Origin of the sequence: Neobacillus niacini, assembly GCF_000759675.1 — a bacterium.
GTDB lineage: Bacteria > Bacillota > Bacilli > Bacillales > Cytobacillaceae > Neobacillus > Neobacillus niacini_A.
The window spans coordinates 34,311-91,981 of the sequence record NZ_BAWM01000018.1; the positions used below are offsets into that span (position 1 = coordinate 34,311).

Consider the following 57,671-nt stretch of genomic DNA (forward strand, 5'->3'; position numbering starts at 1 on the left):
TCCTCATTGGTTACCACTTTCTCTATTCCAACCAGATTTCGGTCACCTATAGCCCTTATTGGTTACCACTTTCTCTATTCCAACCAGATTTCGGTCACCTATAGACTACATTGGTTACCACTTTCTCTATTCCAACCAGATTTCGGTCACCTATAGCACTCATTGGTTACCACTTTCTCTATTCCAAACAAAATTAGGTCACCAATAGCCCATATTGGTGACCGATTCCATTCATAATATATCAACAAAGAAATTTTTCAAAACCTATTTTTTAAGACTATCTAAATGACTGAAGAAATTTGGATAAGACACTGAAATGGCTTCTGGATCTTCGAGCTCAACCTGGTCCTTACATAGCAGTGACGCGATTGCGAGCATCATCCCGATTCTATGGTCACCATGACTGGAAACAATTCCACCTGTAAGTGGAGTTCCACCTTGAATAATCATTCCATCGTCTGTAGCTTCAATTGAAGCGCCTAGTTTTGTTAATTCTTGTACAACCGTATCTATTCGGTTTGTTTCTTTGACTTTTAACTCAGCAGCGTCTTTAATAATTGTTGTCCCTTCAGCTTGTGTTGCTAACAAAGCAATGATTGGGATTTCATCAATTAGTCTTGGAATAACATCACCCGCAATGACAGTTCCTTTAAGACTTGATGTTTTAATCGTAATATCACCAGCTGGTTCAAAGGCATCTTCATCATTGTTATGAATCTTTAAATTTGCACCCATTTGATTCATAATTTCAATGATACCCGTTCTAGTCGGATTTAGACCCACATTCTTTAAGAGAATTTCACTATCGGGAACAATCGCACCAGCTACAAGGAAAAACGCTGCTGAAGAAATATCTCCAGGAACTAGAATATCAGAAGCAATTAGCTTTTGACCTCCTTTTACCGTAATCGTACGGTTATCCTTCCCGACTTCACCACCGAATTTGCGAATCATTCTCTCAGTATGATCGCGCGACTCAGCTTTTTCGATTATGGTCGTTTCTCCCTCAGCCTGAAGACCAGCAAGGATCAGCGCTGATTTTACCTGGGCACTTGCAACAGGCATATTATAGTGAATCGGATTTAACTGTCCACCACGAATACTAAGTGGAGTAAACTCTCCATTCTTTCTGCCGTCGATTTTTGCACCCATCGTTCTTAACGGCTCCGTCACCCTTGTCATCGGTCTTTTTCCAATCGAATGGTCACCTATAAGTGATGAGAAAAATGGTCTTCCCGCTAAAATTCCTAATAATAGTCGAATAGTCGTTCCCGAGTTACCAACGTCCAGTAGATCATTAGGTTCTTTTAAACCATCAAATCCATTCCCATAAATCGTTAGACCCTTTTCATTTTCTTCAATTACGACACCTAGCTTTCGGAAGCAGGAAATAGTACTTAAACAATCATCGCCTGGCAGGAAATTCGTTACCCTTGTTACACCTTGGGCAATTGAACCAAACATAACAGAACGATGTGAAATTGATTTATCCCCAGGTATTTCAATAACACCCTTTAAACCATTCGTAGTTGGCTGTAATGCTATTAATTCCATTTCATCACCTATATTCAGATCAAATTATATTCCAATCGAGGTAGCGTAGCTTGAGCAGGTATGAATACACTTTTCCGCCCGCTCGCGGTCCTCTTCTGTTTGAAAACTAATAACTAAAACTCCGTAAATCTCGTCTTCTCGAGTTTCTAAAATGCGAATGTTTGTAATACTAATATTTTCTTTCGCTAAATATCCAGTAATCTCAGAAATGACACCCGGATAATCTGGAACATCAACATATAGATCGTAAAATGCAGGAATTGCGCCTTTTTCTCTTAACGGCAGACCATCGCGAAATTGCTTAGCCTGTTGAAAATAGTGAAAAATTTCTCCACTATTTTCCTGCTCAAGTAACAACTTCACCCAATCCATTTCTTCCTTCCATTTATCGATCAAGTCTATCAAAACCTCGCGATTATGCAGTAATATATCTTTCCACATTTCAGGGCTGCTAGAAGCAATCCTAGTAATATCCCTAAACCCGCCTGCTGCTAAACGTGGAATAAGGCTTTCTTCTTCCGCTAACCTTTCCGTTTGGCGGACAATTGATGCCGCAATGATATGAGGGAAATGACTAACAATTCCCGTTAAATAATCATGGGTATCAGGTGTAACACTTAAGAATTTTGCATTTGTACCTTTGAGCCAGGCTTTTAACATTTCAACTTTTGAGCTTTCAATATGATCCTCTGGAGTTAGCAGGTAAAAGGCATTCTCAAAAAGTATTTCTTTAGCAGCTGACACACCACTTTTATGGGAGCCAGCCATCGGATGACCTCCGATAAAGGTGTATCCTTTTTTATTTAAGCTTGCAGCATTGGCAACAATTTTGCTTTTTGTACTTCCGGTGTCAGTAATGATTACTTCTGGTTTTAACGATTGCTCTGATAATAAATGAATAATCGCTTCTGTTTCGATTACTGGTGCGGAAATAATAATTAAATCTGCGGTTTTAGCACCTTCTGCTATATGATCAGCCACTTCATCAATAACACCTAGCATTTTTCCAAGTCTAGCTTGTTCTTGATGTATATCATAGCCAATTATGATAGCGTCTTTATGTTCTTTCTTAATACATAAAGCTAAAGAACCGCCAATTAACCCAAGCCCAATAACAAAAACTCGGCCTTTCATTGGTAGTCCTCCTAGTTTCCACTGAGCTGAGCTGTTTTTTGTTCAGTCAGAAATTCACCTAATGCTTTTAGCACACCTTCATTTTGCTCAGCAGAGCCAACTGTAATTCTTAATGAAGAAGGAAATCCTAAAGCTTTCCCAGATCTAACGATATAGCCTTTTTCTAATAGAAATTGAAACCCTTTATCAGCATCGGCATTGATATCTATTAAAACAAAATTAGTTTGAGAAGGATAATAGTTTAATTCTTGTTGTTTGCAGAAATCGTAAAATTGATTCAAACCTTGTCTGTTTTTCTCTTTGCACTGTTGGACAAACTCTTGGTCCTCAAGTGCAGCTTTAGCTGCCACCTGTCCAAATGAATTAACATTAAAAGGTTCTCTTGCAGGTTCCAACGCTTGAATAATCGACCTGTTTGCAACACCATATCCTACTCTTAGTGAGGCAAGACCATATATTTTTGAAAAGGTTCGTAACACAATTAAATTCGGATAAGTTCTAGTTAATTCAATTGAATCATAGTAATCATCTGCAAATACGTATTCAAAATACGCTTCATCCAACACTACTAAAACATGTGCAGGAACTTTATCTAAAAATGTAATTAATTTATTTTTCGAGACGTATGTACCTGTCGGATTATTAGGACTGCAAACCCAGACAACATTGGTATTATCATCAATGGCTGCATACATTTTCTCTAAATCATGTTCACCATCAAGTAAAGGAATTTCCCTTATCACTGCTCCTTCAATCACAGCATTATGTTTATATTGAGAAAAGGATGGGGTCGCCATTACTGTATTGACACCTGGATGCAGTAAAGACCTTGAAATGATTTGAATTATATTATCTGACCCATTCCCAAAAATTAGCTCATCTTGGTTTACCTTCAAAAAAGAAGCTACTGAATCCCTTAGGCTGGTCATATATCCATCTGGGTAAATAGCAAAGCCTGGTTGATTACTTTGTAATGCAGAAAGAACTTTATTAGAACAACCAAATGGATTTTCATTTGATGCAAGCTTTACAATCTGTTCTAAATTATATTGTTTCTTAACTGACTCAATTGATTTTCCTGGCTGATATGGAGTCAGTGTTAATAACTGCTTTTTCCATCTCATTTATCTCCACTCCATCCTTAAAATGATATATTTATCGCTGTCTATTTAGCCAAGGTATTGCCTAAATCAGGTCGTAATACCGTTGCCCCTCCTAAATAAACATGAACTATTTCTTCCTGTGGTACTGCTGTATTAACATGAAGCATAATTCGAACGCACATTTGTAAAGAGTTCGGAACTGGCAGTTCCCGCATACACATTACAGGTACATAGGTCCAACCCGCAAATTTACGCAGTGCTCTTGCTGGGAAAACAGCATTTAGGTCTTCCGTTGTTGAAATAAAAACAGAAGCTACCTGCTCAGGATGAATCGTGTTTTCCTCAATCATCTGTTTCAAAAGCTCTTCTGTTGCTGATGTGATCGCTTCTTCGGTATTGCAATCTACGGTGATTGCTCCCCTCACCCCTCTAATCATGAAAAGCCCCCCTTGTTTTTAAAAATTCTTGAGCTGACCTAATAAAAATTCATCCGAAAGCTCCTGAAGTGTCGGTTTCCCAATTTGCTCTAATAAGACAAATCTAACTGATCCACCAGCTGATTTCTTATCCTGCTTCATTTTTGACAGCAGACGCTCAGCTGATAGATGACCTGGTATCTCAGTTTGATACCCAAGACCTTGAACCCAAGCAGTAAATTCATCCGATTTAAAGGATAATCCTAATACCTCATTACTTAGCTTTAAAGCAAAAACCATTCCAATCATTACTGCTTCACCATGAGTAAAATTACCATAACCCATTTCCGATTCAATTGCATGGCCTAGTGTATGTCCAAAGTTTAAGTAAGCACGAATTCCCGTCTCCTTTTCATCCTTTGACACAAATTCATTTTTTATTTTTATCCCTTTTGTAAGTGATTCAAATAATTGGTCAGAAGTTAAGGAATCAAGATGACGAATATCTGTTTTTAACCATTGATAAAAGTTAGCATCGTAAATAAGTGCATGTTTAATAACCTCTGCAAAACCAGAACGAATTTCTTGCTCAGGTAGTGTATTGAGTAGTTCAAGGTCATAAAAGACCGCCTCAGGCTGATGGAAAGCCCCAATCATATTTTTTCCTAGAGGATGATTAATTGCCACTTTACCTCCAACTGCACTATCATGTGCGAGGATGGTTGTTGGAACTTGGATAAATGGTATTCCTCTCATAAATGATGCTGCAACAAAACCGGATAAGTCCCCTACTGCGCCACCGCCCAATGCGAGGATGACAGATTTTCGATCAAGGCGGTTTTCTAACGCAATGGATAAGGCGTCATAGAATACCTCGAACGTTTTTGCTTTTTCACCACTTGGAGCTGTAAAAATGACTGGATCCCATGTCGATAAAAGCGGTACTAATTTATCAAGATGAATTTTTCCAACTGTTTCATCTGTAATAATTAATATTCTAGTCAGATTTGTAAAATGATTGGATAAAAAAGTGCTGATTTCACTTATTACCCCTTCACCAACAAACACATCATAGCTTTTGGAGCTCGTTTGAATTTGAATGGTATCCATTAAAATTCCCTCGCGTATTCACGTTGACGTTTAATTTCAGCAGCAAATGTATCGAACCGGTCACTATAAAATTGTTCAATAAGAGAATTAGCAAGTTCCCATGCGACAACACTTTCTGCAACGACTGCGGCCGCAGGAACAGCACAGCTGTCTGAACGCTCAACACTAGCCGAAAATGGCTCCTTTGAATCGATATCAACACTCATGAGCGGCTTATATAGCGTTGGAATTGGCTTCATAACTCCGCGTACGACAATTGGCATCCCCGTAGTCATACCGCCTTCAAAACCGCCTAGACGATTGGTCTTTCGAGTATAGCCATTTTCTTGATCCCAAACAATCTCATCATGTACTTCACTTCCAGGCTTTCTTGCAGCTTCAAAGCCCAAGCCAAACTCTACTCCTTTAAATGCATTGATACTCACAATAGCTGCTGCCAGCTTTGCATCTAATTTTCGATCATACTGAACATAGCTGCCTACCCCAGCAGGCATTCCAGACGCAATCACTTCGACAACTCCACCGATAGAATCACCATTCTTCTTAGCATTGTCAATTGCATTCATCATTTCCTGTTCTACATCAGGGTCAGCACAGCGTACAGGTGAAAGCTCTGTTCTTTCTTTTAACTCATCCATTGATAAATTTACGTTGGAGTTCGCCTTAATACCACCAATTTCAACAACATGAGAAACGAGTGTAACGCCAACTAATGACAATAGTTTCTTAGCAACTGCACCGGCTGCTACTCTAACAGTAGTTTCTCGTGCAGATGAACGCTCAAGAACATTTCTCATGTCTCGATGCCCGTATTTTATTGCCCCATTTAAATCTGCATGTCCAGGTCTTGGACGAGTTATTTTACGTTTTACTTCATCCTCTTGTCCCTCTAATAATGGGTCGGCTCCCATAACTTTCGTCCAATGCTTCCAATCATTGTTCTTTACTACTAGAGCAATCGGAGCTCCAAGTGTTTGTCCATGTCGAACTCCAGATGTGATATCAACAGTATCTTTTTCTATTTGCATTCTTCTACCGCGACCGTATCCCTGTTGCCGCCTTGCAAGCTCAGTATTTATATCTTCAGCTAATAATGGCATTCCTGCTGGGAGTCCTTCTAAAATTGTCGTTAATTGTGGACCGTGTGATTCTCCAGCTGTTAAATATCTCATTCCCATTACACTTTCCCCCTTCAACTCATTAAAGGATTTTTATCAATATACCATAATCAGACTAATAAACCTAGTACAATTATCTGAAAATAGCATAAATAGATTGATGATTATTTATTTAATGATAATAACAGTTCACCCATTTGTACACTATTTGTTTCTGAAATATTTTTATTATCGGATGAATACGCATACAAAAAAGGCACCTGTATATGATATACAGGTGCCTTTTTAAATCTAAATTAGTAAATCCATTCGTTAACTAGTTTAGAGTACTCTACAACTCCACCATCTTTAAAAAACAATCCAATTTCACGATCTGCACTTGCTGGTGAATCTGAACCGTGAATAACATTTTTCCCAACAGTTAAGCCAAATTCGCCACGGATCGTACCTGGGGCTGCATCTTTAGGATTTGTTGAGCCCATCATTTGACGCGCAGTAGCAATAACATTTTCACCTTGCCAAACCATAGCAAAAACAGGACCAGATGTAATGAAATCCACTAATTCACCAAAGAATGGACGTTCTTTGTGCTCACCATAGTGCTCCTCGGCAAGTTCAGTCGGAATGCTCATTAATTTAGCGCCTACTAATTGGAAGCCTTTTTTTTCAAATCGAGCAATGATTTCTCCGATTAAATTACGCTGTACACCATCAGGCTTCACCATTAAAAATGTTTTTTCCATGAATTCCACTCCTAAATATAGTATGTATAATAATTGCCATAGTGGGACAATCCATGAAGATGTTATCATTTTTTCGAATATTTCGCAAGTCGAAAGCGCCTTCAATTTATCAGAAATAAAAAAAAAAAAGAGTGAAAACATTTGTTTTACTCTCTTTCCTTAATATTTTCGCCGCCCAATAAATTTTGCTATATCACGCAGTGTCTTTTTGGCTTTATTGGCAGGAAGCTCTTCTAGCACAGCCAGCGCCTTATCTAAGTACATATCGCTTAATGCAATGGACTTGTCAATTGCACCGGACTCTTTAATAAGGGTGATAATATTTTGAATTTGAGCTGGATCGAAATCATGGTGAACCTTTTCAATTTCTGTCCGAATTTTTTTATTTTCCATTGCATAGAGAGCCGGAGCTGTAATATTTCCCTGAAGTAAATCACTGCCTGCAGGCTTACCAAGCTCCTCTTCAGAGGAGGTAAAATCCAAGATATCATCTGTAATTTGAAATGCCATACCTACATAATAACCAAATAAGTACAGTTTCTTATGAATGGACTCTTCTACATCTGCAGCAATAGCACCCAACTGACAACTTGCAGAGATTAGTAATGCAGTCTTCCTTTTAATTCTTCGTAAATAATCCCTGAGATTTTGATCAAAACGATACTTATCTCTTATTTGTTGGATTTCACCAACCGTTACTTCAACAATGGTATTCGCTAATATCTTATGAGCTAAGGGCTTTTTAATTTCACTCATCAATTCAAGAGAAAGAGCAAAGATAAAGTCGCCCGTATACATTGCAGTCTTGTTGTCCCATTTGGCTTTTACTGTAGGTTGACCTCTTCGTAAATCCGCATCGTCGATTACATCATCATGAACAAGTGAAGCCATATGAATAAGTTCAAGAGCAACGGCAATGTTTTTCATTACATTAATATCGTACCGGCCAAACTTTCCAGCCAATAAAACAAAAACAGGCCGAATTCTTTTCCCTCCCGCCTGCAAGGTATGCAAAGAAGCCCGTTTCAAAAGAAGAGAATCCGCCTGAATTGTCTCTTCTAATTTTTTTTCGATCGTATTAATATCTGAATTCAAAAATGAATACATCATCTTTAATTTCATTTGTATTCACCAGCTTTTCGTCCTGTTTGCATGTCTATTAAAAACTTACTTTTTATAACCAAAATGAACCGCTGCAGCTCCACCACTATATGGTTTATAATATACATCTTTAAAGCCGGCAGTCTCAAACATTCGCGCTAATTCTTTCATACCTGGGAAATTACGGGCTGATTCATGGAGCCAAGAATATTCATTATAGCTCTTAGCAAATAACTTACCAAATAACGGCATGATAAATTTGAAATAAAAATAATATAGCTGTTTATAACCAATTAAGGTAGGCTGGGAGGTTTCAAGGCAAACAGCAATACCTCCTGGCTTTAAAACGCGATTCATTTCTTTTAGTACTTGAAGGTAATCAGGTACATTTCGTAAACCAAATCCGATGGTTACATAATCAAAGCTATTATCAGGGAAAGGTAGTTCCATGGCATTTCCATGAATTAAGTTAACTTGTTTTAGACCAAGACTTTTTACCTTGTCAATCCCAACATTTAGCATATTTTGACTAAAGTCCAATCCAGTAACTTCACCGGAAGGACCAACCGCTTCAGCTAGAGCAATCGTCCAGTCCCCTGTTCCACAACATACATCTAGCGCTTTCGAACCTGGCTTGACATTCATCCTTTTCATGGTATCCTTACGCCATTTGATGTGCTGCTGAAAACTAATAACCGAGTTCATTTTATCGTAGTTATCGGATATTTTCTCAAAGACCTTATGAACTCGTTGTTCCTTAGATTGCTGCATATGCTTACCCTTCTTCCACTAAAGTTTTCGCAATTGGTTGATGTTCATTAATGATCGAAGTAATTCTAGCTTCAAGCATATCATTTAAATATGGTAGCTGACTTATTCCTTTTAATAGGAATTGTTTTGAAGACTCAAGGTAACGATCACAAATCACAAGCAAATCTCTCTGCTGTTTATCTGATAGATTTTTTATTGAAAGATTTTTATTTGGAATGGTAATTTCTTTGATAGATTCGAAAACGAAGCTGCTTCCAGCTTCTATAAAAAGCCTCTTTTCCATAAGCAAACGCTTGAAAAAGAATAAATTGGCAATAAAGTCATTCCATAAGTCAACTTTAAAACATTCAGAGAATTTCACAAGTAAAGAGCTTTCAATTTTCTTTATACTTGTCATTAGATTTTCAATGCCCTCAAGTTCCTTTTGATAAACGGAAACTTTATGTTCATTAACCTCTTTTATTCCTTTGGAGAGTTCTTTTATCATGTTGATGTCTTCAGAATCTGCCAAAAGTTTATAATACAAGCCGCTATAATAATCCCCAGCTAGGACCGTTAATTGTCTATTTATCTCATCAACAGCAGCGTTAGATATATGCTCATGGGTATCAAGGGCAATTTGGATAAGCATTGTTGTCATCGCGTAATTTTTTATCTCATTGTAAGACAATTCGAGTCGATCCATAATGGACACGAGAATAAGCAGTTTATCTTCATCAATTACAGGCGTCTCAATATATTTTAGCAAGTAAGGATGACATACTTTTTGCTCAACTTGCTCCTTAATGTCTATAAACTTTTGTCGAATGTCTGGCAATTTAATCACCCTTGCTTCCCCGAATTAATATATTTATTACGATCCTTTTGTGTAAACAAGGCAGTGACAATTATATCATAAAAGCGTATGTATGGGCAGAAATTCACAAAATAAATACATTTCCACCGTTAGGAAATAAGAATGACTAAAAAGTAATTACAGCTAATAAAAAAACATATCTTTCATTATTTTTTCATTTCGCTTTCAATTTCACCAAAATGTGTCATTATTTTTGCATTTCCCCTAATCTTTATGGCTGAAGTATGTTCTGTGAACTGAGCGATTAATACTTCCCCTTTATCAAGCTTTTCAGAATGATGAAATTTTGTATCCGTCCCTCGCGTCAATCCGATAACATTAACGCCATCATCAGTTGCTTTTATCACAACAAAGTCACTACTTTGTGGTTTTCGTTTTTCCATAGTATCACCCCACTAATATCTAATTAACGATAGTATTTCAGAACGAGCAATGGTATCACTTGCAAGATTGCCTCGTACTGCAGTTGTTACTGTCTTTGACCCTGGTTTTTTTACCCCACGCATTGTCATACACATATGTTCTGCCTCGACAACAACCATTACTCCATGTGGATCTAATTTTTCCATCATACTATCAGCAATGGTAGAGGTAATTCTCTCCTGTAGCTGGGGTCTTTTGGCAACAGCCTCCACCGCCCTAGCTAATTTGCTTAATCCCGTTACCCGTCCATTTTTAGGAATATATGCTACATGTGCTTTTCCAAAGAAAGGTACAAGATGATGTTCACACATGGAATAGAAAGGGATATCTTTTACCAGAACTAATTCTTCATGGTCTTCACTGAAAATGGTTTCGAAATGTTTTTTCGGATCTTCATTCAGACCACTAAACACTTCTTCATACATTTTCGCTACTCGTTTCGGTGTATCAAGAAGACCTTCTCTGCTGGGATCTTCACCAATCGCTGTTAATATTAAACGTACCGCCTCTTCAATTTGGGTACGATTCACTTCTGACATGCATATTCCCCCTACTATATATCTAACAAGTATATATGACAAATACATATTAGCACAATAAATGTGATGTTCAAAATTACATGAGCATAGAAAAAAGGTCATGGGATTTACCATGACCTTTTTGCCGAAGCAATAAATTTATGTAATTATTTTACTGCATCTTTAAGTGCTTTACCTGGTTTGAAAGCAGGAACTTTGCTTGCACCAATTTCGATTTCCTCACCAGTTTGAGGATTACGACCTTTACGTGCTGCACGTTCACGTACTTCAAAGTTACCAAAACCGATTAATTGGACTTTATCACCATTTTTTAAAGCATCTAAAATTGAATCAAAAACAGCATCAACTGCTTTTGTAGCGTCTTTTTTAGAAAGCTCGCTTGCTTCTGCAACTGCGTTAATTAGTTCTGTCTTGTTCATGCTATTCACCTCCTCCCAATAATTTAAGTTAAGAATCGTAAATAAGATTACTTATCTACATTTCTAAACAATTTTTCATATTTCTATACGTCATAGCGCGGTTTTATTGGCAAAGTAAACAAAAATTACAGCTTTTGATATTTTAATCTACTTTTTTAATAAAAAACCCTATTATATAAAGGTTTTAAGCACCATAACGTGAGTCTGTTAAAAGATTATCACAATCATTTACGCTAATCAAGAATATTTCATTAAATAATGGTAATCTTTTCTTCATTTCTACAAATTTCTACTAAATTCCACTATTTTGGACGTTGGATTTTGTAAAATAAGAAAAAAGACTCCAAATTGGAGTCTCCGCAGATTAAAGAATTATTGCAATCAAACCGCCTGAACCTTCGTTAATAATTCTCTCTAATGTTTCTTTTAGTTTATATCTCGCATTCTCTGGCATCAAGGATAGCTTCGCTTGGATACCTTCCCTAACGATTGAACTTAACGAGCGTCCAAAAATATCAGAATTCCAGATGGATAGTGGATCATCCTCAAAGTCCTGCATTAAGTAGCGGACCAACTCTTCACTTTGCTTTTCAGTCCCGATAATTGGAGCGAATTCAGATTCAACATCGACCTTAATCATATGAATCGATGGAGCTACTGCTCGCAGTCTTACTCCGAACCTTGCACCTTGACGGATAATCTCTGGCTCTTCCAGGCTCATATCTGATAGTGACGGTGAGGCAATACCGTAACCTGTCTGCTTCACCATTCTTAACGCGTCTGAAATATGATCATATTCCGCTTTTGCATGAGCAAAATCCTGCATTAGCTCAAGGAGATGATCCTTTCCTCTGATTTCAACTCCGACGATTTCTTTTAATATATCATCATAAAGTTCATCTGGAGCAAATAAGTCGATTTCTGCAACACCTTGACCCATTTCAATTCCGGCTAATCCAGCTCTCTCAATGTAGTCAAAGTCGCTAAATTGCTGCACGACCCTATCAACATCTCTTAATCTCTTGATATCTTTAACCGTTTCTTTAACTGCTTCTTGGTAACTTTCACGCAGCCAGTGATTCTCTCGCAATACCATTACCCAGCTAGGGAGATTAACATTAACCTCAAGAACTGGAAACTCATATAGTGCCTCTCTGAGAACATTAAGTACATCACTGTCACGCATGCTTTCAACACTCATCGCTAGTACAGGAATGTCATACTTTTCTGCTAAGCTAGATCGAAGTGTTTCTGTGCTCGGGTGATATGGCTGAGCGCTATTGACGACCATAATAAACGGTTTGCCAACTTCCTTCAGCTCGTTAATCACTCGTTCCTCAGCTTCAATGTAATTACTTCTTGGGATTTCACCAATTGTGCCGTCAGTAGTCACCACTACACCAATCGTAGAATGCTCCTGAATGACTTTTCTTGTTCCAATTTCAGCTGCTTCATGGAATGGAATCGGCTCTTCATACCATGGAGTAGTAATCATCCTAGGACCATTTTCGTCCTCATACCCTTTAGCACCTGGAACGGTGTAACCGACACAATCAACCAGTCTAATATTAACATTAAGTCCTTCGTCAACATGGACAGTAGCAGCTTGATTAGGAACGAACTTGGGCTCAGTTGTCATGATTGTTTTTCCTGCAGCACTTTGAGGAAGCTCATCCACTGTTCTAGATCTCTCTGCTTCATTGTCTATATTCGGTAAAACCACAAGCTCCATAAATTTTTTAATAAATGTGGATTTTCCTGTTCTAACAGCACCTACTACTCCTAAATAAATATCACCGCCGGTTCTTTCGGCAATATCTTTGAAAATATCAACCTTTTCCAAGTGATCCCCTCCCGATCATAGAGTAAAGTGGGATAATATTATCCATCAAGATATTTTTGGACAATATATATTTATGACGTTGTCCTATATTGTTATGACAGTTTTTTAAAAAATTTTTTACCCCCTTAATAAATATTCCTTGAATATGCTAGTATCTTTTGTGTCTGAACAGTTGATCGAATGAGGGTTTTAAGGTAAAGTAACAGAGATCTTTTTTGACCAAAAAAAAACCCTTCTCCTACAATATATTTCACAGGAGAAGGGTTATGACTATTTGATATTCTTATTGCTTTAAAAAAACTGGTTCATTAGTCTCAGGATCCACTGTATACGGTATAGAATAGGCAGGGACAAACATTGAATCTTCCACAAGAATATTACGAATATCCTCACCTGGTTTTATCTTCTTGTCCGTTTTTTTAAGTTCCTGAAATAAATCTTGCCGGTAATCGACATAGACTTCAGCGTCTGTCGTTACCACAAACGGAAGATTTTGATTAGTAAATGGACTAACGGCGAATGGCTCCTGCTTATACCCCAATTCATTAAAATCAATGGTATACACATTATCAGCAAGTTTTTCTTTATATGGCGGGTAGCCATTGGATTTAATTCTAATATTAATATCACGAATCGTATCAGCCATTCTTAAGTCTAATAGTTTTACGGTTGGGTTGGTTTCAACATCTACAAGAACATATTGGAAGATCCCGCCACTTTCAAACGCATTCCCTGGCGGCTCAGCAATATATTTAGGAGCAATTTTCTTGAATTCAATTGGATACTTTTGGTAGATAGGAGTCACTGCATCTCTTGTTTTTATCGGTAAGATTCCGCCATTATCCTCCTTAAAGGAATTCACTGCTTGTTGAACCGCTTCGATTTGGTCTGTATATGGGATTTGATTTTCCGCTAACTTTTCAGATGGATACATACATCCTGATAAAAACAAAGTTAGAACTAGTAATGCTCCAACGACTTTCCAATTCATACAATCACCTATTTTTTCTGTATTATGTAAAAAGGACAATAAACAACGTGATTCCCGAAATGATTAAAAAAATGTAAGCAATAACCGCAGTTAAAAACTTTAGCACGCCTGTTAACTTATAACGACTCAGATAAATTGTAATAATAGCAAGGAACATAAGTCCCATTCCTGCAATGGATATCCACATTTTCAGCATACCTGGTGACAAAATGACACCCCCCTTATTCCGAAAGCTATTATAACATAAGGAAGGTGTTTTCATAAAAATTTTTGTTTTTTTACAACAGAGCTGTGAAAAAGGAATTCTTGTTTATATAACTTTTTGATTTGTGCGGAAGGCACGAGATCCTCGAAAATGCTATCGCATTTCCTTCGTGCGGTGATTATTCAAAGAAGCTTTCCTTAGTGGAGCACAAATCAACACCACCACAACAAAAAAACTGAAGTAAAGAGGGGCGAATTCCTTACTTCAGTCTTAGTGACTAAACAACCCATTTATTAGGTTCATACTTCACGTGTGCTTCGCTTGCATTGTATGCAATCATGAGGGGATGCGCACTCAATGAATGCCTATTTTTCAATGAAAAATGCACAATTTTTAATCTTCGAGGTTTCTTTCATCGAGAATATTCACTAAGTCTTCCATTTCATGAGTTTTACCGCGTGCCATTAATACATCAACAGCGTCTTTTGCATTTTTCCCATTAAATAATACATCATAGAGGGCAAATGTGATCGGCATGCTGACATTATACTTCTTAGCTAGCTGATAGGCTGCTTTCGTTGTCCTTACTCCCTCTACAACCATTCCCATATTATCGAGAACCTCATCAAGATTTTTTCCTTTACCAAGTAGATTTCCAGCTCTCCAGTTCCTTGAATGGACGCTTGTACAAGTTACAATTAAGTCCCCAATTCCCGTTAATCCAGAAAAGGTTAAAGGGTTTGCCCCCATTTTTGTACCAAGTCGAGCTATTTCTGCTAATCCTCTGGTTATTAATGCAGCTTTTGCATTATCACCATACCCCAGCCCGTCTGTTATTCCGGCAGCCAAAGCAATGATATTCTTTAATGCTCCGCCGATTTCAACTCCAATAACATCTTGATTCGTATACACCCGAAAATTATGGTTAATAAACAAATCTTGTATTTCTTCTGCAGCTCCCATATCCTCAGACGAAACAGTTACGGTTGTTGGGTGTCTCATGCTAACTTCCTCGGCATGGCTTGGACCTGAGAGGACTACAACTGCTTTTAAAAGTTCACTTGGCATTTCCTCTTTTATCAGTTCGGAAATTCTCAAAAGGGAATCTGGCTCAATTCCTTTACTAACATGCGCAATGGTCAAAGGTGTGTTTTGAACAATACATATTTTCCTAATTACTTCCCGAATTGCTTTCGTCGGTACCGCTAATATAACCGTTTTGATTCCTGCTAAAGTATCACTTAATGAAGCATAACCGACAATTAACTCAGGTAGATTTATTTCTGGTAAATATTTTTTATTTGTATGAAATTGATTAATTTCTTGAACTTGGGATTCATTATGGCTCCACAATCGGACTTCATGTTCATTGTCTGCAAGGACCATCGCAAGGGCAGTCCCCCAGCTCCCAGCACCAATAACGGCTACAGCTTCTTTATTTTCCTGCATTTAGATCACTCCCACCATAAAATTATTTTCTTTCTCTTGCGTAAATTTTTATCGGGGTTCCCTCGAATCCAAAAGCGTCCCTGATTCGGTTTTCTAAGAAGCGCTCATAAGAGAAATGCAGTAATTCTGGTTCGTTTACAAAGACAACAAAGGTTGGCGGTTTTACAGCTACCTGTGTAGTGTAATAAATCTTTAATCGACGACCTTTATCCGTTGGTGTTGGATTCATGGCTACCGCATCCATTATTATATCATTTAAAACGCTTGTTTCGACGCGCATTGCATGGTTTTCGCTTGCAGTATTGATCATTGGCAGTAGAGTATGAATACGTTTTTTAGTCTTTGCAGATAAGAAAACAATCGGAGCATAGCTTAGGAAGAGAAAATGTTCTCTAATCTTTTGTTCAAGTTCCTTCATTGTTTTTTCATCTTTTTCAACCGCATCCCATTTGTTGACCACAATAACAATTGCCCTGCCAGCTTCATGTGCATAACCGGCAATTTTCTTATCCTGTTCTATGATTCCTTCTTCTGCATTAATGACAACTAAAACAACATCTGACCGTTCTATTGCCCTTAGGGCACGGAGTACACTATATTTTTCTGTACTCTCATACACTTTTCCTTTTTTCCGCATTCCAGCAGTATCAATAATGACATACTTATCGCCATTATACGTATAAGGAGAATCGACAGCATCTCTTGTTGTTCCAGCAATATCACTGACAATGACACGGTCTTCTCCCAAAATTGCATTCACTAATGATGACTTCCCAACATTTGGTCGGCCTATTAAAGAAAATTTAATGACATCCGCGTCATAATCTTGTCCCTTATTCTTTGGAAAATGTTTTGCTGCCTCATCCAGCAAGTCACCCAATCCGAGACCATGAGAACCTGATACTGGTATAGGTTCGCCAAATCCTAGGGCATAAAAATCATAAATTTGTTCACGCATTTCAGGATTATCAATTTTGTTAACAGCTAATACAATAGGTTTTTTTGATTTATATAATATCTTTGCTACCTCTTCGTCTGCAGCAGTTACTCCTTCTCTGCCATTTGTTAAAAAAATGATAACATCGGCTTCGTCTATAGCTATTTCAGCCTGCTGACGAATTTGCTCGAGAAATGGTTCATCCCCGATATCAATACCACCCGTATCAATTACATTAAAATCATGTGTTAACCATTCCCCTGAGCTGTAAATTCGATCTCGCGTTACTCCTGGGATATCCTCAACGATGGAAATTCTCTCTCCAACAATTCTGTTAAAAATAGTCGATTTCCCGACATTTGGTCGCCCTACAATGGCTATAACAGGTTTTACCATTATAATCGCCATCCTTTCATCCATATATTTATCAATATTTTGTTATTTTTATCGTTAAAGCAGAGAAACTCAATTTATATAATTAAGCAATTGCGTACTAATGATAAAGAAACCCTTCTTTCCAGGAGAAGGGTCTAACCATATTATTTTAGCAATGTGAATCCTTTCCTGCAATGGTAAAGTTTAAAAGCGTAAGGCGCCCGCCTATCGGCGACAAGCGGAAGACGAGCCGGCAGGAAGGTTGCTCTTCAACCTTCTTGACGGATTGGCTGTAGACCATAGAGCCGATGGCGCCTGAAGCTGGATAGCTCCCAAGACAAGAATAATTTAAGATGATTTTTGCTTCCCTTTTTCCAAAAAGTGAAAATGATTTTGAAAGATGGTACCCGCATTTTCAAGAATACTCCAGCTGACAAGCAGCAAGACTACTAATGAAGACACATCTAGATAAGCGATTGACCCAATTGGATAGGAAAACTCAAATTTACTTAGGTAATAAGCATAGAGCATCTCTCCTTGCATGGTGCCGCTAACAATAATCAACAATCTGTCTTTTAATGAATTTTGTAAAAATATTGCTAAGCAGCTAAAGCAAATCGCCATCATCCATTCCTTTTGAAAAATTACCCAAATGGGATCATAAATGACAAATAAGTTAAAGGTAACGTATGAAATCGTTACAATAAATGAACAAATAAAGGCATATAGCAATGATCCCAGCTTTTTCTTACTAAAAATAATATAAGATAATAGCAGCATAAATAATCCACTAGCATAAAACTCGAAGCCCATAAACATAAAATTCACATTTGAAAAGATAATGAACATTAAAATGCCCGCAGCTAATTTTGTACGATAAAGATTTTGCTTGTTCATAAAAAAAGTTATGTACACCCAAAATACCCAAATTATCCAATAAAACATTGAACCTTCCATTATCACACACCTCCTACTATTTCCATTATCGGTATTCTTTATGTAGTTTCATACTTCCCTGAATAATCTTTACTCAACAAAATCATGTTAATAGTAGGAGGTGTGGAGAAATGGGAAAGGATCGACAAGAAAAAAAGTTAAAAGCAAGTAGAAAAGTTGAATCAGATCGCGACCAGGCGTTACACTATCCTGGAGCAACGAAACTTCAAAGCCCTGAAGAAGCAAGAGGATTAAACGATAATAAGTATAGTTAAAAAATAAGCTCCCGCTGGCTGCGGGAGCTTTATTTTATAGTACGTATGCTGTATGTTTTTGTATCGATTCCCCTTTGGGTTAGCCAATGATGCATATGTCCAGATATCATTAATGGAGCTCTTTGTAAATCTTGGATAGATTTAGCACCTAAAGCAGTCATAATTATTTTTAACTCATTATGAAGTGAGGTGATCTCTTCATATAGTGAATCAATTCCCTTTTCAAAAAGGATTTTTAGAAAGTAACCAGCAAACCCGATAGCACTAGCTCCTAATGCTATTCCTTTAGCCATTTCATAACTAGAGGTAACCCCGCCAGACCCTATGATAGAGATTGGTCCCAAAGCGTGTGAGGCTTCAGAAATCGAGATTGCTGTAGGTATTCCCCATTGATTAAAGAACGCTTGTGATTTATCACTGCGCTTGTTTTCAATTTCAGCAAAATTTGTTCCCCCAAAACCACCGATGTCCACAGCAGTAACGCCTACAGATGAAAGAGACTCTACGGTTTCTTTACCCATACCAAATCCAACTTCTTTCACTATAACGGGAACGGTTACCGCTTTTACAATTGCTTCTATTCTCTTTAGAGCACCAGAAAATTCCCGGTCTCCTTCGGGCATTGTGAGCTCCTGGATTACATTTAAATGTACCTGTAAGGCATTTGCCTCAATCATATCAATAGCCATTTTTGCTTGATCAGGAGATGCTTCACTCCCTAAATTGGCAATCAGCACTCCAGATGGGTATTCTCTTCTTACTACTTCATATGTAAAACTCTCAGATTTATCTTTCAGTGCAGACATTTGTGACCCGACTGCCATGGCAAGCCCTGCTTCCTTTGCCACCATAGCTAGCTGCTTGTTAAGATTGTAGGTTTTCTCACCACCGCCACCTGTCATAGCATTGATAAAAATTGGCGAACTTAAAGAAAGTTCGCCAATTTTTTGGTGAAAGGTGACATCTGAAACATTAATGTTTGGTAAACTTTGATGAATAAATTGAACATCATCAAATGCTGTTGATCGCTTTTGCCCAGTTTCTAGGGCATAACGAATATGATCCCATTTCCGCTCAGATCTAGACACTTAATATCACCATTATTTTCCCAGATTCTTTAATTTATCGCCAATCATTTCGCCAAGCTGAAATCCTTTAGATTCTTCAGGAAGTTCATAATCAAAGTTTTCTTCAACTTCTTTTTCAAGGAGATCTTTAATACTTAATGAAAGTCTTTGCTCTTGCTCGTTAGCGTCTAGCACTTTCACTTGAACCTCTTGGCCTTCTTTCAATACCTCATGTGGTGTACCAATATGCTTGTGAGCAATTTGTGAGATATGAACCAGACCTTCAACACCAGGAAAAACCTCTACAAACGCACCATAAGAAACTAATCTTTTGACTGTCCCAGTTAACGTGCTGCCCTTAGGTGCTTTTTCAGCTATACCAGACCATGGTCCTGGCTGTGTTTCTTTAATAGATAAAGAAATTCTTTCATTATCTCGATCCACATTAAGTACCTTAACTTTTACTATTTGACCCTCTTGTACTACATCTGATGGTTTTTCAATATGTTGATATGATAATTGAGAAATATGGACTAGACCGTCGATACCGCCAATATCAACAAATGCTCCAAAATCTGTAATCCTTTGTACAGTTCCATCAATAACTTGTCCAGGAGTAATCGTGCTAAGGAGATTTTTCTTATGTTTTCCCTTTTCTTCTTCAACTACTGCACGGTGAGATAGAATTAGACGATTTTTTTCTTTATCAAGTTCAACAATCTTAAAAGTAAGATTTTTACCTTTATAATCTGAAAAATCTTCGACAAAATGAGCTTCTACTAATGAAGCAGGGACAAAGCCTCGAACGCCAAGATCGACGACAAGACCACCCTTTACTACATCTTTTACTTCTGTTTCAAATACTTCGCCGCTATTGAAAAGATTTTCTAGGTTTACCCATGCCTTTTGGGCGTCTACTTTTCTTTTTGATAGAACAAGAACGTCTTCTTCTACTTTTAATACTTCTAAATCTAATTCATCGCCTTCGGAAACAACATCAGAGGCTTTTTCAACATGAAGGCTAGAAAGCTCACTTATTGGAATAATACCATCATGTTTACTATCCTGAATATTAACAATTACCTGTTTTTCTTCTACCTTAGTAACATGTCCAGTGACTTTATCACCAATGGTATAATTTTTAACTTCTACTTGGTTCATTTCTTCCGACATATGTATTCCTCCTTAATCCTATTACTACTAAATAAATTATATAATTTCTAAATGAAAACGAGAGAATATTCTAATAAAAGCTCTTTTTATTAACTTCTTACAAATAGCGGATTTTGTCAAGCAGAACCTATTGGTGCTCTTTAATAAGTTTATGGATTTCTGACATAATTAATTCAGTTACCTCTTCAGCAGAGGCTTTCTTACTTCTCATTTCTTCCATTGCAATCGGCTTTCCATAAACCACCTTTAACTTACCAAAACTTTTGTATGGTCCAATAATGGCGCAAGGCAACACATTGGCTTCTGTTCTTAGAGCGAAAAAACCCGCTCCCGAAAGCCCTTTTCCGATTTCACCCGTTTTACTTCTAGTCCCTTCAGGAAAAAGCCCGAAAACATTTCCTTCTTTTAATACCTTTAATCCAGCTCTTAATGCTTCCCGGTCTCCCATTCCTCTTTTTACTGGGAAAGCATTACACTTTCTAACGATATTACCCAAAACAGGAACTTTGAATATTTCTTCCTTAGCCATAAAGTGGACAGGTCTTGGAGCTGTAATACCAACGACTAATGGATCAAAATTATGAATATGATTGGTGCACAAGAGCACCCCTCCATCTTTAGGGAAATGCTCTAATCCAATTATTTCTATTCTGTACCATGGATTAATAACGCCAGCGACAACAGATCTGGCAAACGTATAAAACGTCACACTCATCCAACCCTTTCGTGCACGAGAGCCATTATTTTTTCTACTACTTCAGGGATATCCAAGGATGTTGTATCAATTTCAATTGCATCATCTGCTTTTTTTAATGGTGCAAATTCTCGTTCAGAATCAATTTTATCACGACATGCAATTTCTTCCTTTAATTGATCTAAGTTGGAAGGATATCCTTTTTGAAGATTTTCCGTATGGCGTCTAACTGCTCTTTCTTCAACACTCGCCAGTAAGAAAACTTTAACCTCCGCATTTGGAAGTACGTGCGTCCCTATATCCCTTCCATCCATTACAACCCCTCCATTTACTGCAAAGGATTGCTGCATTCGAACCATTTCTTCACGTACCTTTTGATGCTTGGCTACAATCGAAACAGAATTTGTTACTTCTGATGAACGAATCGTTTCTGTTACTTCTTGATTATCAAGAAAAACCAATTGACCTTTTGGTGAAGGGAATAGTTCTAATTTTGTTGATAATAGAGTGTCTAATAATGCATCTTCATCTTCTAAGTTAAGGTTGTTTTGAAGTGCTTTTAAAGTTAAGGCACGATACATTGCACCCGTATCAATATATATGTAGGATAACTTTTCTGCCACTAGTTTTGCTACTGTACTCTTGCCGGCTGCAGCAGGTCCGTCAATTGCGATTGATATTTTTTTTTCCATAGATCCTCCTAAGTTATTCATGTTCGTCTCGTACACCCTTATTCTATATTACCATAAGAAAGCGGAATGCCTCTTTTTTTCAACATTTTTATAATTGATTTTCTTATATACTGTTCCCACTTCGAGCATAAAAAAAAAGCAGGCATCCTGCTTTTTTAATCACTAAAGGTTTGTAGAATCTCAGTAAATGTATTCTCATTTACACCCTCATATTTTGTTAACTGCTCTAATTGTGGAAAAATATCTAATTGATGTAAAAATAGCTGTGCTAAAAAAAGAAACATAAATTGGATTATAATTACCTTTATTAATATTCTTTCTACAATTTTCATACCATCACTCCTAATTACCAATTACTACTATTATTGGAGTGATGGTATGGTTTTATTCTTAAACCTTAAATAACTTCGTTGTAAACTTCTTCTGCATTCTTTAACTTTTCTACTTCCTCCTCGGTACCATCTACTGCATTTATAAAGATTCTATAGGTGTCATTTTCGATGGTTCCTAAGAATTCATAGCACAAAACTTCCTTATTTAAATCATTAACGATAATCGCTTGTCTCTCTTCCATGACTTTAAAGTTAGGATTTACTTTTGCCCGGGCTTGTTCGCTGGTTAACACTGGTTTTTCAATTTCTCTTGTTTCATTTAATGATTTTAAATACTCCTCTGCGGAGAAACCAATGATATTTCCATTATCAAGAGCTACTTCTACTTTAATAGCCTCAGGATAAATTCTAATATTGTTCTCATTGGTGACAAAATTAAAGACTCCAGTGTTATCATATTGAGTACTTTCAAACAACTCTAGATTTTTATATCCATTTTCCTTTAGAAAAGCTGCAGCCTTTAGATTTGCATCATTTAAGCTATTTTTCTGCTCGTTTACTTCCCTGTAATTAATAAACCATATTGGAAAACCTGCTTTTTTCGTAATATCCATACTGCCTTCTTGACCAGTATCCTTATTTCTTATTGATACACTATAAAAACCATAATCTGAACCTTTACCACTCTCTGTTACTTTTACTTCTGCAGTCCCATCAAATTTCATATATTTTTTCGCAATGCTAGTGGCTTCTTTTTTAGAAATGGTCTTTCCTTTAATTTTCTTGAAATTTTCATCCTTCATTTGCATGTTCGTAAAGCTAGGACCAAAGTCGCTTTCATCATAGCCTGATACAGTTTTTTCAACTGTTTTAAACCCATCAATAATCGTATTGTCGGTTTGTTCTTTTCCTGAAGCCAACGCGAGTTCAACGTCCATCCAGCGCAGATTATTTTCCAATACCATATGCTGTACTTTACGCAGCTCACTCTGAATATCACCAGATTGCTTGTATAAAACCTTCAAAGTTTCATACTCCTCGTCTGATAAAGGTTCTTTTTCCAAATCTCTCACTGCTGTTTGATAACTAAACTTTCCAATTTGAGCCAAGAATTCCTCCGTTTTATTAAATGGGAGCAACGTTAGTGGCAGTTGCCCAACATCACTATGTGCTTCAGAGGTTAGTCGCCAAACTTCTACTAGTGAAGGGGACAAAGAATGCCTAGAATTCATTGCAAGAGTTGTTCCAATTTTATCGTTAAGCAAATCCATTTCATAGGTAAGATCATGAAAGGCACGTTGATAATTATTTTCAGCATTCAACAAAATCGCATTTTTTTCCCGGTGTTCTTGATAACCCCAGTAGGCTGTACCCGCAACACCTACTGCTAGAACACCTATAATTATTCCTCTTATCATTCTTTTCACCCCTCTATTCGCAAAAAATATGTTTCCCAATTCGTTTAATTTGTGGTCTTGACCAAATCCACTTACTTGTTGCAGTTGCTGGATTAAAATAATAAAGGGCTTCCCCAGTAGGATCGATACCATTCATTGCATCTAAAACCGCCTTTTTAGCTTGTTCGTTCGGTGTAAGCCAAATTTGGCCATCAGCGACGGCAGTAAAAGCACCCGGTTCGAAAATGACTCCTGAGACTGTGTTAGGGAACGAGGCACTATTTACCCTGTTTAGGATAACAGCTGCTACTGCCACTTGACCTGTATATGGTTCACCCCTTGCTTCGCCATAAACTGCATTAGCCATTAATTGTATATCATTACTAGAGAACCCTCCTGGAGTATTAGCCGCAGTTGGTTTATTTGGTGTAGCTTTTGGCGCCTCTTGATTTGGTGCAGCCGGTTTTGGATTAGCCGGTTTAGCTGGCGCTTTGGCTGCTGGTGCTTTGGCTGCCGGCTCTTTAGCAGCAGGTGCTTTGGGCTGCGGTGCACTCTGCTTTTTTTGGTCCACTCCACCGTAATGTGTAAATTTATTTCCCTTATTGATTTGCTCCTTTACAAATTGTTTATTATATTTACTTGCTTTGACTAATTTTGCCTTCGTATCCGTACCTGCAAGGCCATCAATGGGTAATCCAAACTCATATTGAAAATTCCTTAATGCCCAGTATGTGCTCCAACCGAACACTCCATCAATTTTCTTATTGTAAAATCCCAAATACTGAAGTCTAGATTGAAGCTCGATGACATCATCTCCAACCGCACCTTGTTGAATAACCTGATTTGAGAATGCAAATGCCTTGTTTGTCTCTAGAAACGTAAATGGCATTATACAAAGGGAGATTAAGATTGGAACAGTAAATTTAACAATTTTCTTCTTCATGGTAATGTAACCCCCAGTTGTAAATCTTTTTAGATGTAAGCCTATTTTTTGTCTTAATGGCAAATTTATTCAAAAAAAATCCCCTTCATTTAAGAATGAAAGGAATTTTGAGTTGAATATTGTTTTTTCTTATGGTTAGTCGTTAATATTCTCGCAATCTTAACCTTCCTTAATCCAAACCACCAAAGAAAGATCATAAAAGGTAAAATAATATATAACCAGTTTTCTTGTGAGATTAAAATGTAATCATAAAATCCATGAAGAATGAATGGCAAAAGCAAGGAGATTATTACCCATTTTGCCTTTTTTCCTTCAGTAAATTTTGCTTTACCTATATAAAATCCCATAATAACACCGAATAGAGCATGACTAGATACAGGAAGCAGTGCCCTTGACATCGCATGTTCAATTCCATTGGCAATCAAATAAAAAATATTTTCAACAGTGGCAAAACCAAGTGATACTGCCACACCATATACAATACCATCGAATGGCTCATCAAACTCAACGTGCTGGTAAATAGCATAGAAAAGGATAAACCATTTGAAAAATTCTTCGAGAAGGCTCGAGGAAAGGAATGCTTCAATTAATCCAGATTTGATTATATTCTCCGTATGAAGTACATGCTGAATAAACATAATTGGAAACACCAGCAGAGCACCAAACATGAATGTTCTTAAAACTACGGATATTGGCTCTGACTCATATTCATCTTTTAAATAAAAATAGCTTAATAAGGCCAGTCCGGGGGCAATACCGGCTGATAATATTCCCAGCATGGTTAATCCTCATTTCAAATCAATTCGTTACCTTAATCCTAACATGATATTGTCATTAATTAAATGAAAGATTATATCCATTTTTCATATGCCCGTTAAAAATTAATTTTCTCTAGTCCGCTTGCAAGTGCTACTGCTAATTTAATTCTAGCTTTTTTGGAGTCATTATCACTGCCAAGGATGACACCTTTATTGCATAGGTCATAGGCACTGCCTATATAATCATAAGTTGTATAAACAGAACCTTCTTCTGCACTAGTTGTGATTACCAAGACAATTCCCTCTGAAAGTGATTTTTCTATTTCTTCCATCATTTGTGGAGCCACTTGACCACGTCCAACACCTTCAAGGATAATTCCTTTTACCCCTGATTCTCTCGCAGCCTTAATAAATTTGCCATCAGCACCAATATAACATTTTATGATATCTACTTGAGGAACAGGTGAATGTATAGCAAAATACTCCCGCTTTATTGGCTTTTGAAAGATATGTACAACATCATTATCGATAATTCCCAGATAGCCGAATCCAAAAACGTTAAATCCCTGAATATTAGAGGCGTGTTCTTTTTTTACATACCGGGCAGCAAATATTCGTTCATTGAACACGACAACTGCACCTGCATTCAGTAAATCAATTGAACAGGCTGAATAAATAGCGTGCCTTAGATTAATGAAGACATCACTTCCTAAATCCTCTGGAGAGCGTTGTGAGCCAGTTATTACGACTGGTCGCGGATCCTTGATCGTTAAATCAAGAAAATATGCGGTTTCCTCCATGGTGTCTGTACCGTGAGTTACGACAACTCCAGAAACCTCTTCATCCTCATAATACTTTTCAATTTTATTTTTTAATTCAACTAAATCTTCAAAAGTAATATGAATGCTTGCTTTTTGAAATACTGATTCAACAATGACTTCAATGTCTTTTGGAAGATTACACATCGCTGCAAGCTCTTCCCCTGTTAATTCTCCCGAAGCTAATTTCCCTGAATCCTTATTGGGTTTACTGGCAATGGTTCCTCCAGTTGTTAATAATACAACCTTTTTCATAAATATTATTTACCCCTTTTTTCTTTGATTGATTGAGCAATAAGACTGCCATGGAACCTGCCGTTTTCAATAAATATCTCGTTAGCATTATTACCCGCCGCGATGACCCCTGCAATATAAACGCCCTCTATATTCGTCTCCATTGAGTCTGGAATAAAGAGAGGTCTTCCCGTTTCTTCGTCAATGTTTATCCCTATATTTTTCAGGAATTGATGGTCAGGTCGATAGCCTGTCATCGCAAACACAAAATCATTATAAAGAGTCTTCTCTTCTCCATCCCTTTTATACCGTACCTGATCTTCCGTTATTTCTAAAAGATGTGAATTAAATTCCATCGTAATGGTACCGTTTCGTACTAATGCCTCAAATTCCGGAAGAATCCAGGGTTTGATGCTAGGAGAATATTCTTTCCCTCGGTATAAAACAGTTACTCTAGCCCCCGCCTTAACGAGTTCAATGGCTGCATCGACGCTAGAATTCTTTCCACCTATTACACATACATCCTTATCAAAATACGGATGTGCCTCTTTAAAATAATGCGACACCTTCGGCAAATTTTCCCCGGGGACATCCATATAATTTGGATGATCATAATATCCTGTAGCAATTACAACAAACTGACTTTGGTATGTCTGTCTATTGGTAATTACTTGAAAACCTTTTACTTCTTTATCAACCTTCGATACTTTTTCAAAAGAGTTTACACGAAGTTGTTTCCTCTTAACAACATCCCGATAATAGACGAGAGCTTGATTTCTTTTTGGTTTATAGCTTTCAGTTATGAATGGAACATCACCGATTTCTAGCTTTTCACTTGTACTAAAAAAAGTTTGATGGGTGGGGTAATGGTAGATAGCATTCACAACATTTCCTTTTTCAATAATGAGAGGATTAAGCCCAATTTCTTTAAATGCGATAGCAGCAGCTAAACCACATGGTCCCCCTCCGATGATAATAATATCTTCTAATTGCAAATTGATCACCTCAATTTATTATTCCAAAGGCTGTGTTAATTTATCTGTTGATTTCCGCTCCAATCAACAGAGTGTGCAAAATCAACAATTAGCTCTAACACAGCCATTCAAAAAAACTCCTACCGTCATATGATAGGAGTTTTTCTATTTTGTTTCAATAGTAATTCTTTTTAAATCCAGCCTCTGAATCGGCTTGCTTCGGCCATTTTTCTTACACCAACCATATAAGCTGATAGTCGCATATCTACACGGCGAGTTTGTGATGTTTCATAAATATTGTTAAATGATTTTACCATTACTTTTTCGAGTTTTTCTTCTACTTCCTCTTCAGACCAGTAATAGCCTTGGTTATTTTGAACCCATTCAAAGTATGAAACAGTAACTCCGCCAGCAGATGCAAGTACATCCGGAACAAGTAAAATACCACGCTCTGTTAATATTTCAGTTGCCTCAAGTGTTGTCGGGCCGTTAGCAGCCTCTACCACAATTCCCGCACGAATATTATGAGCATTTTCAGCTGTAATTTGATTTTCTATCGCAGCAGGTACGAGAATGTCGCACTCTAGTTCTAAAAGTTCCTTATTTGAGATCGTGTTATTAAATAATTTCGTAACCGTACCAAAACTATCACGACGATCTAAAAGATAGTCAATATCAAGTCCATCTGGATCATATAAAGCACCATAAGCATCGGAAATACCTACTACCTTAGCCCCAGCATCATGCATGAATTTAGATAAATAGCTTCCTGCATTACCAAAGCCTTGAATAACAACCCTTGCACCCTCAATTTGTATTCCTTTTCTTTTTGCTGCTTCACGAATACATATAGTTACTCCCTTAGCAGTAGCAGATTCACGACCGTGAGAACCACCAAGAACAAGAGGCTTACCAGTAATAAAACCAGGAGAGTTAAATTCATCTATACGACTATACTCGTCCATCATCCAAGCCATAATTTGAGAATTTGTAAAAACATCCGGTGCTGGAATATCTTTTGTTGGGCCAACAATTTGACTGATTGCTCGTACATACCCACGACTTAATCTTTCAAGCTCTCTAAATGACATATCACGTGGGTCACAAATGATTCCGCCTTTTCCGCCGCCATATGGAAGGTCAACAATTCCACATTTTAAGCTCATCCAAATGGAAAGAGCCTTTACTTCGGTTTCCGATACATTGGGATGAAACCTGATCCCACCCTTAGTTGGACCGACTGCGTCATTGTGCTGTGCACGGTAACCGGTAAATATCTTTATTGATCCGTCATCCATTCTTACTGGAATTTTCACTGTCATCATACGTAACGGCTCTTTTAAGAGCTCATATACCTCTTCAGGATAACCTAACTTTTCAAGAGCTTTATGTATAACTGTCTGTGTTGAAGTTAATACATTATTTTCTTCCTCTTGATTAGTTTTTTCATTACTTTTTTCGGCTACCATCTGTAAACCTCCTAGAAAATCACTTTAACAAATGTTGTCGCTTTCAGACACAAGTATACACGTTTAATGGATTTATGCAAGATGAAAAATGCACTTTTCACTATTTTTGAGTTATTTCCTGTAAACGCTATCATCCTATTTAAAAAAGGGGATTTACAAAAAAAAACAAAAAGGAGTGCTAGACTCCTTTTTTACATTTCCTCAAAGTATTAGAATCTATTTAAAATATTTTAGAATGGTTTCCACCGCATTATTTTCAATAATTTGGTTGCCATATTCCTCAAGCACATGAGTACTAAGAATGGATGGATTTCCATATTCGGATAAAAATGCTGCAATTATTTCTACTATGGAAGCATCTATGTTATTCATATTTAAGTAATATCGATTGTTATATGAATATAAACTGCCGCCGCTAACGTGAATTGAAAACAGCCTGTGAGAAAGAGCGATAATATCTTCTATGCTTTCGAATTGATAAAGCAGGTTGTCACAGCCTTCAACCCTTACTTGCATCTCTACAAATCCATCAAATAAAACTTCTTCTTCCTCAATATTTTCGTCAACAGTAATAATCATAATCATTCCTTGAGCCTGCAAGGAGAAAATTTCAACTGCAACAGAACCCTGAATCTCAACATCAAATTCCGCGCTTGCCTCATCCAGCATGTCGTGGAAAAGTTGATGCCATTTTATTGAATCTTTCCAAATATCATCTTTGGAAAGTCCCCTTTCCATTAAATCATCAGAGGTTAAAAAAATTTTAATCTTATTGAATGTTAAGCGTTCTAAGCGCATGCTCTTTTGCCCCCTGCCGTGACATAACTCTTATCCCTAGTGTATGTCAATGGCGTTGGTTGGTGCTTTGTCTAAAATACCATCCCTTCCAATAGCCACATTTCCCACTCCTTTATTGTTTGTCCAAAAATGAAGGTGGAGTAATGTTCCTTATCAGAGGGATTCATTTTAGTTATAGCCTGACCACCAAGTCCGATGGTAAGGTCTCTGTGGTACATGGATAAGTGATTAACGAGCGAAAGTGCTTCAGTTAAATCTTCCTTCACTTCACATGAGATGATGACTAAATCGGGATGAATGATGTCCATTATTTGATTAATGTCATTATCAGAACTATATGTACCTATATTTATTACTTCTATACCACGTTTTCTTAAATAAAAAGAGAACAATAGTAACTCAGCATCATCTCCATCTTGCGAGCAGGTGATACATACAGCTTTGTCAAGATGAGTATTGGCAGGAAAACTGTGAATAATGGTGGTAATCCGTGATTTTAAGAGTGATGAAGAATAATGCTTTTGAGCATGTACTATTTTTCCAGCTTTAAAAGAATCCTCTATTTTCTTAAGAACCCGATAAAAAATATCAACGATTACTTTTTCCATTGTGAAGATACTAAACATTGTATCGATTACTTCGTTTATCCTCTCATGCTCAAAGTGGATTAAGGCTTCATACAGATTGTCTGTTAAACTAATTAAGGGATTATCCTGCTTCAGGTTTAATGCTTCTGAATCCATTTGCGAATGATTATGCCCCATTAAGGAAATCGCCTGACTGATGGTAAACCCTTGATCAACCTTCTTTATTAACCACTTTAAAATTTTTATATGTTCTTCTGTATATAAACGATGTCCTGCGTCATTTCTAACCGGTGCAATCATTTGATAACGCCTTTCCCATGCTCTTAGCGTTCCAGGCTGAATGCCCAGCATTAATGCAACAGCTTTAATATTATACTTTCCTTCTTGGTCCGCCATCCTAATTCCTCCGATATTCAACCCAAACCATTCCTGAAAAGATTATAACTAACCATTCTTAATGGTAATTAAATGGCACTGTGCAGGAGCACCTAATCGTAATGGAACTCCTGTTGTCCCATAGCCATTACTAATTAAAACAATAGTATTTTCTAACCTTTCCACTTTCCCTTTTTCAAATGGACTGTAACCAAAAATATGTATCTGTCCACCATGAGTATGACCACTTAACACAAGTCTTATATTATGTTCAGGCAATATTTTGTCAGTGATATTTGGGTAGTGGCTAGCCAATATTTTAAAGCTTTTATCTTCAGCATCTAACAATGCCAAGTCCAATCTGTCACGACCTCGACCTACTTCATCCACACCAAGCAAAGATAATTTATCTCCATTCTCAGATTCGAAGGTAGCTGCAGTATTATCTAAAACTTTAACTCCATAATCCAAAAGAATGGCATCTAATTTACGAAAATCGGTTTCATAATCATTATTGCCCCAAACAAAATATACTGGACCTGCCTGTTTTAATTTCTCAAGGTTTTTCTTAACCCTTTCAAAAGGAACACTCTTCTCAGTCAAATCCCCGCCAATTATTACAATATCCGTTTTCCCGTTAACTGCATTGATAATATCATCCGAAATAAGGCGCTTATGTATATCTGAGATAAAAAATATCGATACCGATCCGAAAGACTTTGGAAAATCTTCAAAGATCATTTCATGTAGGACCACGTGATTTAGGAACGCTTCTTTTATCATAAATAAGATTAGGGCAATTCCCAGAATTAGAAGTAAAACAAGAATAATAATCATTCATTTCCCCTTTTCCATTCTAAAATGTTCTACGGAAATCATACCATAAAGGGAACTAAAACTAAAAAGGACAAGTGTTTGCTGCCAACCCATTTTAAAAAGGAAGAAGTAAATGAAAATCAAGCCAGAATACCCGAGCAAAATCGAATAAGACCAAGAATGCTTTTTCTTAATTGCTTTGATAGTAAGCTGCAACATATCTCGAATTAATTGAGCATTAAAAACGAACCCAATGAAGAATGCTACGGAAGCAGCAAAGAATTCCAAAGGCATGATAATCGGCCTAACTAGAAAATCATCAAGACGAAATGGATGTTGAATAGGAAACCATTGAATATGTAAATAGCCACTAAGAAAAATGATAATAAGCTTCCACAATACCTTCAGCATAAAAAATCCCTCCCATACATTGTATGAGAAGGACCCTTATTCTTTCCGTATAAATTGACTAGTCTTCCTGAATACTTAAAATGCGGAATCCTTGCTCTTCAAGCTTCTTTGTAAACCGATCAATATTATCTTTCTTTTCAACCTTCATGACAATTCTCCGAACTAATTTATCAGTCTCATCAAACGTTACGAGCGAAATAATATGTTCATGGAAGTGGTGGGCAATTTCAGAAAGTCGAGCGATACGACCTTCTGTTTCTACAGATGTAAAGGCAATCCTTACCCCAGGACGCTTTACACCAAAAGCGCTCTGAAATGTGGAGAGTACATCCGAGCGTGTAACAACTCCTAGGAATTTACGATTGGAATCAACTACCGCTAACAACGGAAAGTCTTTTAAGTCAAGTAGTGTCTTTTCAAAAACTTCCTCACCCAATAAATACTTCTCTTGATGTGTAGCGATATCTTTAACTGTGATAGCTTTTAAATATTCATCTTTCTGTTTTCCAGATAAAAAGTAGTTCTCATAAATATTGTAACGAGTAACAACTCCTATATATTTTTCACCTTGTAACACTGGAACACCATCAATTTGATGAGTCTCCAATTGTTCTAATGCAGCACCCAATGTCGTGTTTTCCTGTACTGTCACACAGGCATGATTTGGAATCATCATATTTTTTACAAACACTATCCATCACCTCAATGTAATAATCCTACCTTCCTATTATACTTCAACAAAACATTGAAATATCCTTTATATTTCAGTTTTATGTCATGAAATTTGAGAATTTTCATATTTATTAATGATGTTTACCAAGGGAGGGAGATAATGTTTACTCTTTATAAAACATATTGTCCGATTGTTGGTCCGTTTGACCCCTGTAACCCAATCCTAGAAAAAACGTATTCTACTCCACCGAATCTATATATCGGATTTCAACCACCAAACCTTCCACAATTTACACCACTTGAAGCACTAAGAGCAGGAACATTATGGAAACCATTTTACGACCCCTACTACAACCCATTTGAGGAAGCTAAAGGGGGGCTTCCACGATGAAACAAATTCCACCAGAATATTATCAAATGATGGAACAGCTGCAAGCGGTTGACTTTGTCTTAGTCGAATTAACACTGTATTTAGACACACATCCTAACGATCTTGAAGCTATTAAACAATTCAATCATTATGCAAAAGAAAGGAAAACCTTAAAAAAAGCATTTGAAAGTCAATTCGGTCCCCTCATGCAGTATGGTAACAGCTATTCTGGACACCCTTGGAATTGGAATGAACCTCCATGGCCTTGGCAAGTATAAAAGCGGAAGCGACTTGTCCAAGGAAAAAAGCAGTTCATTTTTTCCCAGGAACGACAGGCATAAGACGAGCCGGCATGAAGGTTGCGCTTTAACCTACATGACGGATTGGCTTATTACCCCGAGTTCCTAGGGGCTGAACTGGATATTAAACTAATTTTATAAGCTGAGGGAGGGAAATGTGTAAATGTGGATATACGAAAAGAAGCTTCAATATCCGGTCCGTGTAAGTACTTGTAATCCAATGTTGGCTAGATATTTAGTTGAGCAATACGGAGGTGCAGACGGTGAACTATCTGCTGCTCTACGATATCTAAATCAAAGATATTCCATACCTGATAAAGTAATTGGATTATTAACGGATATTGGTACGGAGGAATTTGCACACCTCGAAATGATTGCAACGATGATTTATAAACTAACAAAGGATGCCACTCCAGAAATGATGAAAGCAGCAGGATTAGGAGATCACTATGCGATTCATGATAACGCCCTATATTATGCAAATTCATCTGGGGTACCTTGGACAGCTTCTTATATACAAGCAAAGGGTGACCCCATTGCCGACCTCTACGAAGATATAGCAGCTGAAGAAAAGGCAAGAGCAACTTATCAATGGATTATTAATCTCAGTGATGACCCGGATTTAAATGATGGTTTAAGATTCCTTCGTCAACGCGAAATCATCCATTCACAACGCTTCCGCGAAGCAGTAGAAATATTAAAAGATGAGCAGGGAAAGAAAAAATTTTTTTGATGTCAGAAAGAAGCAGACCGGGGCTGCTTCTTATTTTTTTTCGTGATAAAGATTAATGTCATACGTTTTTTTCATTACCTCAAAATCAATATGACGATTTTTCCAATGTTCTTCCTTTTTCCATAAATCCTTACTGCGATTGACTATTTCACACCTTAATTCTTGGTATTCTTTTTCCTTCTTATCTTTTTGCTGTCTTAATACATTCATCGCTCCATATAGGATTGCTGTAATTGCCAACAAAGCGATATTAATGGCGTCACTAACAGAAGCTGAAAACATAGCAAAGAAAGAATAAGAGTATTGTTTAGCAATCATAAAATAGAAATAACTAAAAAATAGGAATGCAAAAAGCAGCATAGAATAAATAGTTAAATAATGCCATCTTTTGGCTGTATCAAACTTAATTTTTCTTTTTCGTACATTTTCTAGCATTTGTTTTGTTGCTTCATCAGTATGCTCAAGTGAACGAATTGGTTTTTCCATACTATCAACACCTCATTATCATAAATATGAACTTGTCCGATAAATTATGAAAGATTACAAAAAAAAAAAAACCGATCAGTAAATGATCGGTTACTTATTTAATGGAATTTTTAAGACTTGACCTAGATAAATTTCATTACCCTTAATGTTGTTGGCCTTTCGGATGATATCCTCTCCAGCCTTTGAATGATAATATTTCAATGCAATTCGATAAAGATTTTCTCCTGATTTAACGGTATGATAGATGACTTGAGGGGCCGCTGGTTCAGATGAGGTACTTACATTTTTATCAGTGCCTTGCCCGCTAATATTACTTGGTTCAGAAGCTTGACCTTCAATTGGAGTATCCGGGCTAATAGACTGCCCGACTTCGATAGCCTCTTCACCCTTCTCCACTGAAGCAATTTCTTTTTCCTCTACTTTGGTTTCAACGTTACTTTCTGTTTCTGTTTTCTCAAAGTTAATAACTTCATATCCTGAAGATTCACCTGTGACTTTCTCAGTCTTTTGGTTTTTTCCCTCCTCAAGATAGGAATACGCACTAAAAATAACGATAGGAAGAAGAATAAAAAATAAAACCAATATACGAATAATAGGATACTTTAATTTCCATTTCGTTTTCTTTCTTTTCTCCCTATGAATCTGTTCTCTAGGAGGTAATTTGTCACGAACTTCGGATGATTCTTCATTAATTTTTTCAATTCGCTGCTTAAGTCGTTCCGCTTGGCTTCTAAAAGGTTCTTCTTTATTCATGAAGCAGCCCCTCCTGTTCATCGACATCTATGGTGTGTCTATATTTAAGATAAAGCCCTAATAAAAAATCTATTGTAAAGTGCATGATCATTGTCAAAGCTAAATTGTTACTCCATTCATAGACGGAGCCTATTAAAAAACTAAGGATTACAATATTAGAAAATAAAAACCAATTAAAAAGGTATCGATAATGTATGATGGCAAAAATAAGGCTTGCAATAATAAGTCCAACCTTTGTTTGGATGACTCCACGGAAAAGTAATTCCTCACTGAATGCTACAAATGCAGCAATCCATGCTATGTGAATGACACTTCTATTTTTAAAAATTCTTTCGTTCAAACCGCCATCGTCGTAAAAAGACTGCGGAAGTAATTTCATTAATATTATATCTACTATGACTACAGTTGCACCTGCAGGAACACCAATCAACAAAACTCTCACATCAGAAAAATCAATAGTCTGCAAAAATGAAAAATGGTCAAACAAAAGAATACCTAAAACTAAAGTAATAACAAGCAGTATGACTTGGGTCATGTATAAATGGGAGAGTAATTCTCTATCAGTTAACCCTTTTATTAATTCATTATATTTATTTTTCATTCACTCAACTCACTATTTAGTAGAATATTTGCTAAATAATCCTTCCACATTCCTTCACTAGCCGGATAGACTTGGTTACTTTCAGTTGCTTGATATTGATCTATCTGAATACCGCAGACATCGCAACAATTCTTTACATTTCCCTTAACATCCTCTTCATCAAAATAATCTAGAATTAAATCTCTTCTACATGATTTTGACTTAATCCACTTTTTCAAATAATGAATACTTACCTTCTTTACCTTTAATCTTTCATTTACAAATTCCTTTAAGCTATGTTTTAACTGTTCATTATTGGAAAAGTCTAGGGTCTTTTTGATAAAGTCCTGAATAATCCGCCACTGAACCTCTGTAAAACCCCCATCCTCTCTTAAATGTTGATTCACCTCGAGAAAATGATCATTAAGTATTTCTTTCTGTGGAAAACATGAAAATAGCCAATCTATTTGCAGCTCTGATGGTAATTCGCTTTCGGCTAGTTGTACAGGAAGCTGCTCATCCCCCGGTGAATATAATAATATTGCAATACTATCATCGCCATCACGTCCTGCTCTGCCAATCTCCTGAAGGTACGATTCGATTTGCATTGGCATATGGTAATGAATGATAAATCGAATATTTTCCTTATTAACTCCCATACCAAAAGCACTTGTTGCACAAATCACATCGAGTTGTCCGTGAATAAATTGTTGTTGGATTAAGATTCTTTGTTCCTGGTCTAAACCACCATGATAGGCCATGGCTCTGCTTATTCCCTTTTCAGCTAATAAAGATGCTGTTTGTTCAGCGATCTTCTTGCTCGAAAAGTAAATAATTCCCGGCTTCTGAAGCAGTTTAACTAATTCTATCAAACGAGATTGTTTATCTTGATAGTTAGGTACATCTTCAACATAAAAAGCAATATTAGGCCGGTCTATCGTTGATTCGATCTTGTTATATTTCTGTAAATCAAGAGATTGAATAATATCGTCTCTAACCTTTTTAGTTGCGGTTGCTGTTAAAGCGAGGGTTAGGGGATTCCCTAGTTTTTTCCGGTATTCTCCTAACTTTGAATATTCCGGGCGAAAGTCGTAGCCCCACTGCGAAATACAATGTGCCTCATCTACTACAAATAATGAAACAGTAAGAGCTCGCAGCTTGTTAATAATAATAGGCAGGCTTAGCATTTCTGGTGAGACAAAAATATATTTGTATTTTGTTAAATTACGTAATACGTAGCCTCTCTTTTCATGATCAAGAAAAGAGTTCAACGCAATAACCCGTTTCTCACCAAACTTCATTAATTGTTCCACCTGATCCTGCATAAGAGATAACAGGGGAGAAATAATTAAGATTTGCCCATCTAGGCAATATCCCGGAAGTTGGTAGCATAAAGATTTACCAGTGCCTGTTGGAAGCATTGCAATAGTATGGTTCCCACCCAGCAGTGACGATATCACTTCTTTTTGTCCCGTTTTAAAGGTTTGATATCCAAAATACTTATTCAAAAGTTTTTCTAATTCCATTGTCTATCACCATACTTTGCGAGAACGAGCCTTATTTGAAAATAGGAAGCTGTTTTTAAAGTGTTCCTAATTACTTTAAGCTGCCTTGTACCTTCTTGCCTTGAAATTTCTAAAATCTTCTGCTGGACTACCTCTTCTACAAACGTATTAATAGGAAAGTCTTTAACATTTAATGCAAACTCTACTAGATGGTCTTCAATTGTACTTGATTTTAAATTTCGAATCCTTGCTATTTCCTCCGGGGTAAAGCCTTGATTTAAAAGTACCCAGGTTTTACGAGAAGATAGAGTTAACGAATCCTTTTGTTCTATATTTACAAGCAGCGATGATAACACCTTAAAGCGAGAAGGAGCACTTTCAACAAATTCAATCAAACAATGAAGTATATTGATAAATTCGAGATAATATTGTATTGAATCTATATTCAATTTTTTTGCAGTTTGGGAAGAAGTCAATCCAATTTGCTTATATCCCGTTAACCGGAAAACTAGTACTGCGGGATTAATATCCTTTGCCTTTTCAAGACAATCCACTAATTCCGAAAAAAGGATTTTTCCTAGCTTTTGCTTAGGTATAGAGGAAGACTTTAGAAAATCCTTTAACCAGTTATGAACTTCAGTATTTTTTTGAATTGGAATATATTTCGTTTCTTGGAATGTAAAATTCGAAGTTACTTGTACTAAAAGCGAGAGTCTTTCCCACACTAATAATGTAAAGGGTTGATATCTCCATCCATTCACATAACAGGTCGGCGCATTATTTATTAAGTAATCTTGCCCAGCTGAAGTAAGTAGATACCTTTGTTCTCCACATGCTTCAATCAGTTTTTTTTCGAGTAAGCGATTGAAAATCTCATCAAAAGACTCACGCGTTAAAGGCTCAAGAATTCGGAAATACTTCTTAAGTGAAAATAAATGGGCGTCTTGAAGAGTTTGTGATGATTTTTTTCCATTTAGAAGGTGATAGATGGAGTAAATTGTTCTTTCACCATTTAATTGTTTTAAACAATATAACAAAATGTTTTCTATTTCACACATTCCATTCCACCACTTTTTGCTTATAATCGACAAAATTACCTATTTTTCTATCCCTATTCTATCATGAAACAGACATTCGTGTTGTTAAAAATGTGGAAGATTAGGGAATCCAAATTCTATAGAGCATTTTTCTATTGAAAAGTTACTCATACAGTTTTACAATAGGAATGAGTAATGCGTTTCCATTTTATATGGATTAGTAAGTTATTTTATTGGGAGGTTTTTTTTTCATGGCAAAGTTTACGATTGTTGACAAAGAAACTTGCATTGCATGTGGAGCATGTGGGGCAGCAGCACCAGACATTTATGATTATGATGACGAAGGCATTGCATTTGTAACTCTTGACGATAATGAGGGTATCGTTGAAATCCCTGATGTTTTAATTGATGACATGATGGATGCTTTCGAAGGCTGTCCTACAGATTCAATTAAAGTTGCTGACGAAGCATTTGATGGCAATCCAACTAAATTCGAATAATATTTTGTCATTAAAATATTGTTAAGCTGCTACCCCCGCCAACTCAGGCGGGGGTTATTTATTCTCTTGAAATAAAAAGAAATCAGGCAATTACCTGATTTCTAAATAATTTTATGCACTTTTTACAATTGTCAATTTATTTATCCATGACTGCATTCTGATGAATAGCAGCATAAATATTGAAGACATCATTATGCCTTTTATAATATTGAATGGTAAGATAGCCGGTACTACATAGTTACGCATGTCAGGAAACTTTAACAGAGATGTGTAAGCCGGTAAAATAAACAGGTAATTTAATATGCTCATCATTACCGCCATAAAAACGGTTCCGACTATGAGTGCCAGTGTCATTCCTTTTCTTGTTCTCATTTTGTTATATACATAATAAGTAGGCAATACAAACAGCATACCAGCTAAAAAATTTGCAATATGCCCAACCGGAATTCCAGTTGCACTTCCAGTGGCAATATAATTAAGTGCATTTTTGAAAAACGCGACTAATATACCCGCAACAGGTCCAAAAATTAAAGCTGCGATTAATGCTGGGATATCGCTAAAATCAATAAATAAGAAATTTGGAAATAGCGGAAGCGGGAAACTAATCATCATTAATAGATATGCGATACTGCTAAGCATTCCAATTGATACAATTGCTTTGGCACTCATTTTTTTCTTCATTTTCCTCTCTCCTTTTTGATCCATCAAGTTAGGAAGAGAGGTTCAGCAGCGATAAGGTGTCCTAGTAAAATAAAAAACCCCAAGAAAATTTTCTTGAGGGAGTTTACAAAGGCACTCTTAATAAACGTTCAATGTACCAGCGTTTTTTGAACGTCGCAGAACCTCCATCTTCTCCCATCCAGACTATACTGTCGGCTTTGGAATCGCACCAAATCCTGCCATAACGGCTCGCGGGCTCAGAGAATTACTCTCCATACCGCCGATCGGGAATTTCACCCTGCCCCGAAGATAGATCGATATTTAATTTCCATTTTATTATACTAATAAAAATAATTTTTGAAAAGAAAAAAGCACTAACCCCGTTTAGATGGTTAGCGCATTGTACATTATTTATGGATGACTAAAATTTGTTCTGGCATGATAAGATCAGACTTTAATTGATTGACTTCCTTTAGTTTTTCTACTGTAAGATTGCTTTTCTTTGCAATCGAAGTTAAGGTGTCTCCTGCTTGTACAATATAATGGTCTCCGTCACCTTTTACATTTGTACTAGCCACTAGACTTTCAGTGGTACTGCCCATTCCACCCTTAACAGCAACGCCTACTTCAGCATTGCCGAGCAGTCTTTCTGGATCAACTGCATTTTTCTTATCAAATGTCCATTCTATTTGATGGCTCTCAAAGTGGAGATGAACACCTGTTGATTCGCCCGTTCTTCCCATTGTCCCAATTCTATCACCTTGTTTAATCTCCTGTCCCTCATTTACAAGTCGATTATTTAGGTGTGCATATACGGTAACAAAATTATTTGGATGCTTAATAAAAATTACATTCCCATAAGTCTTCGAATAATAGGATTTCCCTACTACTCCATCCTCCACAGCGACTATAGGAGAATTAATGCTCCCAGCTATATCTATTCCCTTATGTGTTCCATATCTTGTCCCATATGTATCAGATATGACACCATCCGTGGGCCATATCCATCCAGCTTTTATTTCTTTTGAATCCTGCATACTCGCTTCGGTCTGTTTTCCTCCTAAAAATAATAAACTGACACAAAGCGCCATAATTGCGGCGATTAATAGCCGCCTTATGTAGTCTCGCATTTGATTGTTTTCCTCCTTAATCTTGTCCTCTCCTCCACAAACCATATGTTTACCTATTGATGTTTAGAACTATAGTTTGGTCAGAGCGGTTGAGCATACTTGTTATAATTTGGAGAGAAATGGATTTTTATTCATAAAAAATAGAAAAGTGTAAGGCGCCTCCTCGTAAAAGCTAACGCTTTTCCTTCGTGCGAGGTTTCACTTCCGAAGCTTACTCTTTTGTAACTAGACAAAAAAAGATTAACCTTATAATGGTCAATCTTTTTCTACAGATTTTCATTGGATTGGGCGATGATTGGGTGCTATCGGAACTTTCATTTCCTTCGATAAATCAAACGGTCCTAAAAGCTTAATAGGAGCATTTAGAATCGTTATAGTCTCGATCCCAAAATCTTTTGCAGTAAATAAAATAGCTTCATAGGCGTACACTGTTTCTTGGTTATTCTCCATTGCGGCGTTTTCATCCATGGTGATGGTTAATTTATTTTCTTTGATTGTAACTTCCTTCATTGGGAAGTCAGGTACTAGTGAGGCTACAAAGCCTAAGGCTGGTTGATCTGTCTTCATAGCTTCAAAAGCTGCATTAATATCATTATACGTCTCGGTAGAAGGTACAAGGTAGGTGGTTTCTAATCCATCTGGAGAATAAAAGAAATATGCATGTTTCCCCTCTGGTTCAACTTCAATTTCATCCATCTCACCATAATTACCAAGTTCTATTCCCGGTTGCCCATTTGTAGTAAGTTTAATTTTATTTACTTGACTATTCGAAGCTATATTTTTACTTAATAATTTTATAAAATTCGTTTCTGTCGCAGAACCTTCCCCAAATTTATGATCACTAGGAACATCAACAATAACAGTATTATTTGTATTATCTAATTTAAACGTAGCGTTTAGAGGATAATAGTCTGTTAATCCCCATTCCTCTTCCTTTAATAGTCCCATTGTTTCGGTAAAAATAGTAAGCCAATTCTTATTATTATCTGGATGAACAACTGTAGATATAGGCACTAAAATTTGTGCTTGAGAATCTGGAATCCAATAGGTGATTACTGTCCCATCTCCTACTTCATCATCATATAACCCCGTTTTATTGCTTCCCGTCATAAACATTTTGGGTTCAGCGCCAGATATCCCGTTTTCAATTGTATCTTCTTTTTTCATCATAATCGATGAGTTTTCTTTAGAAAGGCTTATCTTATCCTCGTTGGACGATTCTTCCTGTTTTACGCTATCAAAAGAATATTCCGTTCCATCCAACATTTTTGGAACTAATAAGAAAAAAAGGAGTAAGGCTGCTGCAGTTGCAATACCAGGTAATATCCATGCAGGTCGTTTTCTCTTTTTTATAGAAAGATTTTGGTATATGTCACGAGGATTGCGATGATCTTGTATTTTGGGCATTTGCCTTAGTAAATCCTCGAGCTGCTTATCGCTCCACTCTGACTTGTTCACTTTCTAATCCCTCCTTTTCATTAAATATTTCCATATGCTTCTTTAATACTTTCAATGCGCGATGCTGTGTTGTTTTTACTTTACTTTCTGTCCACCCCAGCGCTTCGGCAGTTTCAGTTATCGATAAATCGTTTAAAAAACGCAATATGACAACAGAACGTTGATCAACTGTACAAAGATCCAAACATTGATAAATCCATTTGATTTCTTCCTTATGGACCATAATTTCTTCTGGAATCGGATACTCATCCTTCACTTGGCTGGAAGACCAATCAAATTTTTCAAGCAGTCTCCCCTTCCATCCCTTTTGTTTCCGAAATGAATCAATTGCTACATTGCGTGCAATAGAAAACAGCCACGTTTTTTCGCTGCTCTTTCCTTCAAAGCGATGAAAGGATTTAAACACCCTAATATATACTTCTTGTACTAGGTCCTCTGCCTGTTCTTTGTTTCTTACCATATAAAATAAAAATTGAAAAACGTCATGATGATATTTTTGATATAGTTCATCGAAAACGGAGTCCATCCATTCCCCTCCCCGTTCATAGAATTAGTCGATACTTATGTATAAAAAGTTTCACATTTTAAATATAGACTTTTTAGACCAAAATGTGAAGGCAAGACTGGATGGAACCATAAAAAACAAAAAACCCACCTTTAAATAGATGAGTTTAGCGTTTATAAAAATGTTTCCCGTGAATCAAGGGAAATCGCCATTTTTTTCTTATTTTCGTGGTAGTAAGAAGGTAAATGTCGTTCCTTGTCCAATTTTACTTTGTACAGAGATATGACCACGATGGGCGTCTATAATATTTTTTGCAATAGCTAGTCCTAATCCAGTACCAGCCCGACCTCGAGTTCGTGCTTTATCTGCTTTATAAAACCTTTCAAACACAAATGGTAAATCTTCTTCTGGGATACCTGACCCTGAATCCGACACTTCCACTTTTATCCCGAAATCATCTTTTTTCACATATAACTTAACTGAACCGCCTTGTGGAGTATGTCTGATGGCATTATCAATTAAATTTGTTAATACTTGTTCAATCCGGTCCGGATCAAATACAATGTTAGGAATATCATTCTCTAGTTCAGTACTTAGTTGTATTTCATTGTCTCTAGCCAGACCTCGAAATTTATGAACGATTCTATTCATAAAAGATGGCAAATTTACATCATCAAGCGTTAATTGAATATGTCCAGCTTCCATTCTTGCAAGATCTAGCAATTCATTAACTAGCCGACCCATCCTCAATGATTCATCATAAATGACTTTTGCCATTTCTTTTTTCTCTTCTTGAGATTCTGCAATATCGTCAACAATGGCTTCACTATATCCCTGTAACATTGAAATTGGTGTTCTAAGCTCATGAGAAACATTGGCGATAAAATCTTGTCTCATTTTTTCTAGGACCCGTTCTTCAGTCATATCCCTTAGTACTGCTACGGCACCACGAATAAATCGGTTACTATAAAGCGGACTTACGAGAATGACCCAATGACGACCTTGAAGAGAAATTTCCCCCACTTGTTCTATCTCTGTATCAACTGCCTGTTGAAAAAGATCCATTACTTGTGTTGGAATTTCTTCTGCAGTGGAACCGGATCCTCCCTTTTCATAATACCAATATTGCAAAAATCGATCTGCAGGTGGATTTGTTATCAGGATGGTTCCATCACGGTTAAAGGTAATAACGCCATCTGCCATACTACTTAGAATACTAGCGAGCTGCTCTTTTTCCTGACTAAGTGCATTCATATTGAACTTTAACTGCCGCCCCATTTGGTTAAAAGCTGTGGCAAGTTCACCAATTTCATCATGAGTAAGAATAGGGACTTTCGTATCGAATTTCCCCCTTGCTACTTCGAAGGCAGCCTCCCTCATTTTTATTAAAGGGGCAGTAATCCTTGTAGATAAAAAGAAGGCAAAAATAGTAGTTAGAATAATAGCGACACCAGCAACAAGAAGTATAAAATTCGTTGTTGAATGTGTAGTTTCTTCAATTACCTCCAAGGATTGATAGATAAAGACCGCACCATTTTCTCCATCATCCATGTGCAACGGTACACCAATAATTGAATATTTTGCAATGCCATTTTCTGAGTTTTTTGATGAAAGCTTTGAAACTTTTTCAACCGTTATGTTTTCCCCAAAAACTTTGGACAACTCGATATCATTGCGTATATCTGTTACAGATAACTTTACTGAATTTTCGGAGTTAGGAGAGAAGTAGACCTCATTGTCATTTTTGATGATGACTACCTTCGTAAATTCATCAATAATTTCCCAAGAGATTTCTAAACCTAAGTGAAATTGCTCATCCGGATGATTTTCCAACACTTTGGCTATTTTCTCAGCCTGATGTGTTAAATCATTTTTGGTTTCAGTAATATTGTTATTCTCAAAAAATTCAAGGAGCATAACTGTTAAAATGAAAAGTATAAAGGCAACCAAAAATATAATGGTAATCCATAGCTTACCAACTACACTTCGTAAAAAGATCATTCATTAACTACCTCAAATTTGTAGCCTACCCCCCAAACTGTTACAATCATTCTGGCTGCCTGCTCAGAGACTTTATTTAACTTTTCACGAAGACGCTTAACGTGTGTGTCAACTGTACGCAAGTCCCCAAAGAACTCGTAATGCCAAACTTCTTTCAGTAATTGCTCTCTGTCAAACACCTTGTCAGGTGCTTTCGCTAAGAAATAAAGTAGTTCATATTCTTTTGGTGTTAAACTTACTTCCTTACCATCTGCAAGTACCCTATGTGCGTCATTGTCGATCGTTAAATGTGGGAACACAATAACATCCTTCGTTGTTGTATCGGTTTGGAGATAACTAGTTTGAGATGACCTTCTTAATAGAGCCTTTACCCGCAGGACTACTTCTCTAGGGCTGAATGGTTTTACAATATAGTCGTCTGTACCTACTTCAAACCCCTGTACACGATTAACCTCTTCACCTTTAGCTGTTAACATGATAACAGGCGTAGCCTTTTTTTCCCTTAATTCACGACAAACCTCTAAACCATCTTTACCAGGCATCATTAAGTCTAAAAGGATTACATCATAATCATTTGCAATCGCCTTCGTTAAGGCTTCATTTCCATCCTCTGCTTCATCAATCGAATATTCTTCACGCTCTAAATACATTTTTAATAACCGGCGAATTCTTTCCTCGTCATCAACTACTAAAATTTTCACGTCTTTATCCATTATTAATCCCCCCATGCAGTTATTTTACAAAATGTGACTATTTTAATCTATAACTAAACGTAATTGTCTCTGTAAATAGTGTCAAATTTTTGACAAATCCACATTTCTTTAATGAAACATTTAAAAAATAGCCTTCACTTGGAAAAAGTAAAGGCTATAAAAATAAAACATATTATTATCCAGCGTAGGAATGAAGTCCTGCAATAACAAGGTTTACTGCCACCAAGTTAAACATAATAATCACAAAACCAATTACCGCAAGCCATGCTGATTTTTCACCATGCCATCCCTTGGAAAGACGAAGATGTAAAAAGGCAGCGTAGAATAACCAAGTTATTAATGCCCAAACCTCTTTAGGATCCCATCCCCAGAATCTAGTCCAGGCAATTTGTGCCCATATCATCGCGAAAATCAATGCTCCTAAGGTAAATACAGGGAATCCAATTAATACGGATCGGTAGCTTATTTCATCAACAAAATCCAGATTAATGTTTTTAACTAAAGGCTGAAGTGCTGCTGAAATACGTTTTCTTAAAATTAATCTTATTAACCCATAGAGAATAAATCCGCCAATAAACGACCAAATAACGGAATTCATTTTCTTTGCATTTATTAGCGCAGGCATTTCCACAAGCGGTTCAAATTTCCCTTTTGTTATGATTTCCCCTTCATGCGGGCCAGTTATTGCTGGCATTGTATATTCAATTGTCGCAGCTTGGTCATTCTTATTAATCCAGTTAAATTCTGCTTTATAATCCATAGCTGAAAATAAAGTTGAGACAAGAACAAATCCAAGTGTAGTTACTAACCCAAACATAACGGCTTCAAGCCAAAAGGTTCGTTTACTCGCTTTTGATTGATCAATTACTTTTACAAGATAAATCAATCCTGCCCCAAAGCTTATCGCCAGGATTGCCTCTCCTAACGCTGCAGTTGTAACATGGATATGAAGCCAGTCACTTTGTAGAGCAGGAATTAATGGAGATATATCTCTTGGAAACATGCTTGCATAGGCAATAACAAGGATCGCTACTGGCATTGTAAACAACCCCAGAAGCGGTGTCCGATAAATAAAATAAATGACTATGAACGCACCAACGAGACACATTCCAAAAAAGGTTGTAAATTCAAATAAATTACTTACAGGTGCATGTCCTGCAGCAATCCATCTTGTAATAAAATATCCCACCTGAGAAATAAAGCCCACAATTGTTAAAAAAACGGCAATTTTTCCCCATCGATTCGTGCCTTTCTTTTCTCCGATATTCTTTTTAGCCTTAATGGCTCCACCAAAGAAGAGGGTCGCAACTAAATAAAGAATAAATGCAATATAAAGTAAATTACTACTTATTGTTACCAACTAGACACCCTCCTTATCCATTTTTTCCCTTTGAATTTGATCATTAGGAATGTTAATTTTTGTTTCAGAAAGCGCACTTTCAATTTCTCTTTTTAAACCGTACCAGTTTTTATTCGTATGAGCAGCAATCCATATTTCACCATTTTTGTTTTGTACCCAAATTCTACGATGGTTCCAATAAGCGCCTTGGATTACACCAATCATAAAGAGAATACCGCCCAAAACTATGATCCAAATTGTTAAGTCTTTACGAACAGTTAAGGCTGTAACATTTTTGGTTTCGATCCCTTTGAAAGCCATTTTGTATTGGTTATCACCTAATGGCTCAATGGTTTGCTGAATCGCAACAAAACTTGTTTCCCCTTTTGGTACCTCTGGTGATGTCATTTTGAACACAAATGCAGGATTATTGGGTATCCGTGATTTTGTTGTCGGCTCCCCATCTTTTGCAAATTCAAAGTCTGGGAAAAAACTCAAAACTTCAACACCGTACCCATTTCCTAGGTCATATTTTGGCTTTGGGTCATAAAGATTTATTTTTACATCTCCAAATGTGTTGCCTGTTGCTTTATTCGTTAAAGAGAAAGACATTGTATTTAGTTCATCGAGTTTGTAATCCACTTGATATAACGCGAACTTTTCAAATTTCAATGGCTGATTCACTTTAATTTTGTGTTCTTTGACTTTTTCTAATTCTGGCTGTTCCCCAGGAATTGCGGGTCCAACTCTTTTATAAAGTACTGCGTTGGTCTGATAATTTTTAACTACCATCCCTGCTCGATCAATTGCGGCTTCGAATGTTTTGTCTTCTTTTTCTTTATCATAGTTTTCCAGAATAAACTTTTCGTTTGCTACATAGTATTGTCCATCCGTTTCAGGGACAACCTTTGTTTCACCTTCACGAAGCCATAAAACTTTATCAATGTACATACCTGGAACGAATCGAAGCATGCCGCCGATTAAGAAAATAATTAATCCCACATGGTTCACATATGGACCCCAACGAGAAAAACGACCCTTTTCAGCAAGCAAATCTCCATTTTCTTCTCGAATATTATAGCGTTTAGCCTTTAATCGTTGTTTAACAGCCGCTATGTCTTGTTCATCAACGTTCTCGCTTATTCCAAACAGGCGCTGACGCTTTAAAAAGCCCTCGTGCCTTGTTACTTTTTGGGCTTTTAAAGCCTTATATAATGGCACAACCCTGTCTAGACTACAAATCACAAGAGAAATACCTATCATTGCAATTAATACTAAATACCACCATGAGCTATACAAATTATTAAAGCCTAATTCATAGTATAATTTACCAAACCAGCCATACTGATCTTCGTAGTATTCTTCTGCCGGCATAGTAGGAGGTATGTACATTTCCTGTGGAAGGATCGTCCCAGCTGCAGAAGCAACCAGCGTGACGACAATGAGCCAAACACCTACCTTGACAGATGAAAAAAAGTTCCATATTTTATCAACAATGGATTTATTATATGTTTGTGAGCGGCGAGCACTACCTTCATAACGCATATCGAGCAGCGATTTATCTTGTGATTGTTCATCTAGAACTTTTCCGCATGCCTCACACAATACGGTTCCGTGTGGATTAACATGTCCGCATTCACATTTAACATCTTTCATTGCAAAAAACTCCCTACAACCCCTTAAGGTTTAATTTTCTCCATAAACTCCCTGACAGTTGATTCTGTTAACGTCCCAGTATGATATTTAACCACTTTTCCATCCTTATCAATCAAAAATGTAGCTGGAAGAGGGTTAATTCCATATGCAGTTTGAACTTGGCCGTCCGTATCAATCACAATCGGGAAATCTAGCTTCTTCCGCTCAGCAAATTGATTAACGGCTAATTCAGACTCGCTGACATTAACAGCCAACACTTGAACACCACCGTCTTTATAATGATTATATTGATTATTAATATAAGGCATTTCCGCTTCACATGGCTTACACCATGTTCCCCAAAAATTCAAAAATACTCCCTGCCCTTTATAATCAGAAAGCTTATGTTTTTCACCTTCCATATCAATCAACACAAAATCAGGAGCTTGTTTACCAACTTCTACTTTCATCCTATTATCCTTTGTTAAGTTGGCATAAAGCGTGTAGGCAACGGCAGCAGCAAGTATGAATAGGATTGCTGTCCTCATAACTAATCGCCGTTTTTTCATATTTCTCCCCCCTGAAAGTCACAATTACTAGACACAATTCGTCTAAATTATATCATTTTCCACTATATCTATAGTAAATATTCAAATGCAATTGTGACAGCTTTATGAATTTTTTTTAGTAGACTCCAAAGAGAGTCCTCTTAATAGCTTCACTTCATGGTGTGTCAACTCTCTAGCGTCCCCTGCAGATAAACCATGCAAAGTTAAAAAGCCATAGCGTTCTCGTTTTAGTTTCAAAACTTCATGTCCAATTGCTTCAAACATTCTCCTAACCTGACGATTTCGTCCTTCATGTATGATGATTTCAATGATTGAAGTTTGTTTTTGCTTATCTACAGAAAGCATTTTGACTTTAGCCGGTGCAGTTTTTCCATCTTCAAGATGAATTCCTCTTTCCAACTTTCTAAGATTCTCCTTTGATGGAATTCCTTTGGTTTTAACGACATAAGCTTTTTCAATCTCATTCCGAGGGTGCATAAGTAAATTTGCAAACTCCCCATCATTTGTTAGCAGCAATAATCCGGAAGTATCATAGTCAAGACGTCCCACCGGAAAAATTCTTTCTTGTTGATATGGAAAGAAATCTGTTACTACCTTTCTTCCTTTATCATCACTCACACTCGAAATGACTCCGCGTGGTTTATACAATAGAAAATAAACGGGTTCCTCCTTCTCAATCTGGACTCCATTCACTTCAACCCTGTCAGATGATGTAACTTTGACACCCAGCTCTGTAACTACTTTTCCATTGACCTTTACTTTACCTTCTTTAATTAATTCTTCAGATTTCCTTCTTGATGCAATTCCTGCTCGGGCAATTACCTTTTGCAATCTTTCCATTATGATCCACCTCAGCTGTTTACCTTTATTTTGAATACTGGGTGAGCGCACCACAGTTTACTAGGAAACAAAATAGTTATTCTTTCCTAATGAATTATGACACAAAATTGACCTTTTTCAAAGTAACGGCTATTCTATCGTAAGGAAAAATAAAAAAGCAGGCTCCTATTATATTTTACCTCTCTTAGGAACCTGCTTATTTTTGTATATTATTCTTACTTATCATTTTAATTTGCTCCGAAAATAAATACCACTACGACAATCGCTGCTACTATCCCTACTACATCTGCAAGGAGTCCAACCTTTAGTGCATCTCCCATTTTTTTGATCCCGACTGCGCCGAAATATACGGTTAACACGTAAAAGGTCGTATCTGTACTTCCTTGCAAAACAGATGCTAGTCTGCCAATAAAAGAATCAGGACCATATACAGCAATTAAATCACTTGTCATACCAAGTGCGGCTGTTCCAGAAATTGGTCTGATTAAAATGAGGGGAACAATTTCCGCTGGGACACCGATTGCTTCCATTACAGGTCTAATCCAATTCATTAATGCTTCTAAAGCACCTGAAGCCCGGAAAACAGTGATAGCTACTAGCATGCCTACAAGATATGGAATAATAGAAAAGGCAATTTTGATTCCTTCTTTTCCACCTTCAACAAAGCTCTCATAAGTCGGTACATGTTTTATAGTTCCATATAGGAGGATAATTCCTATTAAAACAGGGATAAATCCTAGGGAAATAAGCGATAGAAATTCCATTATTTTCATCCTTTACGACTTCGTCGATTATAAAAATACCGGTCTATCATAACTGCTCCGAGCATTGAAATAATGGTGGCAATTAATGTTGGCACAACAATTTCAGTGGGGGATGCCGAATGATAATTCATTCGAATCGCAATGACCGTTGTAGGTATGACCGTAATGCTTGCTGTATTTATTGCCAAGAAAGTAACCATTGAGCGGCTGGCTGAATTCTTGCCCCCATTTAACTGTTTTAATTCCTCCATCGCTTTAATTCCAAGCGGTGTGGCCGCATTACCTAAGCCAAACATATTGGCAATCATATTAGACAATATATACCCCATTGCGGGGTGATTTGTTGGCACATCAGGAAATAATCTTCGAACTAGCGGGCGGAATAACTTAGATAATAATTCTAGTAATCCAGATTCCTGGGCGATGCGCATCATACCCAACCAAAACACAAGAATGCTGATCAACCCGATACAGAGCGTCACAGCCTCCTTTGCCCCATCAAAAATCGCTTTATTTACTTCTTCCATTGTCCCGTTAATCAGTGCAAATACGAAACCAACAAGCGTCATAAATACCCAAATATAATTAACCATGTAATTTCACGCCAATTACTGATAGAAATAAATCTTTTAATAAATCAAACAGTCCTTTTTTCTTCTCGGGACCCCCTTGATAATAAATAGGTGTTTCTCTTACCACTTTTCCATCAAGGAAAACTTGTGCTTTACCAACTGCTTCTCCATTATGCTCGGACTCGTCCCAATCTTCTCCCGGCTTATTCAATTTATATTTAATCGAGAACAGATCCATTTCTTCATCTGTGGCTGGGTAAACAATTGATCTCTTTAAATAGAAGTGCTTTTGATCATACTTATTCGTTTTTATATCAATTGTCCCTTTTGTTAAAACTTCCGCCATATCAAAAGTTTTAAAACTATTTTCGTACATGGCTATATGATCATTCCAATCATCCGAAGCGTTTAATGTAACGGCAATTAAACTCATATCCCCTTTTGTTGCTGTTGTAACCAGGGTTCTTTTTGCACGTTTTGTATAACCGGTTTTTCCGCCTGTCGTATATTTATACTTTGTAAGTAAACGGTTTTTATTTTTCCACTCACGATCCCAATTTTCATTGGGATTTGGCGCTTTATAATTCTTTGTTCTAGCGATTTTTTGGTATGTTTTATTTTGCATAGCATACCGAGTCAATAGAGCCATGTCATAGGCAGTTGAATAGTGGTCTTCATGGTCGTCTAAACCATGAGGATTAGAAAAATGAGTATTCAACATACCAATCTCTTTTGCTTTTTGGTTCATCAAAAAAACAAACCCATCTAAGCTTCCTCCAACATGTTCAGCGATTGCAACAGCCGTGTCATTGCCAGACCGAAGCATCAAACCATAAACTAGATGCTCTAGCTTGATCTTTTCCCCGGGCTTTAAATAAACAGATGATCCATCAGCACGGGTAGCTTGTTCACTTACTTTCACCATTTCATTCATTTTTCCCGATTCGATCGCAAGAATCGCCGTCATAATTTTCGTAATACTAGCGATTCTTCTTTTTGTGTGTGCATCTTTCTCAAATAGGACACGCCCTGATTCTTGTTCCATTAGAACTGCACCACGTGCACTTACGGAAACGGAAGCACCCACCTTTTGAGGAATGTTTGCAATGAATAGTGAGACCATGAGGGCAAAAATGACTAGCTTCCAAATCATTCTCATAAGATTACCTCGTCCCCTTCGTTAACATTTCTAGCTTCAATACTTACTGTCTAGCTTCAGCGCCTAGGGCCTCTAGGTCATAAGTCAATCACTTCGTAAGGCAAAAAGCGGCCTTCTGTCAGCGCTTGTCTTATGCTTGTCGGCCCTGAGCAAGGCGCTTCAGCATTTTGTGAGACTAGCTTTCTAAAATTTTATGCAGGACAAGGCTTGATATGACTATTTGTCCCAAAAAATGAAAAGGCAATCGACTTCAGCCGATTGCCTAACGTTAAAATGCTGGCCACTTAATCTCAGAGGCTTTATCAAACCTCATTTCAACATCATTCCAATTTACCAGATTCCACCAATTGTCAACGTATCCAGCCCTATTGTTCTTATACTGTAGATAATAAGCATGCTCCCAAACATCCAGAACTAGCAGTGGAATGGTATCCCATTGTGTTAACAGCATATGACTTTCTGATTGTAAAATCTCAAGATGTCTAGCCCGTGGTGACCATACGAGGATAGCCCATCCTACGCCCTCAACCTGTTTTGCCGCTTCAGAGAACTGTTTTTTAAATTTATCGAAACTGCCAAAATAATTTTCGATTTCTCTTTTAAGGAGTCCTTGAGGGCTTCCCCCTCCTTTAGGGATCATGTTTTTCCAAAAAATTGTATGCAAGTAATGCCCTGAACCATGAAAAGCTAATTCTCTTGACCAATGTTTTATGAGGGAGAAATCATTACTATCTCTAGCCTTCTTTAAATTTACCTCCGCTTTGTTTAATCCCTCTACATAGGAGCGATGGTGCTTATCATGGTGCAGTCTCATGATTTCCTCCGAGATATAGGGTTCGAGGGCATTATAGGCGTATGGAAGCTCTGGGAGTGTATGACCTCCAGGCGGGACACTCTTTTTCTCCACCCAGATATTCCCCACTCCTTGTTTACGAGAAAAATAACTTTCCATTTGTTCATGAATTTCCTCTGCTTTAGATTGAAGACTTAGCATGTCATTATCTGATAATGATTGACTAGTATTCTCAATCAACTCAGTGAAGAGTTCAAGCTGCTCCCATAATTCTAAGTTATCTTTCACATCTTCTGTATCTAGAAACTGCTTCAATTGGTCATTCCACTCAAAAAGTTCATGGACGTACTGACTAAATCGATTCATTTTATCCCACCTTTATTTCGAATCTACCTAAAGGGTATGAAATATATTTGGGATTATGAACAATTCCGCAAACAGAAGTTGAACATAAAAAAACTGCCATCATATAAATGGACAGTTTCTTTAAATCATTTATTTCGATTGAATCATTTTTGTACGGTAATCTGTTTCATAGTATTCAAGTTCTTCTCTAACTCTTTGAAATTCTCCCTCAAGACCTTTAACTAACTTTTGTACACTTTCAGGTACACTTTTATAAAATTTTATCGAATTTCGTCCTGTATACGCAGAACGGCTATCCTCAAACCAAGCGTCATTTTTAGGAGAGAAAAATTCTTCTATACACTGATGAAAAATACGATAAAGAGTCTTCTCTGCAGGTGGCTTCTGAAACGGTTCGCTTTGCAGAATAACTGAACAAGCATCCAAGCCTTCTTCACAATAAACAAGTAATTTTCTCAAATTAGATAGAATTAATTTATAATAACTTGAATCACCTGATAACTCTTGTTCCATTTTTGAAATCGTTGTTTCATTTAAATAATTTTCTAATGTCCCGATCGTAGAGGTTAAAAACTCTCCAACATCTTTAAGCTGCATTTTAACTAATGAATTACCCATCCAAACACCCCTTTGAATTCTTTTTTACCTGCCTATCTCGGCTGCTTAATGTAGTCTAGCGGAGAACGGAGTTCAAATTTATTGTTTTGCTTTACAGCAAGCACGATTTCAGATAATTTATTAAAGTCTATATCTTGAAAATAAGAAACAAATTCCTGCTTAGAATTAATATATAACCGTTTTCGATTACGCAAACCCGGATTTTTTATTAAACACACCAAAGCAACAATATCCTTGAATGTCACTTGTATATCATCTTTCGTCAAAATTGGGTTTTGCTGATAAGGAGTGAATTCTTGAAAAAATTCATCAAAGTATCTTACATATAATACATGCAGTGTTTTTTCCTCAGAATCTTCAATAAATGTAACTTCACTTCTATTAAAGAAGTCTTCTGAAGTATTTGATTTTTCCTTTTCCAATTCGTATCCTATACATTCTGTTATTAACAAATAAATCAATCCCCTTTAATCATTAACGAATAAGTTGAATCTTCGGAATTTCATTGAAATCATATTATTTCTATTTTATCATAACTAAATTGAATTGTTTTATTTTTAAGAATTAATACTTTCCTGAAACTTTTCAAAAAACAGGTCAGCTTCCTCTTGTACAAATTTTTCTTCCACTCTATCAGGAAGCTTGGGCAGTTCCTCAATGTTTTTTAAACCGAAATAATCAAGAAACTCTTTGGTCGTTCCATATAGGTATGCTCTTCCAGTCCCTTCAGCTCTCCCAACTTCCTTTATAAGTGCTTTAGACATTAGCGTATGAAGTGGTCTTTCTGTTTTTACACCACGTATCTCTTCAATTTCTGTACGCGTGATCGGCTGTTTATAAGCAATAATAGCCAATGTTTCCAATGCTGCCTGAGACAAGGCAGAAGTATTAGGTGAGTCAACAAGCCTTTTAAGATAGGTCGCATTTTCTTTTTTGGTTGCAAGCTGATAAGTACCCGCGAGCTGGACGATCATGATTCCTCGATTGGTGTCTTTTGCATATACCTGTTTTAATTCTTCAATAATCTCTCCAGCCTTATGTTCCTCAACCTCCAGGACTTCTGCTACGTGCTTTAAAGTAAGTCCTTCATCACCTGCTGCAAATAAAAGACTCTCTAATATACTTTGCCATTTAATTATTTCCAAGCCCTTTACGCTCCTTCCTTTACTGCATGAACAAAGATATCACCAAAATTTTCATATTGTTCTACATCAATTTCTTTTCTTTTAATTAACTCCAAAACAGCCAAAAACGTCACCACGATATGTTCCTTGGCAGGATTAATAAATAAATCATTAAAGTTTTTCCGACCTTTTAAATTCTTTAATTCACTCATAATTTCAGACATTCTTGTTTCAATTGATATTTCCTGTCTAGCTATCTTTGTAGCCATTGGACGCTGCAGCCTTTTTCTGCGTAATAGCTTTTGAAAAGCGGCCAACATATCATAAAGGGTAACATTTAACTCTGTTTTTTCCGGTTGTTTTTCTTTCGCAAAATCTGAAAGGTCACTTGGAGGTTTTGTATACATGAGTCCTCGTTCTTCCTCAAGCGACTTTAAGTCATGTGCAGCCTCTTTATATTTCCGATACTCAATCAGCCTTTCAACCAACTCGTCTCTTGGGTCTTCTTCGTAAGTAATCTCTGAATCAAAATCATCCAATTCTTCTTCATGCTTTGGTAATAGCATTTTACTTTTGATCGCTAATAATGTTGCTGCCATCACTAAAAACTCACTGGCAATATCCAATTTAAGTTCTGACATTGTTTTTATATAGATTAAATATTGCTCGGTAATTTGGGCAACAGGAATATCGTATATATCAATTTCAAGCCGATTTATTAAATGGAGTAATAAATCCAATGGACCTTCAAACGCATCAATTTTTACATTATAGTGTGTCATCTTTCACCAGAATCCTTGAAGTAATTATCATTAAATCATGACTATTATTAGTATAGAGGATTCAAATACGTTATCCAATAGAAAAATCATTACTGTCCTTAATTATTGAAAATGTGATGTTGGCCTATAACACTGGACAAGTACCTTACATATGATGAGAGTGAAAAGAATAACAAAACGAGTATAGGAGGTTTTTGAACATGTCTGATGGTCACGGTTTTGGAGGCGGTTTTGCATTAATCGTCGTTCTATTCATTCTGTTAATAATCGTTGGTGCTTCTTGGTGGTGCTAATTAGAAAAGCGTAAGCACCGTGGAGCAATACACTCTAAGGAGCTTAAAGCAGGCCCGCCCTCCTTTTGGAGGCGGGCTTTTTTCTGTGGGATTATCCCTGATGTACTGACTGTTTTATGCTAAACTGTACATAATCATATATGTAAGGGGGGATTATGTGTATCCGGAACAGTATATTCAATTTTTAGCCCATTTTAATGGTGATCGTGATTATTTTGAATGCCACGAAATACTAGAAGAGTATTGGAAAGAATCTAGTGATATGAAAAAGGATTCTATCTGGGTAGGCTTCATCCTATTAGCGGTTTCGAGGTATCATCACCGGCGGAGGAATTTTAAGGGTGCCAAACGCACTTTGGAAAAGTCTATTGATATCATGTCCTTACGGAAAAATGAGTTAACTAAATTGGGTTTGGCTGTAAGTGTTTTATTTTCTATACTTTCAAAACTTTTAGGTGATATCGATAAAGAGGAAAGCTACCATAGCTTTAATCTTCCGATAACAGATCCCACTCTTTTTAAAGCCTGTATGAATAAATGTGAAGATAGAGGAATTACCTGGGGAAAGGATAGTAATTTAGAGGATGAATCGATCGTGCATAGACATAAATTGCGGGATAGAACAAGTGTAATTGAAGAACGATTAAAAGCACTAAAGAATAAAAAAGGCAACGAATAAAGCCTCGTTGCCTTTCAATGATAAAGTTAGCAAACATCACATTTATCTACAAATGGTGCAGTATTATCATTGGCTGTTATTTGCTTATCAGGATACATATCCTTCAAAGCTTTAACCATTCTTTTCCCCACTCCTTGATATCGATGTGAGGGATTAACAGAAATATGTTGAATCATTAATGAAGAATCATGATCGTTCATTTGAACCCCAATAAGGCCGATAATATCTTCTTCCTTCCAAAGAAACAGCTGCAAGTTTTCTTCCGTCTCATATTCCTTAATGGTTAATTGGAGTTTCTTCAAGTCCTTTTCAGTAGGCATAAAGGACAATAAGCCCATGGCTATCTTTTCAAATGTTTTCTTATAACGAATTAACATAATAGCTCCCTCATTATATTAAATAAACCCAGTTAGTGGATAGTATATTTTTACCAAATTACTTATAAATAAACAGTTTTCTCTATAATATGTAGTAAAATTCGTAAAGTGTTTCATTATTGACAATCATACATAATAAATGATTATCTATCAACATTATTATTTTGGTACAATAAAAACCCAGTAGATAATACCCCAAATAAGTGCTAGTCCTAAAAGAATACCAAAAACAGTCCAATTACTTTTCTTCATAAAAAAGCCTCCAAATACAATTTGAAGATAGCGTACATGATGTCATTCTACACTATATATTAAAAATAATCCATTTTCTAAACAAGAAGGCGGAAGCGCCTTGCCCAAGGAAAAATGCAGTTTAATTTTTCCCAGGTGCGACAGGCATAAGACAAGCCGGCGAGAAGGTTGGTATTTACCTTCTTGACGGATTGTCTGAAATGTGGAGGCGATTGCCCTGGGACGAAGGCATAAGACGAACCCTGTAAGAAGGCGCTTTTTGCCTTCTTCA

66 protein-coding genes and 1 riboswitch are annotated in these 57,671 nt (G+C 36.8%); of the genes, 7 read left to right on the top strand and 59 right to left on the bottom strand.

Translation table 11 applies throughout. The annotated features are described in order from the left end of the window. Positions 1-264 precede the first annotated feature (264 nt). The 19 genes from aroA to TR08_RS08395 all read right to left on the bottom strand — a co-directional run bounded on the left by aroA (position 265) and on the right by TR08_RS08395 (position 18,044). Positions 265-1,554: a 3-phosphoshikimate 1-carboxyvinyltransferase gene (gene aroA / locus TR08_RS08305; RefSeq protein WP_045517323.1), complete on the bottom strand. Its 1,290-nt coding sequence runs from the start codon at positions 1,552-1,554 to the stop codon at positions 265-267. A gap of 24 nt (positions 1,555-1,578) precedes the next feature. Next, positions 1,579-2,688, bottom strand: a complete 1,110-nt coding sequence (locus TR08_RS08310) for a prephenate dehydrogenase (RefSeq protein ID WP_045517324.1) — start codon at positions 2,686-2,688, stop codon at positions 1,579-1,581. A gap of 11 nt (positions 2,689-2,699) precedes the next feature. Beyond that, positions 2,700-3,812 (bottom strand): histidinol-phosphate transaminase, encoded by a 1,113-nt coding sequence (hisC, locus tag TR08_RS08315; protein WP_045517325.1) that lies wholly within the window; start codon positions 3,810-3,812, stop codon positions 2,700-2,702. Between the two features lie 41 nt (positions 3,813-3,853). Beyond that, positions 3,854-4,228 carry a chorismate mutase gene (aroH, locus tag TR08_RS08320; RefSeq protein ID WP_045517326.1) on the bottom strand — a complete coding sequence of 125 codons (375 nt, stop codon included), beginning with the start codon at positions 4,226-4,228 and terminating at the stop codon, positions 3,854-3,856. Positions 4,229-4,246: 18 nt separating this feature from the next. Next, entirely contained in the window at positions 4,247-5,317 is a 1,071-nt protein-coding gene (gene aroB / locus TR08_RS08325) for a 3-dehydroquinate synthase (protein ID WP_045517327.1), read from the bottom strand. Continuing rightward, complete coding sequence (gene aroC / locus TR08_RS08330; RefSeq protein WP_045517851.1) at positions 5,317-6,489, bottom strand: chorismate synthase; 1,173 nt, start codon at positions 6,487-6,489, stop codon at positions 5,317-5,319. Before aroC ends, aroB begins: the two co-directional genes overlap by 1 nt. Positions 6,490-6,731: 242 nt before the next feature. Then, positions 6,732-7,178, bottom strand: coding sequence for a nucleoside-diphosphate kinase (ndk, locus tag TR08_RS08335; RefSeq protein ID WP_045517328.1), 447 nt, complete (start codon positions 7,176-7,178; stop codon positions 6,732-6,734). A 159-nt stretch (positions 7,179-7,337) separates the two neighbouring features. After that, positions 7,338-8,300 (bottom strand): heptaprenyl diphosphate synthase component II, encoded by a 963-nt coding sequence (gene hepT, locus TR08_RS08340; protein ID WP_045517329.1) that lies wholly within the window; start codon positions 8,298-8,300, stop codon positions 7,338-7,340. Positions 8,301-8,345: 45 nt separating this feature from the next. Then, positions 8,346-9,050, bottom strand: a complete 705-nt coding sequence (locus tag TR08_RS08345) for a demethylmenaquinone methyltransferase (protein ID WP_045517330.1) — start codon at positions 9,048-9,050, stop codon at positions 8,346-8,348. A gap of 4 nt (positions 9,051-9,054) precedes the next feature. Further along, a complete protein-coding gene (locus TR08_RS08350; RefSeq protein WP_045517331.1) occupies positions 9,055-9,876 on the bottom strand; it encodes a heptaprenyl diphosphate synthase component 1 in 822 nt (273 codons plus the stop codon). Between the two features lie 176 nt (positions 9,877-10,052). After that, positions 10,053-10,289, bottom strand: coding sequence for a trp RNA-binding attenuation protein MtrB (gene mtrB / locus TR08_RS08355; protein WP_045517332.1), 237 nt, complete (start codon positions 10,287-10,289; stop codon positions 10,053-10,055). A 12-nt stretch (positions 10,290-10,301) separates the two neighbouring features. Then, entirely contained in the window at positions 10,302-10,868 is a 567-nt protein-coding gene (gene folE / locus TR08_RS08360) for a GTP cyclohydrolase I FolE (protein WP_045517334.1), read from the bottom strand. A 146-nt stretch (positions 10,869-11,014) separates the two neighbouring features. Continuing rightward, positions 11,015-11,287: a non-specific DNA-binding protein Hbs gene (gene hbs / locus TR08_RS08365; protein WP_034676225.1), complete on the bottom strand. Its 273-nt coding sequence runs from the start codon at positions 11,285-11,287 to the stop codon at positions 11,015-11,017. Between the two features lie 364 nt (positions 11,288-11,651). Further along, on the bottom strand, positions 11,652-13,130 hold the full coding sequence (gene spoIVA, locus TR08_RS08370; protein ID WP_045517337.1) for a stage IV sporulation protein A: 1,479 nt from the start codon (positions 13,128-13,130) through the stop codon (positions 11,652-11,654). A gap of 283 nt (positions 13,131-13,413) precedes the next feature. Then, the gene (locus TR08_RS08375) at positions 13,414-14,121 is read right to left on the bottom strand and encodes a hypothetical protein (RefSeq protein ID WP_045517339.1); all 708 of its coding nucleotides are present in this window, start codon (positions 14,119-14,121) and stop codon (positions 13,414-13,416) included. 22 nt (positions 14,122-14,143) lie between these two features. Further along, a complete protein-coding gene (locus TR08_RS08380) occupies positions 14,144-14,329 on the bottom strand; it encodes a DUF2768 domain-containing protein (RefSeq protein ID WP_045517341.1) in 186 nt (61 codons plus the stop codon). Positions 14,330-14,719: 390 nt separating this feature from the next. After that, positions 14,720-15,775 (bottom strand): NAD(P)H-dependent glycerol-3-phosphate dehydrogenase, encoded by a 1,056-nt coding sequence (locus tag TR08_RS08385; protein WP_045517343.1) that lies wholly within the window; start codon positions 15,773-15,775, stop codon positions 14,720-14,722. A gap of 22 nt (positions 15,776-15,797) precedes the next feature. Further along, the gene (der, locus tag TR08_RS08390; protein WP_045517345.1) at positions 15,798-17,108 is read right to left on the bottom strand and encodes a ribosome biogenesis GTPase Der; all 1,311 of its coding nucleotides are present in this window, start codon (positions 17,106-17,108) and stop codon (positions 15,798-15,800) included. A gap of 327 nt (positions 17,109-17,435) precedes the next feature. Next, positions 17,436-18,044: a YphA family membrane protein gene (locus TR08_RS08395; RefSeq protein WP_045517347.1), complete on the bottom strand. Its 609-nt coding sequence runs from the start codon at positions 18,042-18,044 to the stop codon at positions 17,436-17,438. A gap of 110 nt (positions 18,045-18,154) precedes the next feature. On the opposite strand from TR08_RS08395, the gene TR08_RS30870 reads away from it, so the two are divergent. Continuing rightward, positions 18,155-18,298 (top strand): YpzI family protein, encoded by a 144-nt coding sequence (locus tag TR08_RS30870; RefSeq protein ID WP_081954403.1) that lies wholly within the window; start codon positions 18,155-18,157, stop codon positions 18,296-18,298. A 29-nt stretch (positions 18,299-18,327) separates the two neighbouring features. Here the strand turns inward: TR08_RS30870 and fni are convergent, their stop codons facing one another. From fni to TR08_RS08475, 16 genes are all read right to left on the bottom strand, one after another. Continuing rightward, positions 18,328-19,386: a type 2 isopentenyl-diphosphate Delta-isomerase gene (fni, locus tag TR08_RS08400; RefSeq protein ID WP_045517349.1), complete on the bottom strand. Its 1,059-nt coding sequence runs from the start codon at positions 19,384-19,386 to the stop codon at positions 18,328-18,330. Positions 19,387-19,398: 12 nt separating this feature from the next. Further along, a complete protein-coding gene (gene rpsA / locus TR08_RS08405; RefSeq protein ID WP_045517350.1) occupies positions 19,399-20,538 on the bottom strand; it encodes a 30S ribosomal protein S1 in 1,140 nt (379 codons plus the stop codon). 127 nt (positions 20,539-20,665) lie between these two features. Next, positions 20,666-21,247, bottom strand: coding sequence for a lysophospholipid acyltransferase family protein (locus tag TR08_RS08410; RefSeq protein WP_045517352.1), 582 nt, complete (start codon positions 21,245-21,247; stop codon positions 20,666-20,668). Positions 21,248-21,249: 2 nt separating this feature from the next. Beyond that, entirely contained in the window at positions 21,250-21,924 is a 675-nt protein-coding gene (gene cmk / locus TR08_RS08415) for a (d)CMP kinase (RefSeq protein ID WP_045517354.1), read from the bottom strand. 155 nt (positions 21,925-22,079) lie between these two features. Beyond that, positions 22,080-22,256 carry a YpfB family protein gene (locus TR08_RS32450; RefSeq protein ID WP_045517355.1) on the bottom strand — a complete coding sequence of 59 codons (177 nt, stop codon included), beginning with the start codon at positions 22,254-22,256 and terminating at the stop codon, positions 22,080-22,082. A 65-nt stretch (positions 22,257-22,321) separates the two neighbouring features. Continuing rightward, positions 22,322-23,674: a germination protein YpeB gene (gene ypeB, locus TR08_RS08425; protein WP_045517357.1), complete on the bottom strand. Its 1,353-nt coding sequence runs from the start codon at positions 23,672-23,674 to the stop codon at positions 22,322-22,324. Between the two features lie 13 nt (positions 23,675-23,687). Continuing rightward, positions 23,688-24,596, bottom strand: coding sequence for a spore cortex-lytic enzyme (sleB, locus tag TR08_RS08430; protein ID WP_045517359.1), 909 nt, complete (start codon positions 24,594-24,596; stop codon positions 23,688-23,690). Between the two features lie 89 nt (positions 24,597-24,685). Beyond that, a complete protein-coding gene (prsW, locus tag TR08_RS08435; RefSeq protein WP_045517361.1) occupies positions 24,686-25,375 on the bottom strand; it encodes a glutamic-type intramembrane protease PrsW in 690 nt (229 codons plus the stop codon). Positions 25,376-25,470: 95 nt separating this feature from the next. Further along, the gene (locus tag TR08_RS08440) at positions 25,471-26,427 is read right to left on the bottom strand and encodes an asparaginase (RefSeq protein ID WP_045517362.1); all 957 of its coding nucleotides are present in this window, start codon (positions 26,425-26,427) and stop codon (positions 25,471-25,473) included. Positions 26,428-26,432: 5 nt separating this feature from the next. Then, the gene (locus tag TR08_RS08445; RefSeq protein ID WP_045517364.1) at positions 26,433-27,401 is read right to left on the bottom strand and encodes a YpdA family putative bacillithiol disulfide reductase; all 969 of its coding nucleotides are present in this window, start codon (positions 27,399-27,401) and stop codon (positions 26,433-26,435) included. Between the two features lie 170 nt (positions 27,402-27,571). Then, a complete protein-coding gene (locus TR08_RS08450) occupies positions 27,572-28,849 on the bottom strand; it encodes a Glu/Leu/Phe/Val family dehydrogenase (RefSeq protein ID WP_045517365.1) in 1,278 nt (425 codons plus the stop codon). Positions 28,850-29,065: 216 nt separating this feature from the next. Next, positions 29,066-29,647 (bottom strand): genetic competence negative regulator, encoded by a 582-nt coding sequence (locus TR08_RS08455; protein WP_045517366.1) that lies wholly within the window; start codon positions 29,645-29,647, stop codon positions 29,066-29,068. Between the two features lie 71 nt (positions 29,648-29,718). Beyond that, positions 29,719-30,630 (bottom strand): MerR family transcriptional regulator, encoded by a 912-nt coding sequence (locus TR08_RS08460; RefSeq protein WP_045517367.1) that lies wholly within the window; start codon positions 30,628-30,630, stop codon positions 29,719-29,721. A 48-nt stretch (positions 30,631-30,678) separates the two neighbouring features. Next, the gene (locus tag TR08_RS08465; RefSeq protein ID WP_045517368.1) at positions 30,679-31,446 is read right to left on the bottom strand and encodes a metallophosphoesterase; all 768 of its coding nucleotides are present in this window, start codon (positions 31,444-31,446) and stop codon (positions 30,679-30,681) included. Beyond that, positions 31,447-31,836: a hypothetical protein gene (locus TR08_RS08470; protein WP_045517369.1), complete on the bottom strand. Its 390-nt coding sequence runs from the start codon at positions 31,834-31,836 to the stop codon at positions 31,447-31,449. Between the two features lie 58 nt (positions 31,837-31,894). Continuing rightward, a complete protein-coding gene (locus tag TR08_RS08475; protein WP_045517370.1) occupies positions 31,895-32,527 on the bottom strand; it encodes a CBS domain-containing protein in 633 nt (210 codons plus the stop codon). 141 nt (positions 32,528-32,668) lie between these two features. On the opposite strand from TR08_RS08475, the gene TR08_RS08480 reads away from it, so the two are divergent. From TR08_RS08480 to TR08_RS08490, 3 genes are all read left to right on the top strand, one after another. Continuing rightward, the gene (locus tag TR08_RS08480; RefSeq protein ID WP_045517371.1) at positions 32,669-32,899 is read left to right on the top strand and encodes a spore coat associated protein CotJA; all 231 of its coding nucleotides are present in this window, start codon (positions 32,669-32,671) and stop codon (positions 32,897-32,899) included. Then, positions 32,896-33,156 carry a spore coat protein CotJB gene (locus TR08_RS08485; RefSeq protein WP_045517372.1) on the top strand — a complete coding sequence of 87 codons (261 nt, stop codon included), beginning with the start codon at positions 32,896-32,898 and terminating at the stop codon, positions 33,154-33,156. Before TR08_RS08480 ends, TR08_RS08485 begins: the two co-directional genes overlap by 4 nt. Before the next feature lie 184 nt (positions 33,157-33,340). Next, positions 33,341-33,910, top strand: coding sequence for a manganese catalase family protein (locus TR08_RS08490; protein WP_045517373.1), 570 nt, complete (start codon positions 33,341-33,343; stop codon positions 33,908-33,910). Between the two features lie 30 nt (positions 33,911-33,940). On the opposite strand, the gene TR08_RS08495 is transcribed toward TR08_RS08490, so the two are convergent. From TR08_RS08495 to TR08_RS08515, 5 genes are all read right to left on the bottom strand, one after another. Beyond that, positions 33,941-34,396 carry a DUF2663 family protein gene (locus TR08_RS08495; protein ID WP_045517375.1) on the bottom strand — a complete coding sequence of 152 codons (456 nt, stop codon included), beginning with the start codon at positions 34,394-34,396 and terminating at the stop codon, positions 33,941-33,943. 90 nt (positions 34,397-34,486) lie between these two features. Continuing rightward, a complete protein-coding gene (locus TR08_RS08500) occupies positions 34,487-35,149 on the bottom strand; it encodes a LysM peptidoglycan-binding domain-containing protein (protein WP_045517376.1) in 663 nt (220 codons plus the stop codon). Continuing rightward, positions 35,142-35,750, bottom strand: a complete 609-nt coding sequence (locus TR08_RS08505) for a CPBP family intramembrane glutamic endopeptidase (RefSeq protein ID WP_045517377.1) — start codon at positions 35,748-35,750, stop codon at positions 35,142-35,144. Before TR08_RS08505 ends, TR08_RS08500 begins: the two co-directional genes overlap by 8 nt. Then, complete coding sequence (locus tag TR08_RS08510; RefSeq protein WP_045517378.1) at positions 35,747-37,255, bottom strand: RecQ family ATP-dependent DNA helicase; 1,509 nt, start codon at positions 37,253-37,255, stop codon at positions 35,747-35,749. Before TR08_RS08510 ends, TR08_RS08505 begins: the two co-directional genes overlap by 4 nt. Next, a complete protein-coding gene (locus tag TR08_RS08515; RefSeq protein WP_045517381.1) occupies positions 37,246-38,292 on the bottom strand; it encodes a helix-turn-helix domain-containing protein in 1,047 nt (348 codons plus the stop codon). Before TR08_RS08515 ends, TR08_RS08510 begins: the two co-directional genes overlap by 10 nt. A gap of 230 nt (positions 38,293-38,522) precedes the next feature. On the opposite strand from TR08_RS08515, the gene TR08_RS08520 reads away from it, so the two are divergent. Then, entirely contained in the window at positions 38,523-38,771 is a 249-nt protein-coding gene (locus TR08_RS08520) for a ferredoxin (protein WP_045517382.1), read from the top strand. Positions 38,772-38,882: 111 nt separating this feature from the next. Here the strand turns inward: TR08_RS08520 and TR08_RS08525 are convergent, their stop codons facing one another. From TR08_RS08525 to TR08_RS08610, 18 genes are all read right to left on the bottom strand, one after another. Next, positions 38,883-39,452 carry an ECF transporter S component gene (locus TR08_RS08525; RefSeq protein WP_045517383.1) on the bottom strand — a complete coding sequence of 190 codons (570 nt, stop codon included), beginning with the start codon at positions 39,450-39,452 and terminating at the stop codon, positions 38,883-38,885. Positions 39,453-39,614: 162 nt separating this feature from the next. Continuing rightward, a riboswitch (FMN riboswitch) is annotated at positions 39,615-39,746 on the bottom strand. Between the two features lie 92 nt (positions 39,747-39,838). Beyond that, entirely contained in the window at positions 39,839-40,561 is a 723-nt protein-coding gene (locus TR08_RS08530) for a peptidoglycan DD-metalloendopeptidase family protein (protein WP_045517385.1), read from the bottom strand. 276 nt (positions 40,562-40,837) lie between these two features. Then, a complete protein-coding gene (locus tag TR08_RS08535) occupies positions 40,838-42,019 on the bottom strand; it encodes a GerMN domain-containing protein (RefSeq protein WP_045517387.1) in 1,182 nt (393 codons plus the stop codon). Then, positions 41,994-42,545, bottom strand: a complete 552-nt coding sequence (sigX, locus tag TR08_RS08540; RefSeq protein ID WP_045517389.1) for an RNA polymerase sigma factor SigX — start codon at positions 42,543-42,545, stop codon at positions 41,994-41,996. Before sigX ends, TR08_RS08535 begins: the two co-directional genes overlap by 26 nt. Before the next feature lie 198 nt (positions 42,546-42,743). Then, the gene (locus tag TR08_RS08545) at positions 42,744-44,525 is read right to left on the bottom strand and encodes an ATP-binding protein (RefSeq protein ID WP_045517391.1); all 1,782 of its coding nucleotides are present in this window, start codon (positions 44,523-44,525) and stop codon (positions 42,744-42,746) included. Further along, the gene (locus TR08_RS08550) at positions 44,522-45,238 is read right to left on the bottom strand and encodes a response regulator transcription factor (RefSeq protein WP_045517393.1); all 717 of its coding nucleotides are present in this window, start codon (positions 45,236-45,238) and stop codon (positions 44,522-44,524) included. Before TR08_RS08550 ends, TR08_RS08545 begins: the two co-directional genes overlap by 4 nt. A 175-nt stretch (positions 45,239-45,413) precedes the next feature. Further along, positions 45,414-46,598, bottom strand: a complete 1,185-nt coding sequence (gene ccsB, locus TR08_RS08555) for a c-type cytochrome biogenesis protein CcsB (protein WP_045517395.1) — start codon at positions 46,596-46,598, stop codon at positions 45,414-45,416. Further along, positions 46,599-48,233 (bottom strand): cytochrome c biogenesis protein ResB, encoded by a 1,635-nt coding sequence (gene resB / locus TR08_RS08560; RefSeq protein ID WP_045517397.1) that lies wholly within the window; start codon positions 48,231-48,233, stop codon positions 46,599-46,601. It abuts the gene before it with no gap. A gap of 23 nt (positions 48,234-48,256) precedes the next feature. After that, positions 48,257-48,781: a thiol-disulfide oxidoreductase ResA gene (gene resA, locus TR08_RS08565; protein WP_045517399.1), complete on the bottom strand. Its 525-nt coding sequence runs from the start codon at positions 48,779-48,781 to the stop codon at positions 48,257-48,259. A 102-nt stretch (positions 48,782-48,883) separates the two neighbouring features. After that, entirely contained in the window at positions 48,884-49,621 is a 738-nt protein-coding gene (gene rluB / locus TR08_RS08570) for a 23S rRNA pseudouridine(2605) synthase RluB (RefSeq protein ID WP_045517401.1), read from the bottom strand. A gap of 227 nt (positions 49,622-49,848) precedes the next feature. Continuing rightward, positions 49,849-50,385 (bottom strand): spore maturation protein, encoded by a 537-nt coding sequence (locus TR08_RS08575; protein ID WP_045517402.1) that lies wholly within the window; start codon positions 50,383-50,385, stop codon positions 49,849-49,851. 5 nt (positions 50,386-50,390) lie between these two features. Further along, complete coding sequence (locus tag TR08_RS08580; RefSeq protein ID WP_045517403.1) at positions 50,391-50,978, bottom strand: nucleoside recognition domain-containing protein; 588 nt, start codon at positions 50,976-50,978, stop codon at positions 50,391-50,393. Next, positions 50,971-52,116: a D-alanyl-D-alanine carboxypeptidase family protein gene (locus TR08_RS08585; protein WP_193747703.1), complete on the bottom strand. Its 1,146-nt coding sequence runs from the start codon at positions 52,114-52,116 to the stop codon at positions 50,971-50,973. Before TR08_RS08585 ends, TR08_RS08580 begins: the two co-directional genes overlap by 8 nt. Before the next feature lie 268 nt (positions 52,117-52,384). Next, positions 52,385-53,275, bottom strand: coding sequence for a superoxide dismutase (locus tag TR08_RS08590; protein WP_045517404.1), 891 nt, complete (start codon positions 53,273-53,275; stop codon positions 52,385-52,387). Between the two features lie 129 nt (positions 53,276-53,404). Beyond that, complete coding sequence (locus tag TR08_RS08595; RefSeq protein ID WP_045517405.1) at positions 53,405-53,893, bottom strand: YpuI family protein; 489 nt, start codon at positions 53,891-53,893, stop codon at positions 53,405-53,407. Between the two features lie 32 nt (positions 53,894-53,925). Continuing rightward, the gene (locus TR08_RS08600; RefSeq protein WP_045517406.1) at positions 53,926-54,345 is read right to left on the bottom strand and encodes a hypothetical protein; all 420 of its coding nucleotides are present in this window, start codon (positions 54,343-54,345) and stop codon (positions 53,926-53,928) included. 105 nt (positions 54,346-54,450) lie between these two features. Beyond that, positions 54,451-55,038: an SMC-Scp complex subunit ScpB gene (gene scpB, locus TR08_RS08605; RefSeq protein ID WP_045517408.1), complete on the bottom strand. Its 588-nt coding sequence runs from the start codon at positions 55,036-55,038 to the stop codon at positions 54,451-54,453. A 5-nt stretch (positions 55,039-55,043) separates the two neighbouring features. Then, positions 55,044-55,799 (bottom strand): segregation/condensation protein A, encoded by a 756-nt coding sequence (locus tag TR08_RS08610; RefSeq protein WP_045517410.1) that lies wholly within the window; start codon positions 55,797-55,799, stop codon positions 55,044-55,046. 200 nt (positions 55,800-55,999) lie between these two features. Between TR08_RS08610 and TR08_RS30875 the strand changes: the two genes are divergently transcribed. Next, positions 56,000-56,092, top strand: coding sequence for a YjcZ family sporulation protein (locus tag TR08_RS30875; protein ID WP_081954405.1), 93 nt, complete (start codon positions 56,000-56,002; stop codon positions 56,090-56,092). Between the two features lie 157 nt (positions 56,093-56,249). Beyond that, on the top strand, positions 56,250-56,771 hold the full coding sequence (locus TR08_RS08615) for a DUF309 domain-containing protein (protein WP_045517415.1): 522 nt from the start codon (positions 56,250-56,252) through the stop codon (positions 56,769-56,771). Positions 56,772-56,797: 26 nt separating this feature from the next. Here TR08_RS08615 and TR08_RS08620 read toward each other — a convergent pair whose 3' ends face one another. Next, positions 56,798-57,148, bottom strand: coding sequence for a GNAT family N-acetyltransferase (locus TR08_RS08620; RefSeq protein WP_045517416.1), 351 nt, complete (start codon positions 57,146-57,148; stop codon positions 56,798-56,800). Positions 57,149-57,671 lie beyond the last annotated feature (523 nt).

What these genes read in the sequence shown, in the direction of transcription:
- TR08_RS08480 (WP_045517371.1), top strand. Translation starts at nt 32,669, where the DNA reads ATGTTTACTCTTTATAAAACATATTGTCCGATTGTTGGTCCGTTTGAC.
- hepT (WP_045517329.1), bottom strand. Translation starts at nt 8,300, where the DNA reads ATGAAATTAAAGATGATGTATTCATTTTTGAATTCAGATATTAATACG.
- TR08_RS08590 (WP_045517404.1), bottom strand. Translation starts at nt 53,275, where the DNA reads ATGAATCGATTTAGTCAGTACGTCCATGAACTTTTTGAGTGGAATGAC.
- TR08_RS08595 (WP_045517405.1), bottom strand. Translation starts at nt 53,893, where the DNA reads ATGGGTAATTCATTAGTTAAAATGCAGCTTAAAGATGTTGGAGAGTTT.
- TR08_RS08545 (WP_045517391.1), bottom strand. Translation starts at nt 44,525, where the DNA reads ATGATCTTTTTACGAAGTGTAGTTGGTAAGCTATGGATTACCATTATA.
- rpsA (WP_045517350.1), bottom strand. Translation starts at nt 20,538, where the DNA reads ATGTCGGAAGAAATGAACCAAGTAGAAGTTAAAAATTATACCATTGGT.
- der (WP_045517345.1), bottom strand. Translation starts at nt 17,108, where the DNA reads ATGGTAAAACCTGTTATAGCCATTGTAGGGCGACCAAATGTCGGGAAA.
- TR08_RS08550 (WP_045517393.1), bottom strand. Translation starts at nt 45,238, where the DNA reads ATGGATAAAGACGTGAAAATTTTAGTAGTTGATGACGAGGAAAGAATT.
- cmk (WP_045517354.1), bottom strand. Translation starts at nt 21,924, where the DNA reads ATGGAAAAAAAAATATCAATCGCAATTGACGGACCTGCTGCAGCCGGC.
- aroH (WP_045517326.1), bottom strand. Translation starts at nt 4,228, where the DNA reads ATGATTAGAGGGGTGAGGGGAGCAATCACCGTAGATTGCAATACCGAA.
- TR08_RS08515 (WP_045517381.1), bottom strand. Translation starts at nt 38,292, where the DNA reads ATGTGTGAAATAGAAAACATTTTGTTATATTGTTTAAAACAATTAAAT.
- TR08_RS08440 (WP_045517362.1), bottom strand. Translation starts at nt 26,427, where the DNA reads ATGAAAAAGGTTGTATTATTAACAACTGGAGGAACCATTGCCAGTAAA.
- TR08_RS08470 (WP_045517369.1), bottom strand. Translation starts at nt 31,836, where the DNA reads ATGCTGAAGGTATTGTGGAAGCTTATTATCATTTTTCTTAGTGGCTAT.
- TR08_RS08585 (WP_193747703.1), bottom strand. Translation starts at nt 52,116, where the DNA reads ATGAGAATGATTTGGAAGCTAGTCATTTTTGCCCTCATGGTCTCACTA.
- TR08_RS08345 (WP_045517330.1), bottom strand. Translation starts at nt 9,050, where the DNA reads ATGCAGCAATCTAAGGAACAACGAGTTCATAAGGTCTTTGAGAAAATA.
- TR08_RS08310 (WP_045517324.1), bottom strand. Translation starts at nt 2,688, where the DNA reads ATGAAAGGCCGAGTTTTTGTTATTGGGCTTGGGTTAATTGGCGGTTCT.
- TR08_RS08385 (WP_045517343.1), bottom strand. Translation starts at nt 15,775, where the DNA reads ATGCAGGAAAATAAAGAAGCTGTAGCCGTTATTGGTGCTGGGAGCTGG.
- ndk (WP_045517328.1), bottom strand. Translation starts at nt 7,178, where the DNA reads ATGGAAAAAACATTTTTAATGGTGAAGCCTGATGGTGTACAGCGTAAT.
- TR08_RS08460 (WP_045517367.1), bottom strand. Translation starts at nt 30,630, where the DNA reads ATGGCGGACCAAGAAGGAAAGTATAATATTAAAGCTGTTGCATTAATG.
- resA (WP_045517399.1), bottom strand. Translation starts at nt 48,781, where the DNA reads ATGAAAAAACGGCGATTAGTTATGAGGACAGCAATCCTATTCATACTT.
- TR08_RS08455 (WP_045517366.1), bottom strand. Translation starts at nt 29,647, where the DNA reads ATGCGCTTAGAACGCTTAACATTCAATAAGATTAAAATTTTTTTAACC.
- TR08_RS32450 (WP_045517355.1), bottom strand. Translation starts at nt 22,256, where the DNA reads ATGAAAATTGTAGAAAGAATATTAATAAAGGTAATTATAATCCAATTT.
- sigX (WP_045517389.1), bottom strand. Translation starts at nt 42,545, where the DNA reads ATGGACTCCGTTTTCGATGAACTATATCAAAAATATCATCATGACGTT.
- TR08_RS08500 (WP_045517376.1), bottom strand. Translation starts at nt 35,149, where the DNA reads ATGAATAAAGAAGAACCTTTTAGAAGCCAAGCGGAACGACTTAAGCAG.
- sleB (WP_045517359.1), bottom strand. Translation starts at nt 24,596, where the DNA reads ATGAAGAAGAAAATTGTTAAATTTACTGTTCCAATCTTAATCTCCCTT.
- TR08_RS08610 (WP_045517410.1), bottom strand. Translation starts at nt 55,799, where the DNA reads ATGACACACTATAATGTAAAAATTGATGCGTTTGAAGGTCCATTGGAT.
- folE (WP_045517334.1), bottom strand. Translation starts at nt 10,868, where the DNA reads ATGTCAGAAGTGAATCGTACCCAAATTGAAGAGGCGGTACGTTTAATA.
- TR08_RS08375 (WP_045517339.1), bottom strand. Translation starts at nt 14,121, where the DNA reads ATGAATTGGAAAGTCGTTGGAGCATTACTAGTTCTAACTTTGTTTTTA.
- mtrB (WP_045517332.1), bottom strand. Translation starts at nt 10,289, where the DNA reads ATGGAAAAACGAAAACCACAAAGTAGTGACTTTGTTGTGATAAAAGCA.
- TR08_RS08510 (WP_045517378.1), bottom strand. Translation starts at nt 37,255, where the DNA reads ATGGAATTAGAAAAACTTTTGAATAAGTATTTTGGATATCAAACCTTT.
- hisC (WP_045517325.1), bottom strand. Translation starts at nt 3,812, where the DNA reads ATGAGATGGAAAAAGCAGTTATTAACACTGACTCCATATCAGCCAGGA.
- TR08_RS08465 (WP_045517368.1), bottom strand. Translation starts at nt 31,446, where the DNA reads ATGATTATTATTCTTGTTTTACTTCTAATTCTGGGAATTGCCCTAATC.
- TR08_RS08620 (WP_045517416.1), bottom strand. Translation starts at nt 57,148, where the DNA reads ATGTTAATTCGTTATAAGAAAACATTTGAAAAGATAGCCATGGGCTTA.
- TR08_RS08490 (WP_045517373.1), top strand. Translation starts at nt 33,341, where the DNA reads ATGTGGATATACGAAAAGAAGCTTCAATATCCGGTCCGTGTAAGTACT.
- TR08_RS08525 (WP_045517383.1), bottom strand. Translation starts at nt 39,452, where the DNA reads ATGAAGAAAAAAATGAGTGCCAAAGCAATTGTATCAATTGGAATGCTT.
- resB (WP_045517397.1), bottom strand. Translation starts at nt 48,233, where the DNA reads ATGAAAGATGTTAAATGTGAATGCGGACATGTTAATCCACACGGAACC.
- TR08_RS08575 (WP_045517402.1), bottom strand. Translation starts at nt 50,385, where the DNA reads ATGGAATTTCTATCGCTTATTTCCCTAGGATTTATCCCTGTTTTAATA.
- TR08_RS08505 (WP_045517377.1), bottom strand. Translation starts at nt 35,750, where the DNA reads ATGAAAAATAAATATAATGAATTAATAAAAGGGTTAACTGATAGAGAA.
- hbs (WP_034676225.1), bottom strand. Translation starts at nt 11,287, where the DNA reads ATGAACAAGACAGAACTAATTAACGCAGTTGCAGAAGCAAGCGAGCTT.
- TR08_RS08485 (WP_045517372.1), top strand. Translation starts at nt 32,896, where the DNA reads ATGAAACAAATTCCACCAGAATATTATCAAATGATGGAACAGCTGCAA.
- prsW (WP_045517361.1), bottom strand. Translation starts at nt 25,375, where the DNA reads ATGCTGGGAATATTATCAGCCGGTATTGCCCCCGGACTGGCCTTATTA.
- aroA (WP_045517323.1), bottom strand. Translation starts at nt 1,554, where the DNA reads ATGGAATTAATAGCATTACAGCCAACTACGAATGGTTTAAAGGGTGTT.
- aroB (WP_045517327.1), bottom strand. Translation starts at nt 5,317, where the DNA reads ATGGATACCATTCAAATTCAAACGAGCTCCAAAAGCTATGATGTGTTT.
- rluB (WP_045517401.1), bottom strand. Translation starts at nt 49,621, where the DNA reads ATGGAAAGATTGCAAAAGGTAATTGCCCGAGCAGGAATTGCATCAAGA.
- TR08_RS08395 (WP_045517347.1), bottom strand. Translation starts at nt 18,044, where the DNA reads ATGGAAGGTTCAATGTTTTATTGGATAATTTGGGTATTTTGGGTGTAC.
- TR08_RS08520 (WP_045517382.1), top strand. Translation starts at nt 38,523, where the DNA reads ATGGCAAAGTTTACGATTGTTGACAAAGAAACTTGCATTGCATGTGGA.
- TR08_RS08580 (WP_045517403.1), bottom strand. Translation starts at nt 50,978, where the DNA reads ATGGTTAATTATATTTGGGTATTTATGACGCTTGTTGGTTTCGTATTT.
- ypeB (WP_045517357.1), bottom strand. Translation starts at nt 23,674, where the DNA reads ATGATAAGAGGAATAATTATAGGTGTTCTAGCAGTAGGTGTTGCGGGT.
- TR08_RS08495 (WP_045517375.1), bottom strand. Translation starts at nt 34,396, where the DNA reads ATGGAAAAACCAATTCGTTCACTTGAGCATACTGATGAAGCAACAAAA.
- TR08_RS08530 (WP_045517385.1), bottom strand. Translation starts at nt 40,561, where the DNA reads ATGCGAGACTACATAAGGCGGCTATTAATCGCCGCAATTATGGCGCTT.
- TR08_RS30875 (WP_081954405.1), top strand. Translation starts at nt 56,000, where the DNA reads ATGTCTGATGGTCACGGTTTTGGAGGCGGTTTTGCATTAATCGTCGTT.
- aroC (WP_045517851.1), bottom strand. Translation starts at nt 6,489, where the DNA reads ATGAGATATTTAACAGCTGGAGAATCACACGGTCCACAATTAACGACA.
- TR08_RS08450 (WP_045517365.1), bottom strand. Translation starts at nt 28,849, where the DNA reads ATGGTAGCCGAAAAAAGTAATGAAAAAACTAATCAAGAGGAAGAAAAT.
- TR08_RS30870 (WP_081954403.1), top strand. Translation starts at nt 18,155, where the DNA reads ATGGGAAAGGATCGACAAGAAAAAAAGTTAAAAGCAAGTAGAAAAGTT.